At 45.9% G+C, this 46,393-nt stretch carries 38 protein-coding genes and 1 pseudogene; 20 read left to right on the top strand and 19 right to left on the bottom strand.

Translation table 11 applies throughout. The annotated features are described in order from the left end of the window. Window positions 1-140: 140 nt before the first annotated feature. Window positions 141-401, bottom strand: coding sequence for a hypothetical protein (locus tag JGK11_RS11295; RefSeq protein WP_293190705.1), 261 nt, complete (start codon window positions 399-401; stop codon window positions 141-143). A gap of 47 nt (window positions 402-448) precedes the next feature. Here JGK11_RS11295 and JGK11_RS11300 point away from each other — a divergent pair, with 47 nt between their 5' ends. Then, window positions 449-667 carry a hypothetical protein gene (locus JGK11_RS11300; RefSeq protein WP_293184639.1) on the top strand — a complete coding sequence of 73 codons (219 nt, stop codon included), beginning with the start codon at window positions 449-451 and terminating at the stop codon, window positions 665-667. 128 nt (window positions 668-795) lie between these two features. Here JGK11_RS11300 and JGK11_RS11305 read toward each other — a convergent pair whose 3' ends face one another. Continuing rightward, entirely contained in the window at window positions 796-1,488 is a 693-nt protein-coding gene (locus tag JGK11_RS11305) for an iron-containing redox enzyme family protein (RefSeq protein ID WP_293190707.1), read from the bottom strand. Between the two features lie 696 nt (window positions 1,489-2,184). Here JGK11_RS11305 and JGK11_RS11310 point away from each other — a divergent pair. From JGK11_RS11310 to JGK11_RS11375, 14 genes are all read left to right on the top strand, one after another. Beyond that, the gene (locus JGK11_RS11310; RefSeq protein WP_293190709.1) at window positions 2,185-2,664 is read left to right on the top strand and encodes a hypothetical protein; all 480 of its coding nucleotides are present in this window, start codon (window positions 2,185-2,187) and stop codon (window positions 2,662-2,664) included. A 363-nt stretch (window positions 2,665-3,027) separates the two neighbouring features. Beyond that, a complete protein-coding gene (locus tag JGK11_RS11315; RefSeq protein WP_293190711.1) occupies window positions 3,028-4,653 on the top strand; it encodes a tryptophan halogenase family protein in 1,626 nt (541 codons plus the stop codon). A gap of 369 nt (window positions 4,654-5,022) precedes the next feature. Then, a complete protein-coding gene (locus tag JGK11_RS11320) occupies window positions 5,023-5,202 on the top strand; it encodes a hypothetical protein (RefSeq protein ID WP_293190713.1) in 180 nt (59 codons plus the stop codon). A gap of 1,114 nt (window positions 5,203-6,316) precedes the next feature. After that, window positions 6,317-6,667 (top strand): hypothetical protein, encoded by a 351-nt coding sequence (locus JGK11_RS11325; protein WP_293190715.1) that lies wholly within the window; start codon window positions 6,317-6,319, stop codon window positions 6,665-6,667. Window positions 6,668-6,757: 90 nt separating this feature from the next. Continuing rightward, window positions 6,758-7,780, top strand: a complete 1,023-nt coding sequence (locus JGK11_RS11330) for a GntR family transcriptional regulator (RefSeq protein WP_293211690.1) — start codon at window positions 6,758-6,760, stop codon at window positions 7,778-7,780. Window positions 7,781-7,799: 19 nt separating this feature from the next. Next, window positions 7,800-8,051, top strand: coding sequence for a hypothetical protein (locus JGK11_RS11335; RefSeq protein WP_293211692.1), 252 nt, complete (start codon window positions 7,800-7,802; stop codon window positions 8,049-8,051). Between the two features lie 1,279 nt (window positions 8,052-9,330). Then, complete coding sequence (locus tag JGK11_RS32860) at window positions 9,331-9,582, top strand: hypothetical protein (RefSeq protein ID WP_325315582.1); 252 nt, start codon at window positions 9,331-9,333, stop codon at window positions 9,580-9,582. An 88-nt stretch (window positions 9,583-9,670) separates the two neighbouring features. Further along, window positions 9,671-10,033, top strand: a complete 363-nt coding sequence (locus tag JGK11_RS11345) for a hypothetical protein (RefSeq protein ID WP_293190718.1) — start codon at window positions 9,671-9,673, stop codon at window positions 10,031-10,033. A gap of 673 nt (window positions 10,034-10,706) precedes the next feature. Then, on the top strand, window positions 10,707-12,917 hold the full coding sequence (locus JGK11_RS11350; RefSeq protein ID WP_293211697.1) for a pyridoxal-dependent decarboxylase: 2,211 nt from the start codon (window positions 10,707-10,709) through the stop codon (window positions 12,915-12,917). 488 nt (window positions 12,918-13,405) lie between these two features. Further along, complete coding sequence (locus JGK11_RS11355; RefSeq protein ID WP_293211700.1) at window positions 13,406-14,218, top strand: RNA polymerase sigma factor; 813 nt, start codon at window positions 13,406-13,408, stop codon at window positions 14,216-14,218. After that, a complete protein-coding gene (locus JGK11_RS11360) occupies window positions 14,158-15,927 on the top strand; it encodes a tetratricopeptide repeat protein (RefSeq protein ID WP_293211702.1) in 1,770 nt (589 codons plus the stop codon). Before JGK11_RS11355 ends, JGK11_RS11360 begins: the two co-directional genes overlap by 61 nt. Window positions 15,928-16,090: 163 nt before the next feature. Beyond that, window positions 16,091-17,299: a hypothetical protein gene (locus tag JGK11_RS11365; RefSeq protein WP_293211704.1), complete on the top strand. Its 1,209-nt coding sequence runs from the start codon at window positions 16,091-16,093 to the stop codon at window positions 17,297-17,299. Window positions 17,300-17,696: 397 nt separating this feature from the next. Then, window positions 17,697-18,812 (top strand): hypothetical protein, encoded by a 1,116-nt coding sequence (locus tag JGK11_RS11370; RefSeq protein ID WP_293211706.1) that lies wholly within the window; start codon window positions 17,697-17,699, stop codon window positions 18,810-18,812. Window positions 18,813-19,324: 512 nt separating this feature from the next. Then, window positions 19,325-19,468 carry a hypothetical protein gene (locus JGK11_RS11375; RefSeq protein WP_293211708.1) on the top strand — a complete coding sequence of 48 codons (144 nt, stop codon included), beginning with the start codon at window positions 19,325-19,327 and terminating at the stop codon, window positions 19,466-19,468. Window positions 19,469-19,535: 67 nt separating this feature from the next. Here JGK11_RS11375 and JGK11_RS11380 read toward each other — a convergent pair whose 3' ends face one another. Next, window positions 19,536-19,805 carry a DUF2442 domain-containing protein gene (locus JGK11_RS11380; protein ID WP_293211710.1) on the bottom strand — a complete coding sequence of 90 codons (270 nt, stop codon included), beginning with the start codon at window positions 19,803-19,805 and terminating at the stop codon, window positions 19,536-19,538. A 198-nt stretch (window positions 19,806-20,003) separates the two neighbouring features. On the opposite strand from JGK11_RS11380, the gene JGK11_RS11385 reads away from it, so the two are divergent. Genes JGK11_RS11385 through JGK11_RS11395 form a run of 3 tightly spaced genes read left to right on the top strand, consistent with a single transcriptional unit; the run spans window position 20,004 to window position 21,103 of the window. Continuing rightward, complete coding sequence (locus tag JGK11_RS11385) at window positions 20,004-20,480, top strand: hypothetical protein (RefSeq protein ID WP_293211712.1); 477 nt, start codon at window positions 20,004-20,006, stop codon at window positions 20,478-20,480. Between the two features lie 15 nt (window positions 20,481-20,495). Further along, window positions 20,496-20,948, top strand: coding sequence for a sterol desaturase family protein (locus JGK11_RS11390; RefSeq protein WP_293211715.1), 453 nt, complete (start codon window positions 20,496-20,498; stop codon window positions 20,946-20,948). Next, window positions 20,945-21,103, top strand: coding sequence for a hypothetical protein (locus JGK11_RS11395; protein ID WP_293211717.1), 159 nt, complete (start codon window positions 20,945-20,947; stop codon window positions 21,101-21,103). The genes JGK11_RS11390 and JGK11_RS11395 overlap by 4 nt, the downstream gene beginning before the upstream one ends. Before the next feature lie 17 nt (window positions 21,104-21,120). On the opposite strand, the gene JGK11_RS11400 is transcribed toward JGK11_RS11395, so the two are convergent. From JGK11_RS11400 to JGK11_RS11415, 4 genes are all read right to left on the bottom strand, one after another. Further along, window positions 21,121-22,224, bottom strand: coding sequence for a linear amide C-N hydrolase (locus JGK11_RS11400; RefSeq protein WP_293211719.1), 1,104 nt, complete (start codon window positions 22,222-22,224; stop codon window positions 21,121-21,123). A gap of 473 nt (window positions 22,225-22,697) precedes the next feature. After that, window positions 22,698-23,687 (bottom strand): L-histidine N(alpha)-methyltransferase, encoded by a 990-nt coding sequence (egtD, locus tag JGK11_RS11405; protein WP_293211721.1) that lies wholly within the window; start codon window positions 23,685-23,687, stop codon window positions 22,698-22,700. 268 nt (window positions 23,688-23,955) lie between these two features. Next, window positions 23,956-25,005: a mechanosensitive ion channel domain-containing protein gene (locus JGK11_RS11410; RefSeq protein WP_293184599.1), complete on the bottom strand. Its 1,050-nt coding sequence runs from the start codon at window positions 25,003-25,005 to the stop codon at window positions 23,956-23,958. Between the two features lie 194 nt (window positions 25,006-25,199). Continuing rightward, a complete protein-coding gene (locus tag JGK11_RS11415; RefSeq protein WP_293204283.1) occupies window positions 25,200-26,915 on the bottom strand; it encodes a sulfatase-like hydrolase/transferase in 1,716 nt (571 codons plus the stop codon). A gap of 755 nt (window positions 26,916-27,670) precedes the next feature. On the opposite strand from JGK11_RS11415, the gene JGK11_RS11420 reads away from it, so the two are divergent. Next, window positions 27,671-29,815 (top strand): lipoxygenase family protein, encoded by a 2,145-nt coding sequence (locus tag JGK11_RS11420; protein ID WP_293211723.1) that lies wholly within the window; start codon window positions 27,671-27,673, stop codon window positions 29,813-29,815. A gap of 365 nt (window positions 29,816-30,180) precedes the next feature. Here JGK11_RS11420 and JGK11_RS11425 read toward each other — a convergent pair whose 3' ends face one another. From JGK11_RS11425 to JGK11_RS11470, 10 genes and pseudogenes are all read right to left on the bottom strand, one after another. Next, window positions 30,181-30,978 carry a DUF5829 family protein gene (locus JGK11_RS11425; protein WP_293190728.1) on the bottom strand — a complete coding sequence of 266 codons (798 nt, stop codon included), beginning with the start codon at window positions 30,976-30,978 and terminating at the stop codon, window positions 30,181-30,183. A gap of 325 nt (window positions 30,979-31,303) precedes the next feature. Further along, complete coding sequence (locus JGK11_RS11430) at window positions 31,304-35,176, bottom strand: PatA/PatG family cyanobactin maturation protease (RefSeq protein ID WP_293190731.1); 3,873 nt, start codon at window positions 35,174-35,176, stop codon at window positions 31,304-31,306. Window positions 35,177-35,576: 400 nt separating this feature from the next. Continuing rightward, window positions 35,577-36,497 (bottom strand): LynF/TruF/PatF family peptide O-prenyltransferase, encoded by a 921-nt coding sequence (locus JGK11_RS11435; RefSeq protein ID WP_293190733.1) that lies wholly within the window; start codon window positions 36,495-36,497, stop codon window positions 35,577-35,579. A gap of 65 nt (window positions 36,498-36,562) precedes the next feature. Then, window positions 36,563-37,516 carry a LynF/TruF/PatF family peptide O-prenyltransferase gene (locus tag JGK11_RS11440; RefSeq protein ID WP_293203147.1) on the bottom strand — a complete coding sequence of 318 codons (954 nt, stop codon included), beginning with the start codon at window positions 37,514-37,516 and terminating at the stop codon, window positions 36,563-36,565. A 357-nt stretch (window positions 37,517-37,873) separates the two neighbouring features. Next, the gene (locus JGK11_RS11445) at window positions 37,874-38,161 is read right to left on the bottom strand and encodes a DUF5837 family cyanobactin class RiPP (protein ID WP_293190738.1); all 288 of its coding nucleotides are present in this window, start codon (window positions 38,159-38,161) and stop codon (window positions 37,874-37,876) included. Between the two features lie 134 nt (window positions 38,162-38,295). After that, window positions 38,296-40,626, bottom strand: coding sequence for a TOMM precursor leader peptide-binding protein (locus JGK11_RS11450; RefSeq protein WP_293190741.1), 2,331 nt, complete (start codon window positions 40,624-40,626; stop codon window positions 38,296-38,298). Window positions 40,627-40,678: 52 nt separating this feature from the next. Next, window positions 40,679-41,440, bottom strand: coding sequence for a cyanobactin biosynthesis PatC/TenC/TruC family protein (locus JGK11_RS11455; RefSeq protein WP_293211726.1), 762 nt, complete (start codon window positions 41,438-41,440; stop codon window positions 40,679-40,681). 23 nt (window positions 41,441-41,463) lie between these two features. Beyond that, window positions 41,464-41,715: a cyanobactin biosynthesis system PatB/AcyB/McaB family protein gene (locus tag JGK11_RS11460; RefSeq protein WP_293190745.1), complete on the bottom strand. Its 252-nt coding sequence runs from the start codon at window positions 41,713-41,715 to the stop codon at window positions 41,464-41,466. A gap of 96 nt (window positions 41,716-41,811) precedes the next feature. Next, window positions 41,812-43,800 (bottom strand): PatA/PatG family cyanobactin maturation protease, encoded by a 1,989-nt coding sequence (locus JGK11_RS11465; protein WP_293190747.1) that lies wholly within the window; start codon window positions 43,798-43,800, stop codon window positions 41,812-41,814. Window positions 43,801-44,532: 732 nt separating this feature from the next. Further along, window positions 44,533-45,147: pseudogene (locus tag JGK11_RS11470) on the bottom strand (S8 family serine peptidase); the annotation flags it as partial. Window positions 45,148-45,482: 335 nt separating this feature from the next. Between JGK11_RS11470 and JGK11_RS11475 the strand changes: the two are divergent. Further along, entirely contained in the window at window positions 45,483-45,620 is a 138-nt protein-coding gene (locus JGK11_RS11475; protein ID WP_293184582.1) for a hypothetical protein, read from the top strand. A 288-nt stretch (window positions 45,621-45,908) separates the two neighbouring features. Here JGK11_RS11475 and JGK11_RS11480 read toward each other — a convergent pair whose 3' ends face one another. Continuing rightward, window positions 45,909-46,241 carry a hypothetical protein gene (locus tag JGK11_RS11480; protein WP_293211729.1) on the bottom strand — a complete coding sequence of 111 codons (333 nt, stop codon included), beginning with the start codon at window positions 46,239-46,241 and terminating at the stop codon, window positions 45,909-45,911. Beyond that, window positions 46,229-46,393: zinc ribbon domain-containing protein (locus tag JGK11_RS32865; RefSeq protein WP_366053636.1), on the bottom strand; the 165-nt coding region annotated here is incomplete at its 5' end. The genes JGK11_RS32865 and JGK11_RS11480, both read right to left, overlap by 13 nt.

Consider the following 46,393-nt stretch of genomic DNA (forward strand, 5'->3'; position numbering starts at 1 on the left):
GGGCAAATAGTCTCGTGCGGCCACAATTTGCTCAAAAAGCTACCCAAATAGTCAAGGATGGGTAGCTTTGTCCATAAATTAAGTTACAGTTCCTAACCCTTCCCACTTGCGGGTCAACACTCCCACTGCTTCGGCAATCTCTAAGTTGTGGTTCTGCTCTTTGAGCGCTGCTGCAACTTCATCCTTGCTGTGGTAGTAGCCAATCCCAACTCGGCGATCGCCTCTCGACTCATGCTCCTCTCGGCAATCAAGTGGTTGAGGGCGCCACTTCCTACTTCGCCCCACAGCCAATCCCGGCACTGGGCGTACACCGCAGCCAGTATCCCCCGGCGCATCTCCCACTTCGCTGCTATTTCTATTTCCCTAGGGCTGTGTTCGCGTTCGGGCAGCGCTGCTCCCACCCTCGAAGCTGCTTCCCGCAAAGCTTCTACCCAATCAATGGCGGTGCATGGAAGTGATTGCCCGGTTGCGTCCGCGTAGCGAGTGCGCTAGCGTAGTTCGCATCGTTTCCCAAGAGAATGACTTTGAAACAAGAAGGATGAGAGAAGAACATCCGCTCTTGAGGATCGAACGAGCCTTATCTGAGCTCAAGGACGAGACTGAGGAAAATCAAGTAATGCTGTTGGTAGCACGCCATTTGAGAGAATCGCAGCGCAAAGTTGGTTGAAGGCTGAAAGGCTCGGGTATGGCAACATTCACCTCAAGGCGTGGAATAGCAGCAAAAAGCTAATCGAAAACACCACCACCACTGGGCGCCACCACTATTTTTGCTGCTATCAATGCGGGCGATCGCAATTACCTTGTCAAAGCTGCAACTTTTGAAAGCTCGTGTCTGTCCCCGGTAGTTTTGTTACCGAGAAGGCTCCAAGAGTCCAGCATCTGACCGTACAAACAAGTCATTTCCCAAGCAATCCGAGCGTAGACCTTACCCAAAGATGAGTCTTTCTCGCATTGAGGAATCAGGTCAAGTCCCATTGCTAGGTGCTGTTGGTCAATCTGATTATGGATTTGCCAGTAGCGACCCGCTTGCAGCCCCAGCTTTGCAAGCTTCGGACTCGCTGCACAGAAGAAGTCATAGGACGCCCCTTCTGAGATTAAATTCAGTGTAATGATTTGGTGTGCGTTTGATTCGCGCAGGACTGAACGAAAGCAATATGCGTTTACTGATATGGTTTCAAGGGTTGCCGGCACGTTAGTTGGACTCTCATCGGGTTCCAGAAAATCATATGTGTGCATCCACTCAATTAGCCGTTCGCAGTGATCGACTTCCTCCATCGCATGTCGGGCAAAGCACCCTTGGTAATAAGGGTCGTGGCACATGGCATGGCGCAGAGATAGCGCCGAGGTAAAATCGCGGGATAGGTGATATAACTGGCGAATCCAACCTCTAATCTCCTCTGGCGTTGAAGTCACTGCCAAGGTTTCGTAAAAATGTCCATTTCGGAGGAGATTCCGATATTCTTCTGCCAAACTTAACAGCCACTGCATAGATCCACTCCTGCCGTATAATTTTACTTTGACTAGATTTGGTGCCTTTAGGGGGCGAAATTTGTTAAGCGCCAGTATATTATAATAATAAAGCAGTATACTAAAACCAGTCAAGTAGACTAATGCCCCTTGAGTGGCCCTACCGTGTTCTATTCTTTTTTCTCTCATTGCCAGACACGTAAGCGTTGCTATCCGCTAAACACTGGACAAAAGTGGACAAGATAGCCAGTCTAAGTCTCTAACCAGGCTACGTTAGTAAGGTCACGACACCTATGGGTGCTTTCCAGCCCATAGCTATGTCGCCGGAGATTAAACATCTCTATTTAGCTAAGGAAGTGTCTCCGGCACGACAAGCCCCACTAACATTGACGAGGAAAACATTACCGGAGAAATCCGAGGGGGATTTATCCCTAAGAAACGCCCCATTGAGGCGGGTCTTCATCGAACAGTATCAATAGCCTCTGTCCTGTAATGCCAGCAGGTATGCCAAAAAGAATGACCGCTTTTGAGGCGTCTTGGTTTTATTTTGTATGCTGAGTCCACGTTTGTCCAATTAATTGGCGATTAGAGACGTACCGATCGGAAAACCGATCCCAGGCCTTTGTGAAAGTGTCAGTTCTGCGTCTGTCCTGACACAGCGAAGTTTATTCGTACCGACCTACCTATTTTATGGGCTGATCGTGCAACCAGAGCAAGTTGCTTCCCAACTCTGTTAGACTTGCTTTAGGTATGCTTCATCAAAAATACCCAAACATCACAATTATGAGCAAATTATATCAAGGGAAAAGTCAATCTAATACGGGAATTCTTGTAGTCGATAATAACAGAAGAATAGTGAGTATAAATCAAAATTTTGTAGAGTTGTGGAGTGTCCCAAAATACGTTATAGACTCACAGAACGAGTCCCAAGGTTTAGAGTTAGTTTCTCACTATTTAGAAGAACCTCAAAAATTTGTTAAACAAATAACAGAAGTATACCAAAAGCCGGAATTGAATATTTATGCAATTATTAAATTTAAATGCGGTCGGCTGTTAGAGATATCTTCTCAGTCGCAATGGTTTGAAGAACAATATGTAGGGAGAGTCTGGAAAAGTCGCGAACCTGACAAATTCATATTTGATGAGCCAAAATCAATAGTTTATATTTGCCCTTTTTTAGACATATTCCAAAAATAAATGGTTGACCGATCGCTCTTAAATTATAATGAAATTTTACCCCCTCTCAACATGAGCTAACTTCGAGAATATCTTGAAAAGCATCCATTTTATCAATATTCTCTGTGGGTTGATTGCTTATTGCCATCAACCCAAAAAGCCAGGAATCGCCATGGATAAGAACTTGCTTTGTTCTGCTTAACCCGAACTCACGTTTAATAGCTCTATTAAAACAATGCCACTTTCTTGTACCTTTGGTAAAAGCATTACTGTTTTCTTGCGAGCTATCTAATCGCAAAAGGCAGGCAAAAAAATGTGTGCCTTTTTAGTTCAGTTTAATGACGGCAATTCATATTGACCATATTCTTTAGGAGGTACTATCTAATGTCATCAAATACAGTAAATGTTGTAATTGTTGGTGGTGGATCAGCAGGTTGGATGACAGCCGCTTATTTGAGCAAAGCTCTGGATAAAAATGTTCGGATTACCCTAGTAGAATCTTCTAACATCACAACAGTAGGAGTAGGTGAGGCAACTTTTAGCAGCATCAAATCATTTTTCGATTTTCTGGGCTTGCAAGAGTATGAATGGATGCCAAAGTGTAATGCCACTTATAAAATGGCAATTAAATTTGTTGATTGGAATTCAGACAGAAGGCATTTCTACCACACTTTTGAAAAATTTGATTTCATAGATGGGTTCAGTATCTCTGAATGGTGGCTTAAACTAAAAAGTTCCAGCGTACCATTTGACTATTCTTGTTTCATGACACCTACGCTGTGCGATGCCCAAAAGTCTCCCAGATACTTAGATGGCAAAGTCTTTGACGAAAGAGTGCAACATTTATTTTCAGACGATCATTTATCTCAAAAGAGACTTGTAACGCTTGCCGATGCAGAAGGACAGTATCCCTACGCTTATCATTTTGATGCGAATTTAATTGCTAGGTTTTTGAAAGATTATTCTACACAAAGGGGTGTCCGGCAGATTGTTGATGATGTGGTAGATGTAAAGTTAACAGAGGACGGAAGCATAGATTGCATCCATACCGAAAAACATGGCAGTCTCAGCGGAGACTTGTTCGTAGATTGTACGGGTTTTCGCGGCTTGCTAATCAATAAAGCTCTTGATGAACCGTTTATTTCTTTTTCAGAATCGCTGCTTTGCGACAGCGCAATTGCCATGCAAGTACCGACTGATATCAAGAAAAATGGGATCGCTCCTTATACAACCGCAACCGCACAGAGTTCTGGCTGGATTTGGAACATACCTCTTTACGGAAGAACAGGTACGGGGTACGTTTATTCGAGTGCGTTTATCTCCAAAGAGGAAGCAGAGCAAGAGTTCCGCCAGCATTTGGGAGAAGCTTCTAATAACTGCAAAGCATCGCACATCAAAATGAGAATCGGGCGCAACAGGAATTCATGGGTGAAGAACTGTGTAGCCATCGGTTTGTCCAGTGGGTTTGTCGAACCGTTAGAGTCTACCGGGATATTTTTTATCCAGCATGGAATTGAAGAGCTAGTCAACCACTTTCCAGGCAAGTCATTTAGCGACGAGCTGATCCGAAACTACAATAGAGCTATTGCTAATTGTATTGATGGCGTTCGCGACTTTTTGACACTTCATTATTACGCTAGCGATCGAGCAGACACGCCGTTTTGGCAAGCAACAAAGCACGAAATTAAGGTATCAGAGGAACTGCGTGAGAGGTTTAACTTGTGGAAAAAAAGGCTGCCCAATAAAAAGAATATCAATCCAAATTTTCACGGGTTTGAAACTTACTCTTACTCCGTAATGCTGCTCGGACTCAATCATAAACCTGAAGGCAGTTTGCCGCTTTTAGATCATATTGATGACGAGAAAGCATTAGCCCGGTTCAACGCGATCGAGCAAAAAGCACGTCACCTGAGTGCTACTTTGCCATCCCAGTATGAATACTTAACGCACGTGATGAAATCTCAAGAGCGTTCTGAGTACGTTACTGAAAATGACCTATGCCTGGTTTAAATAACGTAAGCTGAGAAGTTGAGTTGTGTGCGTGCTGGTCTGACTTTTCATTGACTCAATCTGCAAGCGCGTGCTAAGCGGTATTTTCTTAAGCGAGTCCGATACCGCAGTTTCTGGGAAAATGCTTCTAAAGTCAACGGCCGCACCTCTACTAAATTTCAGAGAGCGGTCGCTTCCTGCAATTTGCCGTTGTTAGGGGCGATCGCTTTTTGGAACAGAAGCAGCAAAGCTGCGATACCAGCCCGCAATCAATTGCTTTGTTCCTGCAATACTGACCCCAAAAAAGGTGATTGAGGGCAACTGCAATTATGCTGCATTTCTGAGTCGCTGTGCGATCGCACGTTCACAAACAGACGCATCTCCGCCACCGTGAAAAAGTACCTCAACCTCGCCACCGCCTTCATCGCTTCTCTCAAACACAAATCCCAATTACCCGAAATCGACAGCTACTGCCAACCCGCACTCGCCGCCCCCGAGGAGCAAGCTTTGATGGAATGGTTGTTCGCCAGTTTGATGAGTGCTAGTCGTACAGCAAATAAAATAGAATGACGCGAATAGGAGGATGAAATACTGAATACAAAAATTATCTAGCTCGCTTACCTCAAAAAATACTAAGTTATTCTAATGCTTGAACCAAATTTTCAGCCCCCGAACCCACTCAATAATTGTCTTGAAAAAACTGGGTCTTCAAAAGACCTCTCCCAAAAAGAAATAGTTGATCGATCGCTCTTAAAGTATAATTAAATTTTACCCCCTCTCAACATGAGCCAGCTTCGAGAATATCTTGAAAAGCATCCATCCGAGACTCAAAGAATGTTGGGCATAGACTACGACCAATTAATACAACTAATTACAAATGCCGAAAATCTGTATGCTCGTCAAAAAGAGCCAATAAATCAAAGGCTCAAAAAAGAATCTTTGTCGAACATCTAATTAGATTACTAAAAATCTGGAGAGTAGCATCGGAAAGATTTCGCTGAAAATCGAAAAATTTTGGTGGTATGTGGATTAGTAAGATGGCGAATAGGTGCGATCGTTATGTGTCAATAAAAGTCCCTACAAGCTGAAAAAAAACAGTAAAATTTAGATCATGAAACCGGGCAGTTTTTATCGCTCGACCGTTGAAACCCTTATTGAAGCGTTGGTTTTGGCAGCCAGGCCCTTGAGCAGGGCTGTTTCATTCTCAGACGAATCATCGTTTTGTAGGGGTAGTGCCCCCGTGCCTACCCTCCCCCTCCACGATTTTGTAGGTGTTTCAGACATCGGGCGGGCACTCTTGGCACCGCCCCTACAAGAGAATGAAACAGCCCTGGGCCCTTTAGGGGGCCGGGTTCCCAAAACCAAGCGGGGGAAGGGATTGGAATTATGGGAGAGGTCTACTGTATCGAAAAGCACAAAGATTTGGCGATGAAATCGCTGAAATCCTTACCCTGAGACACATAAGCTATATCAATCACCGGATAGCCAGGAGCGACCCGTAGTACCAGTCAACCAGTGTTATCTGGGAACTTTCGTGTTTCAGTTGTGGTAGGATGTATTGTAAGTAGGTAAAACTGTCCTTCTACAGTTTTAAAAGTGTGATAAGAAAATTAAATATTGGAGAAACAAACTAAATATTTATTTTTCTTAATAAAAAGTAACCCCGAACCCCAATCACTTTTTAATGTTGCCAATTTCAGACCAGTTAAAAAATCAAGATGCAAACTCTGGAATTTTGTTAGTAAACAGCCAGAGACAAATTTCAGGGCTGACTCCCAGTTTCTTAAAAATCTGGAACCTACCCGAATTTATTATCAGGTCGCTATCCGATCGCCTAGCGTTGCAGTTTGTTGCCGAACAATTCGACAATCCCCAAGTTTTTCTCAAGAACATAACAGAAATTTACAAGCAGACTCAGCTAGAATGTCACGAAAAAGTTCAACTGAGGGACGGCCGCACAATCGAACGCTATTCTAAACCGTTGTGGGCTGATGGGGAATACGCCGGGCGTCTGTGGATATGTAAACTTAATTAATGGATAGAAAAGTACCCACAAAAAGCGGAGTGCAAACATACATTTTAAGAGAGAGGGCGCTTTTCGTACTGAATTTTAGAAATTGCTTGAATGTCAAAAAGATTAATTACTAAAATAGTCACAAATATGCCAGCTTACATGAAAGACCCGGTTTTACTCCCTATTGTTGTGGATACTGGAGCGCCTCTAACAATTGCCGCTCAAATTACCGAGCAGATTAAGCTATTGATCGTGCGGGGCAGTCTCAAGCCGAACCAGCCACTACCACCGGGCGTTCATTTAGCAAAGCATTTAGGAGTCAACCACAATACTGTAGCCTTGGTGTACAACGAACTGATTAATTCAGGATATTTGATAGGTCTGCGGGGCAAAGGAACTTTTATCGCCGATTCCCAGTCTGTGAAACAAATAATAGCCCGGAAAAGTTTCTACGACTTGCTCGGTCAAGCTTTTCGCTCTGCATCTCAAAGTGGGCTGAGCGTGTCGGAGTTTTCAGCAGCAGCTTACGCTCAAGCAGTCCTTGTCGATCGCCATCAAATCAACGTAGCATTTGTGAATTTTTTCCCAGATAGTATCGATATTGGCAGCAGCATTCAATCTGCAACCGGGTTAGCTTTAGTATCAATTGATTGGAACACGTTAAAAAATAAGGAAGCAGAATCAGTTCAACAGTTGTTGGCGGCAGATTTGGTGGTAACAACTATTAAAAACTTGTGGGATGTAGCGAAGCTGGCAGATCCCAACAAAGAAGTAATCGGAATTGACGTGCAACCGGATATGCAATTGCTAAGCTGTATTTCACCGCTGCCCCGCAATGCCAAGCTGTTATTCGTATGTAAAGAACAAATTAGCAGCGAAGCGATGAAGGAGATAATCGAGTACAACGTGCATCACGTAGAGTCAGAAGCCGTTACCCTCGAAACCGTTCAAAATAATGATTTTGACCTGGATCAATTTGATTTGATAGTCTGTTCGAGTCAAGTAGAGAGTCGGTTGAGTAAATACGTCCCCCAAAACTTGAAAGTAATGACTTTTCGTATCGCCATAGATCCGATAAACTTGTTGGTACTTCAAGCTCGTTTGGCTGCTGTTGAAATGGAAAAGTTAATGTAATCCGAATCTTTCCAAACTTGTGAAACAACTCGAACTTTTTCCCAAATTCAACTCCAACTATCCTCCTCCGGCATCTCAATTGGCGATGAGCGCTGATGCCCTACATTCTTGGAAAAACCGAATTTTCGAGTGTCAGCAATTTGCTAGTACCGAGCAACCGCAGCAGGGAACTTTATTCGAGTTAACTCCCAATCCTTGCTACTCCAATACCCTCGACCCTTTTACCCTGCAACTTCACCGAAAAACGAGCCCGGCGTGCCTCTGGCTTTAGACATGAGGAGGAAGTCGGCAGCGGTTTCAACCGCCTTTAATATTTATTTACATAATGGATCTAAAGATTTGTTATAATTAGATTGTAAGTGTGCGATTCGTTTAGCCGAAACTGAGTAACAATACTTGGGGGATGACTAGGATGACTATAAAGTCATAATAACTGGATACACATCTGGGTGCGGGTCATTCTTAATCCCAGTCCGCAAGTGCAGCGGTTAAAGCATATCCCCTATCTTGTCAGGTAGCAACTAACAGGGTAAAGCGGGGATAAAAGACAGACTACTGGTAGCCGAAACTGGTAACTGTCAAGCAAGAGTTCATGTGCAGCGAAAGCAAAGATGTGTCTGAACCATCGTTATCTAAGATGGTCTAACGGCTCAATCAGAATAAACCCGTCGCAAAACACGGTAAAGACTGATTAAGACCAAGCCAAAAGGCAAGGATAGGGCATAGGCGATTGTTTACTCGACCTATAAGCACCGCCCATAAACCCGGTGGATAGCATCGCACTAAAAACTCAAACAATGTGTATTTGGAACGAAGTAAAGCACTCACAGCCCTTAAATAATTAAGTAGGTTGCTAGCCGTAAGCTGTGAGTGTGAGAGATGGTTGCAGAAGCCAAAGCTCTACCGTAATAGTAGAGATATGCTGACAGCGCCGGGTGGTGTAAAAGATGGAGACTGAGTAACCCTTTAAAAGCCTAATACCACAGAAAAATCTGATGGTGGGATGTAGGGGTAAAAGGAAAACTATCAAGTGGTATGAATCATTTCTGATGCGTTCGTACTATATCCATACCCAGGATTACATCACTCAGGAGCCGTGTGCGGTGAAAGTCGCAAGCACGGTTTTGTAGGAGAGGTGGTGGGGGACACCCTGCCATCGACTCTCTAATAAAAAACCCATCTACGTGTTGAAACTTGTCTTGTATCGGAGAAATCCCGGCGCAGTGAGCCACCACTACCATTCATGTAGTAAGCCTGTATAACTGACAAGTAATGGCAGAATGTGTGTTGCGTACCTATCTGGCAAATGTGATGGATACTGACAAGCAAACACAATTTAAAGTAAGCGCAATTGCAATACCTTTTGTACGGGTAGTTGTTTTGAGCGAATAGAGGTGATTTGATAACGCCTTTGAGAGTTTTCCGATTCATTCAAGAATCCCCGTGGCTTTAGCCCTGGGGAGTATCAAAACCTTTCATTTTGCGATCGACCCGATTCGGGCGATCGCACTTGCCTCTACTTCGTTATCGATAACGCGCTCCCGCTGCTGCTGTACGTCGGAGAAACGCAACGCACTCCAAAACAGCGGTGGATGAGCCACGATTGTCATAAATACATTGAAAATTACATCGGATTGCACCGCAGCTATTCCCTCAATGTCGCTGTAAGTATTGCATTTTGGTACGGAGCGCCCGGTAATCGCAAACAGCGGTTGCAATTGGAATCAGAGCTGATTTACAAGTGGAAATCTCCTTTTAACAAAGAGTGTTGGCAGTATTGGGGACAGCCGTTCGGGAAGTGAAATGGCTGGAATAACGTATCGAATTGATGCCGCTAACAAAACACCCCTTGTCGTACCGATTCAGGTGAAAACCTACGCCAACTAAGAAATGAAAAAGTACCTCAACCTCGCCACCGCCCTCATCGCCTCCCTCAAACCCAAATCCCAGCCACCCGAAATCGATACTTGCGGTCAACCCGCGTTAACTCAGGAACAGCAGCTAGCTCTCATGGAATGGTTGTTCGCTAGTTTGATGGGTGTTGGCTATTTCGGCAAAGCTCACCTCATCTGGGATGATGGCAAAGACAGGGAGCGGCAGATATTCACCGCATTGATGAGAAACGAGCCAATATTCCTCTATAGCCAAGGAACGCGACCCACCCCAACTGCTGAGGGATATTGCTGGCGGCTACTTGGCGAACATCCCAGTTTGAGTGTGTATCAGTTGCAGGTGGAAGTGGAAGGAAAGTGAGGGCAATGGAGAGCTATAAAAACCAGAAAGCCCACAAAATTGGGAAACATACACTGTCAAAATTTCGAGATTTTTGTACGCGTGTAACATTTAAGACCTCAAAACCCGCCCCGAAGCGCTACTCCCCTCAACTGCATTCGAGATGATGCAGGCGCGCGAAAGGCAATATATCAGTTGCACATAAAAATTGAAGCCTGTTGGTAGCGCAGAAGTGTTAAGAGCCTTTACCTAATCGATTCCAAGGTTCCTGCAAATGAGAGTTGCTGCAAAACTTGCATAAATCATTTGTATTGGCTACATATGATATCCGCAGCGAAATTTTAACTTGACAAACGTAAAATTTATTACTTATACTACTATACAGGTATTTTAATACCGTACAAGCGGATAAAACAAGTCAGACCGAGCAAACTACCGAACCTTTGGTTTTTGCGGCTCTATTGACACGCAGGAAAATGTATCGACTGAAGTTAAACTTCCGTCGGGACTAAATGCGATTAAAACCAAATGAAATGCAACTAGCAAAGATTTTGCCTCAGTGACAGGCTTGAATGAGCGCAACTATTGGTGTTAACAGCCGCTCTCGTTCAAAACTCTCTATCGGTACTGTACCAATAGAGAAACAACAGCATGATTTATGGCGCGAACCTAACAACACAGGAATTATTGTTTGATGAATACTCCAAGAGACACTCAAAGTCAAGGCTTTGAAAAAGCCCGCCGCAACCTGCAAGAACTTTCCCGTTCTTCCAACCTTCCAAAACTGGACAGCACGTCAGGAACGCGCTCCCTTGAAGCCTGGTTTATGGGGCCAAAGGGAGAAAATGCTGGCGTGCTGGAGACTTTAATTGTAGAAGCAATTCGCGACCAGGCTGACTGGAGAAAAAATTATCACCCAAAAGATCCCGAGCACATTACAGAGGAAATTAAGCAGTCTCCAGAATATTTACAGGCAATGGAGAATTTCAATGAGGGCTATCACTCATTGTTGGAGTTTCTCAAAAAGTCAGTTCCTTTCTTCAGCATGCGCTATCAAGGGCACATGAACTGGGATTTGACAATGCCGAGCGTGGTTGGTTACTTCGCGGCGATGCTCTACAACCCCAATAACGTAGCATTTGAAGCATCAACAGCAACGACCTACCTGGAAATTATCGTCGGTAACGATTTGTGCCTCATGCTGGGATACAAAATCCCGGAAAATGAGGAAGAGATTGCTCCCTGGGGACACATAACTTGTGGGGGTACAGTTGCCAATATAGAGGCTCTATGGTCAGCTAGAAATCTCAAGTTCTATCCCATTGCTTTGCAACAAGCTGTAATCAACGACTTGACACCAGAAGCAAAAAATATCGAGGTTTCTTTTTACGACGGCGGTATTTTGGTGGTGAAGCCTTTAATTGAACTAACTGTTTGGCAACTGCTCAACCTCAAAGCCGATGACATTCTAGGATTGCCCGCCCGTCTCAAATCGGAGTATGGTATCGATTCGACTGTCCTCTCAGATGCTGTGTCAAAATATTCGCTGCAAGATTTGGGAATACAAAAGTTTGCCAAAAATTTCCTGAGCGATGTGCCAGAACCTTTGTTTTTTGTACCGGGCAGCAAGCACTACTCTTTCCCCAAAGCAGCAGCACTGCTAGGCATGGGAGCGTCCCACATGAAAGACGTTGATGTGGATGCGAACGGTCGAATGAAGATAGATGATCTCCGCGATCATCTCGATAAATGCTTGGCAGAAAAAATACCCGTGTACACAGTAGTGGCGGTGATGGGAAGCACTGAAGAAGGCGCAGTCGATCCGCTGCGGGAAATTCTCGATTTGCGGGAAGAATATCGGACGCAAGGTTTAGAATTTACAGTTCATGCTGATGCAGCTTGGGGAGGCTATTTTGCATCTATATTGCGCGATGACTTTGAAATCGAACCCCTACCCTTTCGCTCCGCTCCCCCACCAATTTCACCGTTAAGTGCCTACGTAACCACCCAATTTGAAGCGCTCGGCGAGACTGATTCTATCACCGTCGATCCTCACAAAGCAGGTTACATCCCGTATCCGGCAGGAGCACTTTGCTACCGCAATTCAGCCATGCGCTCTCTAGTTACCTTTGCTGCGCCTTATATATTTCACGGCGATGCTGAACCAACAACAGGTATTTACGGTATAGAGGGTTCTAAACCCGGGGCTGCTTGTGCTTCAGTATATTTGAGCCATCGAGTAATTCGACCCACAAAAAGCGGCTACGGCAAACTCTTGGGTCAGGCTTTGTACAGTTGTGACAAGCTTTACGCGCGGCTAATGTGCATGAACAAGCCCGAAGATCGTTTTATCGTAGTTCCTCTATCCGCTCTCCCAGACGATGTTACCGAACAACAAGTTGGGGATTTGATTGATGGCAAAACTAATGAGGAGATCCAAAATAACCCAGACGCAATGGCCCTCCTGAAAGAAATTGGACCCGACCAAAATATCTTGGTCTATGCTTTCAACTTCAAGACTCCATCGGGCAAAGTCAACAACAATTTAGAGAAGGCAAACAAACTCAACCAAACAATTTACGAGAAGCTGAGCATCGAACCGGAGACTGATATCTCTGCTTACGATCTGATTGTGAGCACGACGGATTTCTACGAAAAGTCCTACGGGACAGAATTCATCAAAACCTACAAACAACGTTTGGGAGTAGATGGCTCATCAGACATGCCCATCACCGTTCTGCGTTCTGTAGTGATGGACCCCTGGGTCACAGAAACTGCAACTGGTTCATTTATTGACGTGCTAGAAAAAATATTGCGCGATACAGTTAACCAGGTTATCAACGAAAATCCCGGTGATTTCCAAGTCGAAAATATAATGCCGGTGATTTCCGAGTCGAAAATGTAATGCAGTCCAGCGCTTCACAGATGCGCGCGCATTAGGATTAAAAGCCTGGGCGGTTTGTTCTTTTTCTTGATTTCTCACCAATCCAGAGTACGGATTGTTGAATCAGGGCAGAGAGCCGTAGCTGGCAGCAGGTAAATCAAGTACGAAATGCCAAGATGGAGATGCAATTCGCATCGGCATTCGTACTTGAGTTACTAGCAAACTACATATTGGATGGGTTCTACAGGTATGGCTTGCAGGCAAAATTCATTAAAAAAAGCAACAGCAAGAGTTTGTATGATTTTACATTTGGTTGCACAATACGGTTGACTCACGCCTATTTACCAGTCAATTTGAGTGTAAAATTTGGGTAAGTATTACTAATATTTAGGTAGGGTATTTTCCTAGACCCTGGTGTTCAGCAGCTTTGATAGAACGATCGCGGTGTGACTGTCAACCACAACCTCCAAGATTACTTGAAACTTACAGCCAGAGTTTAGGCATTAGAAATGAAATTAGGTTCTCAATTATCTAGCATTTCAAAGCAGTCGGATCGCTCGTCAGATACAAGCACAAATTTTTGGCAACAATGGAACCAGCACCGAGATTATCTTTACCGTTGCTGTTTGAAGTGGATGGACGGAAACGCGACTAATGCCGAAGAGGTACTCAGTCGAGCGATGCTCAAAGCCTTTGAGAAGAGTCAAGATTCTACTGGTGTCATCACTAATTTTAAAGCTTGGTTGACCCGACTGACTTATAACCTCTGTATGGATATACATCGAGAAAATAAGAGGTTGGGCGATCGGGTTGAGAGTTTGGAAGTAATAATTGAAAAAGGGGAAGAGGGACTGGTTTCTCTCTCCCATAGTCCTGAAACTGTCGCTTTACACTGCGAATTAGCAATGATAATCCAACGCGCTATTGAGGATTTGCCGCCCAAACTGCGCGAACCTTTTATCCTACACTTCATTGCGGAAAAATCCTATCTGGAAATAGTACAAAAGCTAGGTGTATCCTACGAAAACCTTCGCAAACGTATTTCACAAGCGCGAAAAATTCTGCAAAAGCGTTTGACAAAGTATTTGTCAGGGTTGGACAATTCTCTGTTAAATTCCTCCGAGTCACCGGACAAAAAGGGAGAGCCCGGAATGGAAAGTTTTCACTCCGATGAAATAATCACGATTTACCAAAAAATAGCTCCATTCCCCCAACAAAAGGGGCGCTTTGATTGTTCTCTTAATTATCAAGTAAGCGCAATATGTCTGGAAACAATTTTTCCTGCTTGGTACCAGTCACCCACTGCTCTGGGGTGGAGTTGAATGTTCATCTAGTCTTAGAAAAAAAGCTAACGAGACAAGAGCAGAAGCTGAACGCATTAAGTCAGTATGTGGAGCAGTATCCCTCGGGCTGGAAGAAACGCTTGGAATTAGCTAATCTCCTGTCAGTAATTGGTAACTGGGAGCGGGCGGTTGAGGAGTATCGCCAAGTCATTGAGCGGCAACCTCAATTAATAGATGTGTTGTTAAAATTGGGGAAACTCTTGCAGCTAATGGGAAGGGAAGCTGAGGCGATCGCAGTTTATCAGAGTGCCTTACCATTATGCGACAATGAAGGGATAGGACAGTATATCAATGGAGCGATCGCAATTTGTCGAGGTGACAGTAAAAAAGCCATCACTGCGTTGGAAACTGCGGCTAACCTACAACCAGATAACGTAGCTAACTGGCTGGTTTTGGGACAATTGCAGATGGGGAGAGAGAATCCTGTTGGGGCTTTAGGAGCCTTTGAGATGATTTTGTCACTTAACCCTGATGATATTGTCGCCTTAATTCATAGCTATGATGCCCTAATGGCGGTGGGGAATCTTCAGGAAGCACAGCGACGGTTGCATAAATTAATCGTCTTAGCTGCTGATGATTTCCGGGTACTTCAACGACAGTTGAATGAGCGTTGCGCGATGAGATTGATATCTGGGAAGGAGGGGAAGGAGACGAAAAAGATAATTACCTCTGCTCTGCGACAGTATCCTCATGGGGCTGAGGCTCACAAATCTCTGGCATATTATCACATCTTTCGAGGAGATTGGAAGGAAGGTTTGGAGGTGTTAGCAGAGTTTACCGCACAACACCCGAATAATCCTCATGGTTGGTATTACTATGGGCGCTGCTTGTTTGAGACGGGGGAATATGACAAGGCGGCGGAAATGATGGGGAAAGCTTATCATCTGTATCCTGATGAGTGTGAAATTTATCGGGGTTTGTGTGAGATTTTGTCGGTGCAACCTCTCCCCCTGCCCCTCTCCTGCGTTAGCGAAGCGGCACGAAGTGCGGAGAGGGGAGTTAGAGGAGAAGGGAGGGAAGTTAGAGGTGATGAGAGGGGAGTTAGAGGTGATGAGAGGGGAGTTAGAGGTGATGAGAGGGGAGTTAGAGGTGATGAGGGGGGAGTTAGAGGAGGGGAGAGTAAGATGAATCTTGCTTCCATAGTGGAAGAGATGCTTGAGCGGTTTCCTCAACGCTGGAGTGTTTGGGCGACTGCGGGGCGAGTCTTGGTGGAATCCTTGAAAGAGGTTGAAAGGGGGTGTCAGGTTTCTGAAGAGGGGACAAAACTACAGCCTCAGTTAGCCGATGCTTGGTTTTGTCATGGCAGGGTGTTGGCTTTGGCTGGAAAACATCAGGAAGCAGTAGAGGCGTTGGAGAAAGGATGGCATATTTTACCAGGAGAAAGTTATCTGCAATCAGTACCTGCGGCAGTGTGGCTAGGGGAGAGTTACCGAGAGCTGAGGGATGATGGGGCTAGTAAGGGATGGTGGGAAGCAGCTTGTGAGGGAAGTCAGAAATTGAGGGCATTTAATCCGACTATGGCTGATTACTGGTTAGGGAGAGCCTTGGTGGGGTTGGGGGATAAGTTGGGAGCGATAGAGGCTTATGAGAGTGCTTTGCGTCAGGAGTTGTTGTATCCGACTCGTGGGGAAGTTGAAAAAAATATACGGCGGCTGAAAGATAGGAGGTATAAGGGTTCTGGGGGTTGAGGGTGGATTTTGGGGGAGAAAAAATGAGTGTAAGTCGAAAAATTCCGAAATTGGGGGTGGGAAACGTCTAAAGGATGTGGGAAGAAAAAACCACTACTGTAAATTGTGACATCCAATCAAAATTGATCTGTCACGGATGATAATTATAAGGAGTTAAGTCCCAATGAGTAATGACGCATTTCTAGACCTACAGAATGGTTTCTACAACGCCCTAATGCAGGGGCTAGGTTTCAGGATTGGAGATCCCTTTCAAGTCGTTCAACCATCGCCTCCTCTTGCTTCGGGACCTCAGGCGGATCGGTTGCTCTGGAACTACTTCAACAACATTCCGCCCTTGTCGCTGACTCAAAACTACATTCAAAGCGCCGGCAATCAGTTCTTTAGCAACTATACTGCTTTCCTTAGTGCTTTAGTGCCAGCAACGCCACCCCAATTTGATCAAGTAGTTGGGCCAACGATTTCTGCCGAATGGTTGGCTTACTCGAGAGTTGCTTTGGATAGAACTTTCCCTTTGAATCAGTTCCCGCAAGCTTTCCGCAATTGGGCGATGCGCTATGGTCACTCCGCAGTCGCAAGTTCTGGAGCTTCTGCTATGGCAGCTGACTTCCTCGACCCTATTATTGCTGCACAGACTACAGTAACTTCGTTGTATATGGATGAGAATTTGGTGCCTAAACCACCAGATTGGATTCCTGACTATAACACACTGGTACAAATGCTTCCCACTGCGCCCAGTCGTTCGTTCGACCTATCTAGCAGCAATATGTCTTCTGACGTGTCTAAGTCTTGGACGAACAGCAGCAATTCTGGATTCTTTGGTCTGTGGTCGGGCAGTAGTTCCACTTCATCGATCAGTCAGCAGTTTGCCTCAAATGGTGTCACAGTTAATGCTTCGTTTGCCCACGTATTACCCTTCTTAGCAACTGCTGGACAGTGGTACAGTTCTGCCGCAATGGGATTAGGATACAGCAACAGGACTGGCAATCCATGGAATTCTAGTTCATCGATCAACTGGCAGAACACATTTGGCGACAGGGGTAATCTACAACGCTTTGCGGTGCAACTTATTGTTGTAGACACAATGAATATTGAAGTCACGTCCCAGGCTAGTTTTAGCACAAGCGACCAGAATGCCATTTCCCAAAACTCGGGAGCGGGTATGTGGCCGTTCTACACCAGTAATAGCGGCAGCGGATCTAGTACAAGCACTAAATTCGATAACAACGGTAAAATGACGGTTCACATCAACAGCAATCCGGGAGTTCCTATCGTTATTGGAATCAACGTTTTACCTGTTAGCGATTTTGTCGGTCACTCAGTAAGCTCGGCACAGTTTATGTATGACGCATGCCTCAACAGAGTTTGTGTATGATGTATGCTGCCGTTAACGAATAAGTGTTCTAGTGTTCAAGTGATAGCTTCTGTAGGGTTCTGCTATCTTTAGACTGTTGATTTGTCTTTCAAATACAGTATTGACGAGTTGTTAATAGATATCGGGATGTAATACCTTTTGAAGGTATTATTATGTTTCGACAGAGTGGTCAAACTACTCTGTAGAAACATAAAACTTGCCATTTTTAGAAATTAAGCTTCATACAGAAGATAATACTTTCAATGATTTTGAACTACATTTTTCGTGCTTCACGATGTAGTATAGTATTTGTACAAGGTTTATGTCTTGTGTAATGTCCAAACTGAAGAACCGCATTTTTTTACTTTTTGTAATCTGATAGGGATAATTTATGTTGCAGAACGAGATGTCCGACCCAATGACTATCTTACAAAATCACTGGTACAACTTTCTGATAAAGGTGTTAGGAGTTGCTAGTGATATGTTCCAGATCAGTCAGCCGTCACCACCGATAGCCCCATCAAATGATATTGGGTTGTGGTCTTATCAGAATGTTATTCCGCCTGCGTCACTTACCTTCAACCGTTGTGTTTACAGTGATACCCTCTTCTTTAATGAATATGTAGCTCTTGTTAGCCAGATCGAATTTCCAGAGAGCGCGTTCGAGCAGATCATAGGTGAGCAAAACTATAAAGCTTGGTTAAGCTTCCTGGACGAGCAAAATCCGCCCCCTCCACCGAACGATATCCCCACGGTGTTCCGGAATTGGGCAATGAGACACGCTCCGTCGGTTGCAAATCAAGGAGCAGCAGCTCTATCACAGATGGTACTTATCCAGGCAGCTCAACAAGCACTGTTGCCCTATCAAGGCATAAACGCAAGACCACCGGACTTCGATGGTAACTATGCTTCTCTGTTGAATATTCTTGCCAATTCGCCAAGCGTATCTTTCTTATTCGACAGTTCCCAGGTCTCAGGTACAGATAATGTTCAGAATACTTGGACGGGTGGTGTCAATTTCGGCTTTAATGGTCTGTGGTTCGGCAGCAGTAGCGACTCTCGGCTGACCCGCAGGTTTGCTGCAAGCCAAGTCACTGTCAACACCAGTTTCAATGCACAAGCGGTTTGGACTTCAACACCCGGATCTTGGTACAATTCGTCGTTGCTGAACATGGCATACAGTAATAAACAGACACCGCCGTGGCCACCAAACCCGAATCCAACTTGGGAGGAATTCTTTGGTTCAGATGGTAGCTTGAATCACTTTATCGCTGCGCTGGTGGTGGTGGACGAGGTTAATGCTACTGTCACGTCCAATGCAATCTACTGCGAAACGGATCAACAAACCATTCTCAGCAATACGTCAAAAGGGTTGTGGCCATTCTACGTTCCCAGCAGCGATAGGGTGACTAATACTGTGACTTTCAATGCTGACAATACCATGACGATCGACACGGTTACCCAGCCCAGAAACCCACTTGTCATAGGTCAAAATGTCCTTAGTTTAGCCCGTTGGTTAGGGCATTCAGCGTGATGACTTCCATCTTTTTTTTGTAGGGAGGAGGGGATCGCTTTGGGGAATTTAGAAAGGTGATCGCGCCAAAGCATGAAAAGTAGAGGCAGAGCCTAAGCGAGGACATTCCCAGTCTCCCGCTGGGGGCGAGGGATTTGCGGGAGGGTTAGCTGGTGTTTTAAACCCATCAGATACCGCAGCGCGTCAGTGTTCGCCTGCAAACGGCACATTCTTGTTCGGCAACACAGGGCAGGCGGCAGGAATAACCTATAGGATGACATTACAAACCATGTTGTAAAAGAACAAGAGTGTTGTTGGATAATTACGGATCATGGGATTCTTAAGAATACCACAACTTCAACTTGTGGAAGTGCGATCGCCCGATCTTGTAGGGTGCGTTACACTTCGTTAACGCACCATCGGTATCATTATCATTAAATTGGGTGGGTTAGGCTGTTGCTAACTCACCCTAAGTTTTATGGCGATCGCGGATCGTGTAATGCGTAGGCGTAGCCCGTCGTAGACATCGCTTTTTGTTTGATTTATTTACGGGAGTGCGATCGCTTTGGGGATTTGAAAGTGCGATCGCCTTTTTTGTAGGGAGAAGGGCGATCGCCTTTTTTGTAGGGAGAAGTGCGATCGCCTTTTATTTACAGAATGCCGATCCTATTTTTTAGTGCGATTGCCAACGGCCGCAGCGAAGCCGATCGCACTTACGAATAATAGAAAAACCCAGTTGCCATCCTACAGCTTAACTGAGGAATGTCTACGACGGGCTACGCCTACGCTTTCTGCCACTGTTATGCCATTTTTCCAAAGCTCATACTCACTCAAATCAATATCTTCATTCCACACAATCCCGTAGCCGCCTTGCTCAACCTTAAAATTCTTGAAAAAAGCAGGTTGACGAAGTGGAGCAAACATGAGATTTTTTAAAAGATGGACAATATTATATTGCTTGACTTCGTGATTGGTAAATTCAATCACCAAGGTGCGAACGCAGGGTAAATGCATCTACTTACCAGAGAATATTTGAAACCTCTAGTTCTCCTTAAAGTGGAATTTAGATATGACAGCATTCTCAATAAGAATTTATTGGTGAGAAGTTTTTGTCCTTAATGTCAGTTATTAGGAACGGTATATTAAGGCTTTTAGCGATTAATTGTTCTTCCTAAACTAGATGGATTTATCCTGGTGTCCAGATAACTAAACGTGAAAAACAAAACAATGCTCAGTCCAGGTTCTCAGCCCCCGAACCTACTCAATAATTGCCCTGAAAAAACTGTAATTTCTCAGGATAAACTAACAGTCAAACTATTTAATTTATTTTTTGAAATAGAGTTTTTTATCAAAGTAGCTGTTGCTTGTACCCTAGTCCAGCAGTTAATTTATTGGCTCTCAAATAAATTCCATCTCGGCTTTACCGCCGAGGTTTTGCTGTACTGGCTGGTAGGGTCACTTTCATTCTACAGCCTCGGTATTGTTATTGAAAAAGTTATTGAGAACAACGAGACTTGGCGGCAAAGATTCAATGTCCGAGTCAAGAAAGTGAAAGAACAACCGTTCCCTGAATTTACTGCTCAAGGAATTCTGGTCGGAGAAATTAAAAGTTTAGTAGCAGCAGCGATTATTCTGTACCTAGCTCCCGAAGTTCATCGGGGAAATAGCTGGCTCTTAAATTTTGGATGATTCTTCGCGAGAATAATGGTGGCGGATTTCTGCTTTTATGTTACCCATAGGCTCTTTCACAAAAAGTTCTTGCAGGAAATACATCTCAAACATCACGAATTCTTGGATTCATCCAGTTTTGTAGCCGGTCATAAAAGCCTACTTGAATACGCTATCGTCACCGTTGCAGACGTTTTGCCTGTTTTTGTATTCGGATACGATATTACTCAATTGTGCGCCTGGACTGCGATCGGCAATGCTTACAATTTAGAAGGTCACAGCTCTCTGTCAATATTTTTCATTGACTCAGATTTTCACGATCTCCACCACTCTCGCTTTAAGGGAAACTACGGCATTCAAGGATTTTGGGATCGGATATTCAATACGCTGAACCATCCTACTAAGAAGCCTGGAATTATGTTCCCTGCGGCTGCTCTGGAAAAGAACTTTCTCAAGCCGTCCTGTAAGAACATTGATGGCGGGAATTGAACCTCGACCCTTGCTGGTACGGCGATCGCCAAGCCAAAGCCGATGCAGAAGCTTTGGATCGGCGATCGCTCTCGAAGATGAGGTATCAAAGGTTGAAAACCTTGATCTACCTAGAATCTGGCATACCTCATCTATCCCAGAAAAGCTATACCTGACTCGGAAGCGTTGACACTTAAGGGTGAGGCAAGAATTCAAACGGCTCGGTCGGTACAAATTGATCGGTGAGGTCGCCGCCCAGCTCCCACTTTTCGATTATTACCGGCTTTTTGGGTTTTTCCGACCATTCGAGAGTATTCACTTCTTCGAGCATATCGATCTTCCGCACTCCCGAGCCTTCGCCAAGCTTTAATTCCTTGAGATCGATCCAACAGACACTCGCACTGCGGCTGTTTGCGTAGTAATAAACCAGATTCTTGTGGTCGGAAACGGTGCTCCAAAGTGTGGAGGCAAGATTGGGCTTTTCGGGGTCTGCGATCCCGATCGGCACGGCGGCATTGCGAATTATGCTAAAGGTGGTTGCAATAGCTGTGCGTACATCGTTGACATTATCGCGCGGGACTGCCGATAGGTAAAACGAGCAACGGGCAAATCGATCGGAGGCGTTGTTAGTGCCCGGCAGCACGATCATGCCATCCTTTTTTTCCCAGTATTCGTTGATTGCGAGTTGTTTGTCGTAGGTCGGAGAATTGGTCATCACGATATAATCTTTACCGTGGTGGATTTGTAGCTTGCCGCCTACGTACTCGAAAATTGCGGAATCGCCAGTTGCGTCGGAAATTGACAGGTGAACTGTACTTTTCTTATTGCTGCCGTCCGGTATGACGGGCGCGTCCACCTCGAACTTTTCAGGTTTCATAGCTTCAACCGCCTCTTTGACCGTGGCGAAACTATCGAGGAAGTACTGCGCCCATGCCGCAGTTGACATTTTTGGCAATTTTTCTTCCCCGTCCCCTCGTTCGTAGTCCGATTCTACCAGGAACAGCAAATTGGCAACCAAACCCTGAGTGTTGATACCGTCGGTAGTGCAAGCGTCTAAGGCGGAGGTAATTACGCTGCCGTACTTAGATGTCCACGTAAAGGAACTATCACCATTATTATTGTATGTTCCCCCCTGGCGCTCCATATTTGCTGGAAATGCCCAAATTTCGCTTTCAAGCGGGGCTGCCCAGTCCATGTTGCGACCGGTCACAACGTTGGGACTAGGCGCGTTCGGGTCATATATTAATGGATTTATTTGTCCATCTTGTCCATCAACGTATAGAATTCTCGTACACATGATTCAGATAGCTCCATAGAAGGTATTGGCTGTTACAGAGTTTTGTTGGTTCTCCCACTGCTGTAACCGCTTAAATAAGTATACACCAAATATTACTTTTATAGCAATAGAGGCGAGGAAATAATTAACTTGAATCAGACCAGAGTTACCTGCTACAGACAAGCGAAATTGCGGCTCGTACTATACCCGAAACCTAATAAAAAATGCGGTTATTCAAGCTCTGAGAAGTCGGTGTGTTAAAGCTTACTACAAATCAACCGTTTTGGGGGGCTTGTACCGATCGCTTTCTCGATCCAAATACTTTGACAGCAAGTCTTGAAACAAGAAAAGCACATCATCTACCTCGCGATTGAGAACGCACATTTTTAAATATAGTTCTAGTACGTGCTGCCGTCTGCGGTTGCGTATTTTCTAGATTAATTTGTATTGTTTGGAGAGTTGGGAACCAAACAATACCGAAGGCTCGGGGTGATTCATTTAGTGGCTTGACACAGAATTAAACCAAACCACTTTTGGGGATCTGTAAAGCTTTTTATGGTTTTCAGTCCTTTGGAGTCTAGTTCTTTTTCCACAGTGTCTAAATCAAATTTACGAGAAATTTCCGTAAGGATACTTTCGCCAGTTTTCCAGGTAACATTCAATCCAAGCTTTTCTAAATTCACTACATGACTTGTTTGGCAATGCAAGTACATTTCAATTTGGTTCTCTTGTTGATTGTAAATAGCTTGATGGGTGAATAAATTAGTATCAAAATCACCCTGAAAACGCCAGTTTAAATGGTCGAGCATATTTAAATTAAAAGCGGCAGTTATACCTTGAGAATCGTTATAAGCTGCTTCTAAAATTTGCTGGGATTTTTGCAAGTCAATGCCGAGTAAAAAGTAATCTCCCGGAGCGAGTACATCTTTAATTTGGTTCAATAAAACATCGCATTCCTGCGGCGTGAAATTACCCAGAGAACTGCCCAAGAAGAAAATCATCCGCGCAGGCAAAGATGCAGGCGTTAATTGAGCGAGGGCTTGTTCGTAAGTTCCTATCAACCCTTGAACGTGCAAAGCCGGATATTCTACTTGCAATTGAAGGGCGCTCTCTTTGAGAATGCTGGCGCTTACATCAACAGGCACATACTTACAGGAGTAATTTCGAGATTGATAAGCATTTAGCAAAAGGCGAGTTTTTGTGGAACTGCCACTGCCTAATTCTACGAGTTCGCAATCACCTGTTATCCGTGCGATTTCACCAGCATATTGGCGCAAAATCGAGGCTTCTGTGCGAGTTGGATAATATTCGGGCAATTCGCAAATTTGTTCAAAAAGTTGAGAACCGCGACTGTCGTAAAAATATTTAGCGGGTAAAGTTTTTGGGTTTTTGGTCAATCCTTGAATGACATCTTCGCCATCATTTTTTAGAGTAGAATGGCAATCCAGAATAGTTATTAGAGTTGTTAAAGAGGCGGTTGACATTTGGCTTTCCGAGAGTGCGAGTGCGGTAAATTTAGCAGGAATCCCCGTTGTTATTAAACGGAGCGGGATATTTTTCCCTCAAATGCTTGGATGACCGATATATTTGAGGTTGAATTATCGAGAGAAAAGCAGGCAATTTAGCATTAATGAGTGGAGTCAAGTACAGATGTCTGCTAGGACTGTAACTGTACTTCACCCGATTTTCAACCGCTATCGCACGATGCGAGCAAGCAGTTACTCTAAATTGACTTCGAGCCAACATGAATGCTCAATTGTTGGTTGCTTGCAGGCTCTTTTTGTATTTTTCAGGTTCCGTTCTTAGTTCCACGTGTAGGAAATCTATTCCTTCTTTTTCGAGTAATTCTAGTATAGCTAGATTTAAGTTTTTCTCAGCATCAAAGTAGAAATTATCGTCATTGACAACTGCCATAATTTCAATAACCCGGGCATTTTTGTCAATTTGTTTGAACCGCACCGTACACGACGGAGACAAGCCTTGAATGTACTTCGGCAATTCTTCAAGCTTTTCACAAATCCGCGCCGTTTGCCCCGCCGAAATGCCGTCTATTTTGAGAGTTAAGACTAAGCCCCATTTTAATTCTTTACCCGGATTTTGCGACCAGTTTTCGACAATTCCAGAAATCATTTTGGAATTGGGCATTTTGATGATAGAACCCCACTTAGTTATATGTAGAGTTGTAGTTCTGAATCCAATATTGAGTATCTGCACGAAACCATCGACCCCGGATATCCCCACCCAGTCACCTTCTCGGTAGAGATTGTCGGAGTAAATAATCAGCGTACAAAACCAGTCATAAACAATATCCTTCAGCAGCAAACCAAAAGTGATACCGGCACCGCCCAATAGCCCCACCAATGCAGCAGCAGATTGTCCTAAAAATGCCTCGCTGATCTTGATGATAAAGACAATAATTGCTGCTGATTGAAAAATCTTGGGCATTAAAGGTCTGAGCAATTCATCGAGCTCTGTTTCGGTGTGCAGCACTAAGTTGGCTATAATCTGACCGAAAATAGAAGAGCATCGGTAAATAACATAGGCAACTATGAAAATAACTGTATAGTTGAGCAGGCTACCGATTGTTTGATTTAGTTGAGAACCTAAGTTATCTGCCAGAATTTCTTTACTCAGCCAAAATCCACCTATCAGAATCAGCCAACTTAAAGCAGGCTTGATAATTGTAATCAACTCATCATCAAGTGTTGTTTTAGTTTTGCTAGTAAAACTCTCAATAGTTTTAACAATGACTGCTACGAAAAATCGCCTTAACGTCTGTGTCAAGGTTAGAACAACGAGCACAATAGCGATTCTAGCAATCGGTATGCCAGAGTAATTGATATTCTTTAACGTATCCCAAACTGCTTCCATAGGTTAACCAACTGGTAATTGAGTTTTTCTAATTGATCGATCGAATATTGCCCAAATCAGAGAAAGGAGGGAAAACACGATCCTCTCCCTAGTTTGGCGGGACTCCTTACTTCGGCGCTCGCGCTCTAGATATCGGTGGGTTTGGTGGCGGGTGCGCCTCGGCTTAACAAGGTCTTCTGGGGAGGCCATTTGAAGGCAGTCGGCATAGTTCCCAGGCGATTCATAGCCTCTTGCAATTGCCGCTCCAATTCCCACTGCTGCTTGTTAATCTCGGGATCGCCATTACCAGCTAGGTTCTTGTCCTCGTAAGGATCTACTTCTAGGTTATAGAGTTCCCAATCCCCTTCGGCACCCTCAGCCTTCGCCTCGTCTTGTTCGTTGAAGTAGACCGAATATTTCCACTTGGAAGTCCGAATCGTTCGGACGATACTGGGGTGCAAAATCCTCTGCTTCGGTTTATCTTCTGGAGGAGGTATAACCGCTGGATTATCGTCGTATGTAAAGTGGATGGATTCCTGGACAGTGGAAGTCGGATTGTTGAGAATTGGCGACAAATCTTGCCCGTAAAAAATCGTCGGGTTGGCTGTTGCTGGAATCGCTTCCTCCGGTTTGTGCCACTCGACACCAAGCAACGAGGCGATGGTCGGAGTCAAATCGACGCTGCTGGCAAGGGATTGGGTAGTCTGCGCTGTAGGCCAGGCTACAGGATTGGAGAACACGAAGGGTATGCGAATGCTTTCTTCGTAAGCGTTAAAGAATTTCTCAACTAAACCGTGGCTCATAGCCATTTCACCGTGGTCAGCGAAGCGGATAATCAGGGTATTGTCGATCAGATTCTGCTTCGCCAGACAGTCCAGGAGTTGCTCGATTTGTCGATCGACCAAAATCTGGAGATAGGCGTAGAAGTTGACATAATCCTGCGGTCTGTGCTTGGGAGGCATCTTAGAGCCAGGTCGAGCGAAAGTCCACCAGCTCGCTGAGGCGTGGGCGCGAGGCTCTGAGTGTAAGTTATCCAAGAGGTGTTCGTTCAGATGCTGCCTGTAGTTACGTGGCAGCTCCACGATCGCCTCAGTGAGGGTACTGCTTGCATATCCAGAGCCACCCAGCCCTCTGAACGCTACGAACCCGTCGTGAGGATTGACAAAGGACGCAACCAGGCAAAACGGATCTTCAGCCTTCTCGTCCTGCCGTTCCACGAACTTCAGCATATCGGCGAGGTAACGGCTGTCGTTATCTGCCTCGCCACCACCTAGGGTGTTGTAATCGCTGATTGTGATGCCTGCGTCCGGGTCATCCCATTCCGTGAATCCAGCCTCGATGGGGCTAGTATCAATTTCTCCAAGGTGCCATTTGCCGAGCCAAGCACGTGTTTTGTAGCCAGCCTTCCCTAGGACATGGGCGAGGTTGGGCAACTGTGTGTTCAGAGGCTCCTTCGGCTGTAGCTGACCAGTATCCGTTGTTTTGTGCTTTGCCGGATACTGGCTGGTCAAGAAAGTTGCGCGACTGGGGGCGCAGGCGGAAGCGGCGGTGAATGCCCGATCGAAACTCAAACCGTTGCTCATCAACTGCTTCAGTGCGGGGAGCCTGTAGATGAAGTCCCGCGGATAGTGCTGCAAGGCGCGCTGTTGGTCGGTAATGATAATAACGATGTTGGGCTTTTTGTACTTGGCGAAAAGATCCTCAATTGCCATTTTTGGGTATGAAGTAAATAGGTTTGGGGGAGCCGTGCAGGAGCGGCAAGAACTGAAGCCAGTTATAAGTTGTAGAGGGAAAATATCAGAAATATTTGGCCGTCTCAAGCTTTGAGTCCACCCGCTTGTCGAGTGGGTGGCCCTACACAAGGAAGAAAATCGCCATCGGTTTTTTCCGATTCGCTTTAATTACCCAGGATTTGGATTAAATCAGCCGTTTTCTGGAAAAATAGTTAGATTTGACTGGTTGTTCGCCTCAAAAGATAGATTACTTGAATTTGCGCCTAAAAAAACTTTTTAGCTAAAAAGTTTTGTTAACTTTTGTTTCCGGCTTGCAGTCATCTTTTTTCTTATTTATTTGGTGTATTAATTTATACGGCTTCAAGCACAGAACTAGGATGAGAACTAGCTTCCAGCCTTTGCTGGCGCTATTGCTCTCTGGCGCAAGCCGTCTTGCAAGCAAGCATCAATCCACAACGCTCGCGATCGACTTTCTTTCACCTGCGAGCTTCCTGATGGTGGTCTGTGAGGAGAATTCTGATGTTGCTCAGCAGGTATGCTATATTAGCTGAGTTCGTTAAACAGTGGATTTTTGGGCTTTCAACTTTAATCCCGAGCCGACAACTTGCCAGTTCTTGATTGGTAGCAGTCGCAAGCAGCTAAAAATCTGTAGCAATCCTTGCAGGAGTCGTAAATTTTTTCCGGCACCCCAACCCTCTCCTTAGCAAAAGGAGGGAGTAAGAAATTCACAAATGATTTAGGATTGCTATATCAACTGATGCAACTAATACAAAATTAAGAGTCAAACTGTTACCAACCAATACTGAAGACTCTAATCTCGATTCACCCAATCTAGTAACTTCTCGATTCACCCAATCTAGTAATATTTTTTTTTGGAGCAAAATATGTCTTTTTCCAGGCAAGAAATCATTCAAACGCTGTACCGTTTCGTCACTTTTTTAGCAACGGTTCCTTTGGCTCGCAGGTTGATTGTATCTGGTAAATACGAATATGACTATACAGTTTTAGCTCCTCTAGCTATGACTGAGGTGCCACTTAGTCCGATCGCCAACCTGCCTAGACTGCCTAAAGCCGATGAACTTCCCAGCCTGAAATGGGTGAGTTTAGTGTTGAGTACGCTGAGTATTTTGAGCGAGGCTGAAAAGTCGGCTAATCTTCTCAAAAGCTCGCTGTCAAACGAGCGTGAAATTGATTCGTTAGAGTCTATCGAGCGTGAAATAAGGGCAGCCCAGGGACAAGCAGAATTAACTAATGCTGTTTTAAAACTAGAATCAGTCTTGGAGCGAAAAGTATCCCCCAAGGTTAAAAGTAGCATTCCCTTGACAGGGGATTTTAGTGAAGTTGAAAATGTATTCGATCGAATAGATCGAGAAATACAAGCTGAACTCAGCGGAAACTTAGAAGTGAAATCTGCACGAAATCTCAAAAGCGAGCAACTCGATGAAGTTGACCGAGTTGATGAAATTGAGGAAGTCGCTCAATTCGAGGAAGTTGAGGAAGTTGAGGAAGTTGACAAAGAATTATACAAGCACCTTCAAGGAATTGCTAGATGTTTGGGAGAAGAATTGATTAACCAGGAAGCTGATTCTACGGAAATACTTGTACGCGGTACTGTCAATCCGACTCTCGAAGATTACGAAAACTTACTCAACCCGTTAACAATCAGACCCGCAACTGTAGGAAATTTCCAACAAGATGCAGTTTTTGCTTATATGCAAGTAGCAGGGCCAAACCCTGTAATGCTCAATCAAATCCAAGAACTAGACGAGCGCCTGTTAATTACCAGCGAACAGTACGGAGAGATTCTGCATGAAGATAATCTAGAAGCAGCACTGCAATCCGGGCGACTTTATCTAGCAGATTATTCCAAGCTCGATAGTTTAGTCAATAGCGATATTGGTGGGTTGCCAAAGTATATGTATGCTCCAATCGCATTATTTGCAGTACCGCCCGAACAGTGTCAAGATCGAAATTTACGGCCAATAGCAATTCGCTGCCAACAAGTTCCGGGGGATAACAATCCTGTATTTACGCCCCTAGATGGCGACAACTGGATGACAGCTAAAACCGTCGTGCAAATGGCAGATAGCAATTACCACGAGCTGATATCTCACCTAGCTCAGACTCACTTATTTATTGAGCCTTTTGTTCTGGCAACTAATCGCTGCTTTACCGATAAAAGTCATCCTGTAATGGTTTTGTTGAAACCTCACTTGCAAGGTACTATCTTGATTAATTACGGCGCACATAAGAATTTATTAGCACCAGAAGGGCCTATAGACTTCTTATTGAGTGCCACTATAGGCAGTAACGGCCAACTCGCTATTAAAGAAGCGATGAGCCACTTAGCTAACTTTAATGAAGTTGCCTTCCCCCGAACTTTAGAAAAACGGGGTGTCAATAATTCCCAGCAATTACCGATTTATCCTTATCGAGATGACGGACAACTAATTTGGGATGCGATCCATCAGTGGGTGGGCGAATACCTGCGCCTGCACTATTCTAGCGATAAGTCCGTAGTGGCAGATCGACAACTGCAAAATTGGGCTGGTGAATTGTTTGCCAAAGGACACTGCTATATTGGCGAAAATGCTGACGGTCGGATTGCAAGCTTAGATTATTTAGTAGAGGCCATCTCTACGGTTATCTTTGCAGCTAGCGCCCAACACGCTGCTGTTAACTTTCCGCAAAGTGGCTTGATGACCTACGCACCAGCATTTCCTTTGGGTTGCTATTCTCCAGCACCTACCAACTCCGCACAGCAGCAAAATTTCATGGGTTCGCTACCGCCACTAGAGCGAGCATTACTCCAAATAGAAGTGCTTTATTTGTTGGGTTCAGTTTACTATACGAACCTCCTCGATTACCCCGGTTCATCTTTTGTCGAGCCGCAGTTGAAAAGAGCTTTCGAGAAATTCAAGGTAAACCTGAATGACATCGAAGCAAAAATTCTCGAAGCAGATGCCCAAAGGCTGGTGTCTTATCGATTTTTGCAGCCTTCAAAAATCCCTCTCAGCATCAATATTTGAGTAATACAGGACTTACGCACGGGAGGCACAAAACCAGGGTTCTGCGTCAATATTCATCTAAAAAGCGACGATTTTTGTCAGAACCCGGAGTTTTTGCGTAAGTCCTATAGCGATCCTAAATCATTTGCATAATTCTTGTAGGGGCAATCCCCCCGTGGTTGCCCAAATCGCCCGGAGGGCGGGCACGGGGGCACCGCCCCTACATATCTGCATGAATGATTTAGGATTGCTATATAATATAAAGCTTGAGGGCTGACATTATTGGACATGACGCAACTGATAAATAGGGTAGCAAGCGGTTGCCAAATTTATCAGTTGCACTACCAAACAAAGGGATACCGCTATTTTTAAACTTATTGCTTCAGTCATCCAAACTGCCAAATTGCCAACTCTCCACCCACATTTAACTGTGCATTATCACCGAAAGTGAACTTTCTTTGCTGATGAACTTGATCCTTCATCGTGCAAACAACCTTGCGAATTCGATAACTTGGAGCAACTTTCTGAGATACTTGTAAAGTAAAACCATGAGAACGATAGGTAGTAATATCTCCTGAGCAAGATGAGTGATAGCCAAAGACTCGAAGTAGTAATGCTAGTTCCTCGTGTTCCGCTAAAGTCAATTCAAGATGAACTTCTGAAATGTCTTCAAATAAAGAAGTTTCGGAGGTAGCAAGGTTTTTTAGATAAGCAGCACGGTCAAAGCAACCAGCACTGGTAAGCTTGATGTTTTTATAGTCTAAATAATCCTGATGAAATTCCATCAACCACGCACTGAAGGCTTCTCTCTCTGATTTGAGCGCCCAATAATGAAACCAGGGTACTTTTCCATCTTCGGTTTGACGAATTTGCAAATCAGAAAACGTTTCTTGGGCGACTAAGGATTTTAGTTTTTCATCTACAATATCAATCTGTCCTGCTTGTTTACTATTGAAACCAATACCCGAAAAACCTTCCCTAAACCCTTCAGCACCCCCTGGTGCAAAAAGCTCAAGATAGCTATGTTTCCCTCTGAGATAAGTACCCGCCCAACTCTCTGTATCAGTTTCTACGGTATCTCTGGATATTGTGCAGAATTCTTGGCTAATGAACTCTGATTTGGCTATTGACTCTAGTGTTTCTGTGTCGAGAGTAATATATAAATGGTTAAATTCTATTCCCATGTTTTTACTTCTTGAGCCTTAGCAATACAAATTGTGGAACAGACAAGATGCCTGTTCATAAAAACTCTTTAACTTAAGTCGCGCAAAGGTATTAGGATTATTCCTAAAATTACGAGTACCTTGAACTGAGATCTTGCACCATTCTCGCTTAACAGGCTTTCCGGCCTGTTCCACAAAGAGTGAGTTTTCTTGTGGGGTGGGCGTCCCGCCCGCCCATGAAAGGCTAATTGAAAATGGTGCAAGATCTCAGTTCAAGGAAATTCTGGAATGGCCTAGAAGCTCATGTCATACCGACTCTTGTGACGTGAGTCCGTCACCAGTGCGTTCAACTCACTTTACCAGGGATTGACCAGCTCCTCACCTCACCCAAAGTGACTGGCATCGGCTGCACCACATCAAGGGTAAAGCGGAAAACCTTGCGCGATCGACTACTGCTTTCCGGGTCGAAGAACTCTAGCTTGACATCCCAACAGTCACTGTTGAGGCGACAGAAAGGGCTTTTTTCCACTGTAATGGTGTCCAGTTGACGACGCTGGGCGATCGCCCGAGCAAAGGTCACAGCGGCTTGGAATATGTTAGTGGCAGCGAAGTTGAGCGCTCGATCGCGCGAAGTCTGCCCCAAATTCCGGAGATCGTTGTAGACTCGGTTGAGGAAGGAGGTCAGAGCTTGTCGGACGATCGGTTCTTGGGCTTCGTCTACTTGACGAGAGATTCGCACCATTGCCGCGTTCACCAGAGCATTCACTTTCCAGCCGTACATCCCCCGCACGTCATGTACCTTCACCACAGGCACAACTTCACCGGAGAAGAGTTCCACCGTGCGGTTGGTGCGTCGGGCGGGTACGCTGATCCGCTCTACAAACTCATCGCTGGTTTCTGGCTCTAGTTGCCCCGCCAACATGAGCAGAAATATCTCGTAGATATCTGTTGAAAACGGCCCTGTTGGATCTAGGGCATAGATCGTGTCTCCATCCAAGTTCAATATCCAGATTAACGAACGGCTTTCATCGGGGTTGCGATCGAGGTATTCGATCATCTGGCGGGCATCGTAGGGGTCTGCGGGCACCATGATACCGTTGATTTCGGAGGGGGCCATCAGTTGCTTGAAAGTGTCGCGGCGGCTTTCATCCCCGAAGTCGTAGCCAAGAGTCCCTAGGGCGTAAACGTTGCCAGAATAGGCGGTGCTGGCTTCCACTGTGGCGGAGTCAGCAACAGTAACGGATGCTTCTGTGGGTGTAGCAAGAGTGGCGGGTTGCACGGCTGGGCTGGTATCAGTAGCCGTTATAGCGGCGGTGATGCCAGCCGGGGCAACCGTAGCACTAGGCATGGCATATCCAGCACGTTCGGTGCGGGTCACTTTGTCGCCCGCGAAGGAAATGGTGAGGGAGGGTTGCCCAAACAGCACTCTCATTGCGCCGGGGATATTGACAAAGCCGCGCAGACATTGTTCCGGTTCTTCTACAACCTTTGGGTCGCAGGGAATCGCGGTGTTGAGTAGGGCGGCTCGGATGGCTTCGGCATCGATGGGTTTTCCTTCTCGCAGTTGCAAACTCATCAGCAGCGCAGAAATGCCCGTGATGACAGGAGCAGCCATGCTGCTTCCTGTCTGACGCACAGGTTTTTCGGTGCAGGGTTGCGCCCCTAGAATATCTTCACCCGGAGCAAGGATGCCTTCTTCTGTGTTGTTGCCGCCCCAGTTGCTAAATTTACACGGTGTACCATCGACTTTTGCGGCTCCCACTGCCAAAGTTCCCGGCAGCATGGCGGGCAGACACGAGTATTGGTGTACATTGTTCCCCACCGGCGCGACGATCAAAATATTGTTGTCTTGACATTTCTTAATCGCTTGGACAAGGATCTCTTCTCCTTCTCCCGTTTGGGTGGGGCGACAAAAAGCGCAGTGGATAATATTTGCTCCCAACTCTAAGGCTAAGTCGAAGGCACGGGCTATGTTGAGGGGTGACAGCATATCGGCATAGTTTCCTAGTGCATCATGGGGCATATTAATTACCCGACACTTGGGAGCCACACCGAAAACAGGACTGTGTTCTTGCCCCACAATGATACTGGTGACGTGGCAGGCATGGTCATTGAGTTCAACCCGCTCCTTGTTTTTTGGGAGGGCAGCGTAGAATGCATCTTCCTTCTTTTTACCCTTTAGCCCCTGGTCGCGGATTGCTTGGTAGGTGGCGTAATCTTGTGGGCTGATTGGTTCTGCTGGTTCGTGCCAGTAGGGAAACACCTTGGAGACTTCAGCTCCAGCAAAGCAGGACAATGTGTAATCTGGGTCGCCGTCTAGAATTACAATCGTGATGCGGGGGTCGCCGAGAGTTTGGTTGTGGAGTTGGGCCAGTCCAGGAATGCGATCGTCGAGGTCATGGGGGTGGAGTGCCAGCGATAGTTTGGTTGCAGAGCTATCAACTTTACTAGCTGAAACCGCCGCTGACGATCTTTCACCCTCAGCGACACTGGATGAATCTGGAGTCTGGGAGAGTAAATCTGAAGGAGCCAAGTCAACAGCCTCAGCCCCAATGTCCTCAACTTTTACCGAGGTATTGTCAGAACTGTCCCACACCCCAGGCGGCGGAATTTCTGCCACTAGCCCAACTGGCTCAAGCTGATTTCTCAATACTCCTGTCTCACCAGACTCAGGCTTAGCCTCAACTCCACCCAATTCAGTCTCCCTAGCCGAGACCATAGTCTCAGTCTGATATTCTGAGCTATCAACCTCAATCGACTCCAGTCCACTTGCTTCAACATTGCGGTTGGGCAACGACCCGAGCAAAAATTCTCCGACAGCCGACTCTTCCAAATAGTTTAGGCCTATCGCTCGACCAAAAGCATCGCTATCCCCAGCCCCCACTGCACAGGGAGCCAGACCCATATTGGTTGCCGCCAAGTAAAAGTTTTGATAGAGCAGTCCAAGATTCTTAAGCACAGTCGAATAAGCGATAGCGTAATAGCGACGAAATATGCGACCGAACCGTGCTGTAATTACTAACGTCACTTGTGGACGTGGATCCCAGAATTTCTCGACCAAGCCATAACCTAACGCAACTAAAATATCATCCCCCCATTCTAGTAGCTGCTCTAGCTGGTGATTGAGAGGGTCGTAGTGATACACCCCTGAATTCAAGCCTTGACAATGCCGTACCACCGGATAAATTTCTAATTCATACATTCCCCCGCCACCAGCATAAGCCCGTCGGCTCAACTCGCCATAGTCAAAATCTGCAACAGTACCTAACTTTTTTTGCAAATCTTTACTAATTAGCTGGTCTTGGTTAATTAATTCCTTAACACGGGCAGTGCGATACAGTAGTTCGCCCAGTTGCTCGACCGACATTGGATGGTTCTCATCATAATCTCGAACGGATTTTCGTGCTTCGATCGCTTGCGTGAGCGTGGCATCGTTACACATCAACGTCCCCAAATGCGGACGCTGTAGCGGTACAATCCGGTCGCTCATGGGCGGCTTCACCACCGGGAAATTCGACCACTGGTCAAACTTTTCATCTACTGTTGGATTGTCATGACGACCCAAGCGGCTGCGGCTATGGAACAGCAGGTTGTGAAACTCCCAAAGCTGGAGCGAGGGGGGTTCAGGGTCAGCCGTCAGAAACCCCGCAGCCCAAAGCAAATTGAGGAACTGATAGGCAGTTTCTGGTCCGAGGTAGGGCGGTGGCGTCAGTGTTGCTAAGGTTTGGGGCTGGGCGAGTTGAGCCAGGAGCGCACTTGCTCGCCAGTCGAGGAGCTTGACCCGAAACTTCGAGAGCGGGGACTCCAGCACCATTGTGCCTTCATAGGGATGTTGGTAGGCAAAGCGGGACAGGCCCAGACGGGTTTGTGTCCAGTAGAGTTCGGTCAAATTCAACTCAGCAGAATCCACCATCGGAACCGCCACTGCCAGCGGCAACACAGCGTAACTGAGCCAACTCCGCTCATCCAATTGTTGTAGCGTCACTGCAAACTGTTCCCCGGCTGCCCGACCATCGAGTTCGGCTAACCCTTGCACGAGAGATGCGGTGGTGGTGTTGCCTTCCTTGAGACGATCCAGAGCCATACCGATTCCGGGCGTTGTGGCAAGGGTTAGCAAAGCGGTCGGATCGGATTCTGCCGAGTGCAGGGTGTAGTAGTCTTCGGCGCTTTTGACTTGGACAAAAGGGTTGAGGGAAACCGCGAAAGGGTGATTGCTCATGGCGTAGATAATGGGAAACGATGATTGGGAAAGTGAGTCAATGGCAATAGCGATCGATGAAATTATTATAAATGGAATCTTATTTGATGTTAACAATTGGAGCAGTGTAATGTTAGAAGGTTATCATTTTTTTCAGACTGTTGAACGACTGTTTGACGCGCTGTTTGAAAGATAGATTCATGATGTTCTGATTGGCGGCGTTGCCTATTGTTCGGATTTTATTGTGCTGAGTGCAGGATGTATAGCGGTTTCCAAACCTGTAAAGTCAATCCAACTTTAGGGGCAGAATACTTGCGTTCCTTGTGGTGTACCGCATCAGAGTGGAAATTGCTCTAGTAGTCTTCAGTTTTGATTTCCTCATCAGAATCTTTTTCAAAAACAATCAAAATTACGGATGTAGTTAATATTCTTCATATCGAATGTAGTAAAAATTAAAATTTTCTAATCGACTGTTTTCTAACTCTTGCTCTGTAACATACACACCAGAAAAAATGATAGAAGTTTGACTTTGACAAAAGCCATAAATCCTATCACCTAAGCTATTAAACCTAAAATATTTTGGTATGTCTTTGAGGTTTTTGAAGTAAAACCCTAAAACTGGCCTTGCATAAGCTTTAGAGAAGCATATTTTGAAGATAGATGATTCCCTGAAAATGGAATTCACTTTTTCTGAAAAGTATTTTTGTATGTATGGTGTCAAATACTTTCCTCTGTTTCCTAATGATCCAGGCTGTGCTGGAGTAACAGGACATAGAGTCAGGTGAGTACGACCATCGAAGAAAAGTTCAAAACCGATGACGCCCATATCTCTAATCAGAACCTGTGTTAATTCATCTGAGTAGTGACCACCATCAAGAGCGATCGCTGTCCTTGCTAATTCTTCACAATCTTCCTCCGTGTCGAGATGGATATACAGCATCACACTGGAATCTTCCAGCTTTGAACTTAAGTGAATGCCAATCGTGTTATCCATAATTTTGCGGGAGCCAATATGTGCTGCGACAAACTGCTCAAACGATTTACGATTGAGACGTACACCTAACCGATTCTCGATTTTATCCAAGAACTTAAACGTATGAGTTAGCAATTTTGGCCAAGTTTTTCTCATAGGGAGAACAACAGTCTCATAACGTCCTGCTAGCAGTTGACTACCTTCAACTTTGCAAGACGGTTTAACACTACATATACCTTCTATTTCAATAATTATCTCTTCAAAAAGAGGGAGAGGAAAGGTTGGCTCAACATCAAAAGCTTCTTGATGAGCTCGGATAAACTGAATACGGCGGTCTTTGAAACGATTATTTTGAATATTTTGAAGCATAGAGTTTCAGAACGGGATTATTGGAGGATGTTAGTAAAGGGAAATTGCGAAATATTAGGTCATTTTTAAGAAAATTCAAAACCAGGACGTGGCTGACATCCGTCACGTTGATCGTAGTAAAAGCAAAAATTTTCTAATCGAGTCTTCTCTAACTCTGGCTCTGCAACAGCCACACCAGTACCCGTGATGCAACTTTGACTTTGACAATAATCGTATATCTTATCACCTAAACTATTAAATAGAAAATATTTTGGTATGTCTTTGATGTTTGTGAAGTAAAACCATAAGACTGGCATTGCATAGTCTTTAGAGAAGCGTGTCATAAGGAGATAAGAACCCCTGAAAATAGAATTTACCTTCGGTGAAAAGTGTTTTTGTATGTAGGGTGTAAGATACTTTCCTCTAATTCCTAATGATCCTGGCTGTGCTGGAGCATAAGGACATAGCTCGACGCGACTACGACCATCCAAGAAAAGTTTAAAGCTAATTGCCCAAGTATCTCTAATCAAAACCTGTGTTAATTCATCTGAATAGTGACCGCCATCAAGAGCGATTGCTGTCCTTGCTAATTCTTCAGGATCTTCCTCGTCATCGATATAAACATAGAAGACTGCACTGGAATCTTCCAGCTTTGAACCCAAGTGAATGCCAATACTGTTGTTCGTGATTTTACGAGAGCCAATATGTGCTGCTGCAAACTGCTCAAACGAGTTACGATTAATGCGTATACCCAACTGATTCTCAATTTTATCTAATAACTTAAACGCATGAGTTAGCGATTCCGGCCAAGACTTTCCAGGATATTTACAAACCTCATGACGCCCTGCTAGCACTCGGCCACCTTCAATTTGGCAAGAGGATTCAACAAAACAAGAACCTTCAATCTCAAGAATTACCTCTTCAAAAAGAGGGAGAGGGAAGGTTGGCTCAACATCAAAAGCCTCTTGATGGGCTCGGATAAACTGAATACGGCGGTCTTTGAGACGATTATTTTGAAGCATAGAAGTTAGGGTAATCATCTTAGTAATTTTTGTTGCTAATTTTAATGGATTGCCTAAGTTTAACAACAAAGTACGGATTGCTTTTTTAGCAAAAAATATTTAGTGGAAATTAATCGCCACTGAGATTGACCTGATGGCGATTAATTTCCCATTTTTCACACCGCTAAACGCCGAAGCGTTGTAGCGCCTGTCTTTTGGGAGGTGTAAGATGAAGACGAGGTAGATGAAGAAAGTGTACAAAACTCAGGATAAAGTAAAGTTTTGCTCGCAACTCGACATCTTTAACCTCGTCAACAACTCACAGCCTAGTAAATCACTTCTATGGCAACTGGAGGTTAACTGTAGTGCCACTGAAGTAAGCTAGGCTACATATCCTTACTCACCATCGAAGGCAGTAATACAAGTACTGGCAGACGCTTCCGCACCATCGAAGGCAGTCATACAATGAGTGATAGATGCTTCCGCACCATCGAAGGCAGTCATACAATGAGTGATAGATGCTTCCGCACCATCGAAGGCAGTCATACAAGTAGTGGCAGATGCTCCCACACCAGCATCACCGAGAGATTCCTCAGAGAGTTCAGCCAAGTAGGTGGGGAGTTTACCAGTGGTGCTCCGCATCACTGGTTTGCCTTGTTGGGGCAGAATGTTCTTCTTTTCCATGAGTAATTTCCTCATTTTGTTGTTTGGTTTGTTGACCCGTTGAGGTGGGTCAATCCTCTTCTTCTTTGGAAAGAAGCCTATTAGGACGACATTTGGCACGTAGCGAAGCCGTCGCCTGCAAACTTTAAAAAGACTTAAAACGGTATATTTGTAGGGTTCATCTCTGCTTCAGGCAGGGGCACGGTTCGCCATCCCAACTTCACCGGCACATCATAGAGCCGCCCTGGACCCAACCGCGACCAAAAGGTTCGCATTCCCGGTACAATCACTTTGACCACGCTCAAGCCAATGTCCGGTCGCGTCTGGTCTAACACCAGTGTTTCTAGCCCTACTGCTTGGGCCCTCTCCACACAATTCATCACATCTGTGTAGATGTCATCACTCCAAGAGTTCGGGTAATCATTGGCAGTCTTAAGCGGCTGCGATGCATCTGGGACTAAACAAGGATGACTTGCTCGAGTCACTTCTAGCCACCAGTCTCTCGACTCACCCTTAATCCGCTCGTCAGGAATTTTGTCAAGCTCCAGCCCAACTTGGCTCACTTCAGTGAGGGCACGAACAATGGCAATCTTCGGGTCGAGATGTGCCCCAAAACCAATAGCTATTCGCTCTGAACCCACCGTGCGATTAGATAGACCTGCAAAGGCTGGAATTCCCAAGTCAGCAGTCAAATCCAGCACCCATAATTCCCGGTTCTGTTCCCGGTAGAACTGCTGTAACTGGACAAAGTATGGCTCGTCAAAGCTCGTCAAGTCCACCCCCGGACGGCTGAGGCGGTTGTACCACCACAGAGCTACACAATCGCGCTCCACCAGTTCCATAAACCCTTGCAAGATTGCTTCTTCCAGGGTGTTGCCTGCTGCATTACCGTTGGAATCCGCCTTACAGAAGCGCTCAGCGTCTGGCATGGGGTAGTTGTAGTAGCAAAAGCCAGTAGGTACATATTTGTGCTTTTGCTCAGTCAACGACCACACTGGTGTCCAGTCGATCGCTTTACTGGCGTCAAACCAATGGGGAATCCAGCGATAGGCTGCCGCTGAACCCTCAGCGTTCAAGCTCTCCCGATTGGCATACTGCTCATCGCTAAAGTACAAACACTGCTCTGGATGAATTGCCAAGTCCCCTAGTTGCGCCAGGGTTGCCTGTTTGCGGGGTTCGTCTCCCTGAAAGATGCCCGAATAGCGTTCCACCGCCTCGCCCAAACCACTAGCTCGGGATTGGCTATCGGTCTTACCTTTGCCAGAACTCTTGTATTTTAGGGTATTACGCAGCCCCCGTAGGGTGGTGGCACTGCCGAAGCTATGCCCCGCCCGGTAGGTATGTACCAAGGGATTAGTCGGGTCAGAGAGCCGCACCAGTTCCGTTACCACTCCCGTAACAGGGCTGATCAAGTGCTCGTATTTCTGCAAGGTCTGTTCTGGGCTGGTGGTACGGTAACCACCATCATGGGTGAACTGCTTGCGGCGCGATTCTAGCTTCAGCGGTTCAAACGCTCGTCGCTGCATAATTTCCGGGTCACCACAGGTCGGACATTGCGGCCGCTTAATCAAGATATGGCTTTTCAAGTCCAGAATTGTCTGGTTGAAGGTGATCACCTTGCCGTCGAGGGTTGGGAAGCGTGCCGTTCCCGGCGCAGTGGCATTGACGTGTTGCTTGACAATCCACTTGGCTATCTCGGTGGCGGCGAACTGTAACCCCGTTTGCAAGGTCGAAGGCAGCGTCGCCCGTGCCGTAGGCAAGCAGCTCGCCACAGACCCATGCTGACCATTGCGCTCCTGCTGGGCTTGTTTTTGCACCAAGACCGACGACTCAACTTCGCGGTTGCCCCGCAGCCGATGGGCAAGACAGCCCCAACACCCCGTCTTTCCCGGAACAAACACCGGTCCCAACCACAGGACACTGCCTACTGGCTTGACGAGCAGCCAAGTTTGCTGGCGCTCCAGAGCCTGCTTGTTGATGGCGGCTAGTTCCTGCTGCAAATAGTCATCGGTCAAGACGATGTTCAACGCCACTGAAGAATCTGCATCTGCGGAATTTTGCACCGGAATGCCCATGTCCCGCAGGGCAGTTGCCAGGGCAGCAACCGTGACTTCACTGATGTTATCGCCCACCGTTGTCAGCGTCACCGGCTGCTGTAGCCCCTCGGCTGCTACGGGGGGTGCAATCCCTAACTCGCTCCAAAATGCTGCCACTTCCGAGGATAGTTCCGGGGCTACCTCGGTGAGGTAGCCTTTCTCTGCGAGCCGATCGAGCACATAGTCAATGTGTTCCGCTGGGACTGCCCCATCAAATTTTTCGACAATCTGCTCCCGGGTGTGTTGCCCATTCAAAAGAGGCACGATTTGGCAGTAGAGTTGCCCGGTGAGGGCGTAGTTGCTCTGTTCGCCAAGGAGGTAGACTTGGTTTGGCTCGATCGCCTCGACATGAAAGTGGGGCTTAATTTGGAGCAGTGTGGTGGATTGCATAGAGCGAACAGTCAGTCATTAAGTGGACGATGATAACAAGACAGGCTAGGGATTAGGCCCAGATGCGGCCCCGGCGGAAGGGTTTAGGGTGTTTTTCTGACTTCTTGGCTTGCTTCTTGGCGTAGTCGCACCAGAAGGAATAATCTTGCAGCCCTGTCTGGGAAGTCGGCACGTAAGACTTTTTCTGTTCTGGCGTGGAGGAGACCTCAGAGGGTGTTACTTCTGTTTTCTCCTTACCCGTTTCCTTTTTCTCATTAGCCATAGTTTCCTTAGTTTCCTTAGTTTCCTTAGTTTCTTTAGGTGTTTGGAGGGTTTGCGGTGGCTGGGAAGCCACAATCCCCTCTAGCTTGAGGTAGTCGATCCGGTGTGCCCCATCTCCCAAACCAACAGCGGTGGTCAGGGTCAAGATATGTTTCCCGGCGCTGAGGGCTGGCAAAGGAATCTGGGTTTTGGTTGGCTTGCCTGACCCGACCCCGACGAGTTCGGTCACTGGCTCACCATCAACCAAAAGGGTGTCAACTTGAGAACCAAAAAAGTTGTAAAAGAGTGTAAGTTCGCCTGTGCTGTAGTTTTTGCCAAGGGTGAATTGGATATTCAGTTTGTCGGTGGAAAAAAGGTACTTTCCCTTCCTCTGCGGTTTGGTTTTGCAAGCTGGAACCACTAGCAGCGATGGCATCTGTGGCTGGTTAATGGGGTCTTTATCTGACCCAACAACATAGGTAAATTCAGCGTGCCACCCACCTACCTGCGAAAACTCCTGACTTCCTTTACCAGGTTGACCAATTTGCCATAGGATTTCAGTTTGCTGAGGCATGGTGATTAGTGGCTAGTGGCTCGTTAATAGAATCGTCCCATGCCCCCAAAGCCACCCCAGCCCTGGCTGGCTGCACTTTGGCTGGCACTAGAGTGCATCACTTGGTTGAAACTGCGGTTGGCATAGGCTGAAGGATCGTTATAGTTAGCACCATGAAGCAGATCCATCCGAATATGCACCAAATCATCGGGATTACCATTTTCCACATCTACGCACAGCGCAGGCTGGATGAAATGGGGGCGTTTGACTGGGGGAGACAATAGAGGAAGTCGCATGATTGAGGATTCTCCGCATTGATAGGGTGAACAAATTTAGCTCTCTTGGCGAGAGTGCTTTTTGTGATTGCACTCTCACTCAAATTGTGTCGCCTTTTAGTACGGTGAAGACCAAGAACGAACTTCGCCCAAAGTAACAGGAATCAGATCGCTCACATCAATGGTGAAGCGGAAAATCTTCTTGGCACGACGGCTGTTTTCAGGGTCGAAGAATTTCAATTTCACATCCCAGCAGTCGCTATCCATGCGACAGAAGGGACTTTTTTCAACAGTAACGCTGTCGAGTTCCATGCCCACAGCAACCGCTTCGCTGAAGGTTTGGGCCGCTTGGAAAGCGTTAGTGACAGAGAAATTGAGGGCGCGGTCTTGGGATGTGGTTCCTAAGTTGCGGAGGTCGTAGTAGATGCGATTGAGGAAGCCATCTAAGGTTTTGCGGATGCGGTCTTCGTCAGCAGTGCCGTCTTCAGCTTGTACCGCGTCCATCGCGGCAGTGACCAAGTTGTTGACTTTCCAGCCGTAGATGCCACGGGTGCTTTGGGGTTCAATTACCGGAATAACTTGACCGGAAAATAGCTTGACTTTGCGCCCGGTCAAGATGCCTGGTATGCTGACGCGCTCGACGTATTCTGAATCGTTTTCTGGTTGAATTTGACCCGCGAGGAGTTCGTGGAGAGCACGGTAGGATTCGGCTGCGAAGGGACCAGTGGGGTCGATCGCATAGACCGGAGTCAGTTCAATGTTAAGCGTCCAAATGAGCGATCGCGCCTCAGAAATATTGGCGTCCAGGTAGTCCACCATCTGACGGGCATCGTAGGGGTTCGCCGGAACCATCGTTGTCCCAAAGTTAAAAGGGGGCATCAGTTGTTTGAACGAGTCCCGACGAGCTTCGGTTCCGAAGTCGTAACCGAGGGTTCCTAGGGCATAGACAATCTGACCCATGTCAGCGATTTCGCTGGGGGCTTGGCTGGCGGTGACGGAATTAGCAGTTAAATTTGGCATCATTGGTTGTTGGGTTGTAGCAGTGGGAAACGATTGAATCAAATCTTGCAAGTTTGGGGTGTTGCTGGGGACAGCCCCAGCAGTCGCAGTGGCTGCTGTTGCAACCGAGGTTTGAGGCGATTGCCCTTGCGCGGTGGCGATCGCTTCACCCGTATTGCTCAGGCTGCCATCACAACCACAGCCTGTAGCTTCTACTTCTGATGCACCCACTGATGCGAAATTCTCTGCCATATTTCCTCCTTTTAGTAACGTTATTGCTCCAGGGATGTTCAGTTTGCCTGTCAGACACCGCCTGGTTTCTTCTGGCAAGTCAGGGTCGCAGGGTAAAGCACTCTGCAACAGTATTTGACGAACTTTTTGGGGGTCGGGGGTTTCTCCCCGCTCCCGCTGAAGACTCAGCAGCACTGCTGCTACACCTGAGACAATCGGAGTGGCAAAGCTCGTACCGCTGAGACGGTCGGTGCCACCACCGGGTTTAGCCCCCAAAATATCCTCGCCGGGGGCAAGAATACCTTGGTTTTGATAGGTTTCACCCCAGTTGCTAAATCCCAAGGGTTTGCCATTTGCATCCATCGCCCCGACTGCTAGCACTGCGGGCAACGCTGCGGGTACGTGCAGGCAATCGCAACCATTATTTCCAGCCGCTGCAACGAGCAAGACGTTGTTTTCTCGACACAGACGAACCGCATTTTCCAGCCACCCATCAGCTTCGCCAAAGTCGGTCAGTTGACCCCCACTGAGGTTAATAACGTGTGCTCCTGCATTGACCGCTTGCTCGATTCCCCGAGCTAAATCTAGCTGGGATGTCTTGCGGCGATCGTCGGCAAAGATCGGCACTATTATTCCCTTACATCGGGGAGCTATTCCCTGCACCGAACTACCCGGTTGCCCAAAAATAATGCTGGCAACGTGAGTTCCGTGAATGGACATATTGCCATTAGTTTGAGCTTCCCCTCTAACTAAGGTGGGCAAATAAGTTAAATCTGCACCTTGGAAACAAGGATGATTCCGATCGACAGGGCCATCCAAAACGGCAATACAAATACTATTATTTCCCTGGGATATGGTGCTTAATGTATCTAACATTTAACAAGACTCGGAACAGTTAGGGGAACCATAATACAAGTTTTACAAGGCTAGAAGTATAAAACTCTTGAATCAAATACAAGTCAGGGACGAAAATTAAATTGATTTAATTATTCGTAGTGGCTCAAAGTTATAAAAAATAAGCCATTTGGCTATCTAAAAATAGCCCGGACTATCGTTTTAAAAGAATCAAGTAGTTCTGCATGGCAAGGATAATTACGAAGTAAAACGGTTAATCCATCGTTATCAAAGCCCTGATATTTCAGGATTACCAAGAGTCAAACTTAATAGACATCTCCCTAAATAACAGATAAGTCTAAAATAGATAAGCCTAAGCAGGATAAGGATTTTAGATTTATTTGTACCCGGTACAACTGATTTTACGATCAAATATACGGACTCTTAGAATCTTAGTCACAAGTTTATTTGATCCGATCATCTAGTTGACTATCAAGTTTTTGAGATGTACTTTACCGTTTGACTGGTATCTCTATACCTTTACAACAGTACAGTAACATTTGAAATCTGTCAAGTAAAATTTATAAAAATCATATTTCAGAGGGCGGGGCTGTTTCATCATCGAATTTTAGCTATTCTAAAAGTGTGAATGAAAATATTAACTTATATAGTATAGATAGCTCGCGAAAAAATCAACTATTAATAAAATTAATAGTCAAATAAATTTTTTTAGCGCAAAAATTAGAGAGCGATCGTAAAATACATCTAAGTTCCTCCTGGCGCGAGAATACCCTGATTGCTGTAGGTTTCTCCCCAGTTGCTGAAGTTTAGAGGCCGACCGAGATCGTCCATTGCTCCCACTGCCAAGACTGCCGGAAGGGCTGCGGGGACGTGCAAGCAATTGCAGCCGTCGTTCCCAGCAGCAGCCACAATTAATACGTTGTTGTCGCTGCACAGTTCCACAACACTCTCCAGCCAGCCTTCGGCTTCACCTATTTCGGTAAGTTGACCGCCGCTGATGTTGATGATGTGAGCGCCGGCATTCACAGCAGTTTCGATCGCGCGAGCCATGTCTAGCTGAGACACTCTAGAATGGTTGTCGGAAAAGATCGGAACTATCAATCCCCGACATTTAGGCGCAATTCCCGCTATCTCCGAGCCGTGCTGCCCGAAGATTATGCTGGCAACGTGAGTAACGTGCAAAGACATCGCACCGGTGGTACAGACTTCTTCCTGGACTAATGTCGGCAGTCGTTTCAGGTCAGCTCCGGCAAAACAAGGGTGAGTCCGGTCTACTAAGCCGTCAAGTACCGCAACACAAATTTGAGAATCACCAGACGTTTTTTCCCACAGGCTTTGAATTCCTGGGATTTGGGTTGTATCGGCCATTTAATCTAAAAATATTTAGGTCTGGCTGGTTTTCGGCCTCAACAGATAGATTACTTTAATTTGCGCTGAAAAAAACCTGTTTTCTTTAAAATTTTGTTAAATTTTATTGTCTGTTACACATATCCTTTTTTAAAAAATTTTAGGGTATTAATTTATACTTGTTGGCTCGGGTAAGTAGCAGACTGCGATCGTCGATCGCGGAAAGTTCGCGTCCCGCGAAAGCTCTTTGACGGACATATCAACGGTAAACCCGACCGTCGCTTCTTTATCGGGTACTTGAAGTCAGTGAGTCAGGCTGCTTTCCGTGAATTGAACGGGGAGGGGTTCTGCTGCGGGTGTTTCGGGTGATGGTGGTGTTGGTGCTGGCAATACAGCTTCGGGCGTTGGCGGTACTAGCGATCGTGTTGATGCTGATGTTGGTGCAGCTTCCCGATCGCCAAAGACAAACTCTTTCCCCGAATATGAAGCGCTGACCGCCCAAGTCCCACTCGCGATCGCTGCTTGACCCCACTAACGCTCTTTCATCACTCTAAGAAAGGAAAAATCTGACCATAATTTGATAATGCTAATCTGGTATGGTTTTGTGGAGCGATTTTCTAACACCTTGCTGGCGTTGGGAGCATTTGGCAAGAGATCCTTTGCTGTCGTGTCTTCGAGAATTTACTCTCATGAAAGTGACTATAAATTACAATGTCTTGTCGTGTTCGATCTCTATCGGATCTTTAGAAAAATGGTATGAGGTACGGGTTCTAAACAGGGAGTTAACTTTGAGAACTGTCTTGGGATTGGGCGATCGTACAATCGGCCGAAATGCACTTCTGAGTCAAATCGCTGATAATATCTAAGCTCATATTGTCAACTAATTTAGTCAGAGCCGCAGCAATTTGCTTCTGCGACAGCGGAATTCGCTCAATTAACAGCCTTACCGCTTGCTCGTCTCCACAAGCGGCTGCTTTATAAAGCTTCTCAATCAACTCCCTCGGCAACACAGACAGCGACTCAGAAGTCAGTTGCACAACAGGCTCATCCTGTTCGGACTTCCTCGGCGACTCCTCTTGATAGATATAGCGAACTGATTCTTTTACGCTGAACATTTCTCAACATAGCTGTGCAATGCTGGAGATGTAACGATAGCAATTCCGTCATTGCTGACAGAACAGGTCGAATCCGACAAAGCACGTAACAGGATATTACGTGCGCCGTTCAAATCTCTCCCAATTACCGTTTGGCAATTCGGACATTTGAA

Origin of the sequence: Microcoleus sp. PH2017_34_RAT_O_A, from assembly GCF_020737885.1 — a bacterium.
Lineage (GTDB): Bacteria > Cyanobacteriota > Cyanobacteriia > Cyanobacteriales > Microcoleaceae > Microcoleus.

Coding starts and splice junctions, on each gene's coding strand:
- JGK11_RS11450 (WP_293190741.1), bottom strand. CDS start 40,626: ATGCAATCCACCACACTGCTCCAAATTAAGCCCCACTTTCATGTCGAG.
- JGK11_RS11365 (WP_293211704.1), top strand. CDS start 16,091: ATGAGTAATGACGCATTTCTAGACCTACAGAATGGTTTCTACAACGCC.
- JGK11_RS11345 (WP_293190718.1), top strand. CDS start 9,671: ATGAAAAAGTACCTCAACCTCGCCACCGCCCTCATCGCCTCCCTCAAA.
- JGK11_RS11440 (WP_293203147.1), bottom strand. CDS start 37,516: ATGATTACCCTAACTTCTATGCTTCAAAATAATCGTCTCAAAGACCGC.
- JGK11_RS11465 (WP_293190747.1), bottom strand. CDS start 43,800: ATGTTAGATACATTAAGCACCATATCCCAGGGAAATAATAGTATTTGT.
- JGK11_RS11455 (WP_293211726.1), bottom strand. CDS start 41,440: ATGCCTCAGCAAACTGAAATCCTATGGCAAATTGGTCAACCTGGTAAA.
- JGK11_RS11355 (WP_293211700.1), top strand. CDS start 13,406: ATGAAATTAGGTTCTCAATTATCTAGCATTTCAAAGCAGTCGGATCGC.
- JGK11_RS11420 (WP_293211723.1), top strand. CDS start 27,671: ATGTCTTTTTCCAGGCAAGAAATCATTCAAACGCTGTACCGTTTCGTC.
- JGK11_RS11370 (WP_293211706.1), top strand. CDS start 17,697: ATGACTATCTTACAAAATCACTGGTACAACTTTCTGATAAAGGTGTTA.
- JGK11_RS11390 (WP_293211715.1), top strand. CDS start 20,496: ATGGTGGCGGATTTCTGCTTTTATGTTACCCATAGGCTCTTTCACAAA.
- JGK11_RS11460 (WP_293190745.1), bottom strand. CDS start 41,715: ATGCGACTTCCTCTATTGTCTCCCCCAGTCAAACGCCCCCATTTCATC.
- JGK11_RS11305 (WP_293190707.1), bottom strand. CDS start 1,488: ATGCAGTGGCTGTTAAGTTTGGCAGAAGAATATCGGAATCTCCTCCGA.
- JGK11_RS11330 (WP_293211690.1), top strand. CDS start 6,758: ATGTCAAAAAGATTAATTACTAAAATAGTCACAAATATGCCAGCTTAC.
- JGK11_RS11425 (WP_293190728.1), bottom strand. CDS start 30,978: ATGGGAATAGAATTTAACCATTTATATATTACTCTCGACACAGAAACA.
- JGK11_RS11445 (WP_293190738.1), bottom strand. CDS start 38,161: ATGGAAAAGAAGAACATTCTGCCCCAACAAGGCAAACCAGTGATGCGG.
- JGK11_RS11480 (WP_293211729.1), bottom strand. CDS start 46,241: ATGTTCAGCGTAAAAGAATCAGTTCGCTATATCTATCAAGAGGAGTCG.
- JGK11_RS11325 (WP_293190715.1), top strand. CDS start 6,317: ATGTTGCCAATTTCAGACCAGTTAAAAAATCAAGATGCAAACTCTGGA.
- JGK11_RS11430 (WP_293190731.1), bottom strand. CDS start 35,176: ATGAGCAATCACCCTTTCGCGGTTTCCCTCAACCCTTTTGTCCAAGTC.
- egtD (WP_293211721.1), bottom strand. CDS start 23,687: ATGTCAACCGCCTCTTTAACAACTCTAATAACTATTCTGGATTGCCAT.
- JGK11_RS11350 (WP_293211697.1), top strand. CDS start 10,707: ATGAATACTCCAAGAGACACTCAAAGTCAAGGCTTTGAAAAAGCCCGC.
- JGK11_RS11435 (WP_293190733.1), bottom strand. CDS start 36,497: ATGCTTCAAAATATTCAAAATAATCGTTTCAAAGACCGCCGTATTCAG.
- JGK11_RS11315 (WP_293190711.1), top strand. CDS start 3,028: ATGTCATCAAATACAGTAAATGTTGTAATTGTTGGTGGTGGATCAGCA.
- JGK11_RS11380 (WP_293211710.1), bottom strand. CDS start 19,805: ATGCATTTACCCTGCGTTCGCACCTTGGTGATTGAATTTACCAATCAC.
- JGK11_RS11400 (WP_293211719.1), bottom strand. CDS start 22,224: ATGTGTACGAGAATTCTATACGTTGATGGACAAGATGGACAAATAAAT.
- JGK11_RS11300 (WP_293184639.1), top strand. CDS start 449: ATGGAAGTGATTGCCCGGTTGCGTCCGCGTAGCGAGTGCGCTAGCGTA.
- JGK11_RS11360 (WP_293211702.1), top strand. CDS start 14,158: ATGTCTGGAAACAATTTTTCCTGCTTGGTACCAGTCACCCACTGCTCT.